Genomic DNA, 57,671 nt, shown 5'->3' with positions numbered 1-57,671 from the left:
GAAACGGCGCTTGCTGCCAATCAGATCAAGCCTGACGAAGTCACGTTCGACAATTCGTCGACCAACGCGAACATTCGCGTGCGTCTGCTGGACACCGACACGCAATTGCGCGTGAAGGACCTGCTGCAGAAGTCGCTGAACAGCGACCCGACCGACCCGCAGTTCATCGTGGCGCTGAACCTGCAAAGCGCGTCGCCGCGCTGGCTGACCGCCCTGCATGCGCTGCCGATGTACCTCGGTCTGGACTTGCGCGGCGGCGTGCACTTCCTGCTGCAGGTCGACATGGCCGGCGCGCTCAACAAGAAGCTCGACTCCGACGCCTCGGATGCACGCACCATGCTGCGTGACAACAACATCCGCGACGGTGGCGTGAACCGCGTCAACCAGACGGTGGTGATCAATTTCGCCGACCAGGCCACAGCGGACGCGGCATCCAAGCAACTGGGCCGCAGCATCGGCGAACTCCAGTGGGTTTCGCAAGCGAACCCGGACGGTAGCGTGCAACTCGTCGGCACGTTCACGCCGGCGGTGCAGAAAGCCGTGCAGGACGCCGCACTCAAGCAGAACATCGTCACGCTGCATAACCGCGTGAACGAACTCGGCGTGGCCGAGCCGGTGATCCAGCAGCAAGGTTCGGACCGAATCGTCGTCGAACTGCCGGGTGTGCAGGACACGGCGAAGGCGAAAGACATCATCGGCCGCACGGCAACGCTCGAAGCGCGCCTCGCCGATCCGGTGAACACACATCCGAATCCGTCCGATCCGGTGCCGCCGGGCGACGAGCTGTTCACGCAAGGCAACCAGACGCCGGTGCTGCTGCGCAAGCAGATCATCTTCACGGGTGACCGCATTATCGACGCGTCGGCGGGCTTCGACGAACATCAGCGTCCGTCGGTCAACATCCGTCTGGATTCGGCGGGCGGCCGCGCGGTGCGCAGCGTCTCGCGCGACAACATCGGCAAGCCGATGGCGATGGTGCTGTTCGAGAAGGGCAAGGGCGAAGTGCTGACGGTGGCGACCATCCAGTCGGAACTGGGCGACCGCTTCCAGATCACCGGCCAGGCCACGCCGCAAGGCGCCGCCGACCTCGCGCTGCTGTTGCGCGCCGGTTCGCTGGCCGCGCCGATGGACATCATCGAAGAACGCACGATTGGTCCGAGCCTAGGCGCGGACAACATCAACAAGGGCTTCCATTCGGTGGTGTGGGGCTTCGTGGCGATCGCCGTCTTCATGATCGCGTACTACATGCTGTTCGGCGTGATCTCGATGATCGGCCTGTCGGTCAACCTGCTGTTGCTGATCGCCGTGCTGTCCATGTTGCAGGCTACGCTCACCTTGCCGGGTATCGCCGCTATCGCGCTCGCGCTCGGTATGGCGATCGACGCGAACGTGCTGATCAACGAGCGCGTGCGCGAAGAACTGCGTCACGGCGCGCCGCCGCAACTGGCGATCCAGAACGGCTACGCGCATGCATGGGCGACGATTCTCGATTCGAACGTCACCACGCTGATCGCCGGCCTTGCGCTGCTCGCCTTCGGCTCCGGCCCGGTGCGCGGCTTCGCGATGGTCCACTGTATCGGCATACTGACGTCGATGTTCTCGGCGGTGTTCTTCTCGCGCGGTATCGTCAACCTCTGGTACGGCGGCAAGAAGAAGCTCAAGTCGCTGGCGATCGGTCAGGTGTGGCGTCCTCAACCGGAAGGGATTGATGGCGCCGCCGCCTATCTCGGCAACGACGACGCGGCGACCGACACCGCACGAGCCGTTGCCGCGGCAAGCGCCAAACCGAAGGCCAAAGCGGCCGCCCAGGCGCGTAGCAAGCCGACGGTGCGCCGCCGCGACGCGTCCAATACGCCGCAGAAACCGGGTTCATCCCGCTGAGTCCCGGAGAACAAGACCATGGAATTTTTCCGCTTTCGCAAAGACATTCCGTTCATGCAGCGTGCGTTGATCTTCAACGCAATCTCGCTGGTGACGTTCGTCGCTGCTGTGTTTTTCCTGCTGCATCGCGGGCTGCATCTGTCGGTGGAGTTCACCGGCGGTACGGTCATTGAAGTGCAGTATCCGGGTGCCGCACCGCTCGAACCGGTGCGCGGCACGCTCAACAAGCTCGGCTATCCCGACGCGCAAGTGCAGAACTTCGGCACCTCGCGCGACGTGCTGATCCGTCTGCCGCTCAAGCAGGGCTTCACGTCGGCGCAACAGAGCGACCAGGTGATGGGCGCACTGAAGGGCCAGGATTCGCAGGTGCAGTTGCAGCGCGTCGAGTTCGTCGGCCCGCAGGTGGGCAAAGAACTCGCTACCGACGGCCTGCTTGCGCTGGCTTGCGTGGTGATCGGCATCGTGATCTATCTGTCGTTCCGCTTCGAATGGAAGTACGCCGTGGCGGGCGTGATCGCGAACTTGCACGACGTGATCATCATTCTCGGTTTCTTCGCGTTCTTCCAGTGGGAGTTCTCGCTGTCGGTGCTGGCCGCGGTGCTCGCGGTGCTCGGCTACTCGGTGAACGAATCCGTCGTTATCTTCGACCGGATTCGTGAAACCTTCCGCCGCGAACGCAAGATGACCGTGATCGAGGTGATCAACCACGCGATCACCAGCACCATGTCGCGCACGATCATCACGCACGGCTGTACGCAGATGATGGTGCTGTCGATGTTCCTGTTCGGCGGCCCCACGCTGCACTACTTCGCTCTCGCGCTGACGGTCGGTATTCTGTTCGGTATCTACTCGTCGGTGTTCGTCGCCGCGGCGCTCGCCATGTGGCTCGGCGTCAAGCGCGAAGATCTGGTGAAGGACAGGAAGGACCGCGTCGATCCGGACGATCCAAACGCAGGCGCGCAAGTTTGAGCTTGCTGTAGTCAGACCTCGCATCGGGATAGGGGCAGGCCTCGCGGCCCGACCCCTCCCACACCACCGTGCGTACGGGTCCGTACACGGCGGTTCGGATCGGTTAATCGACTATGGCCTTAGTGATGGAAGCCCCAGCGAGCGAAGGTAACGGTTTGACAAGGCGATGCCCAGCGCGGGACTGCAACTCAGCCGCCACGCATCGTGTGGCGAACCGACCGTCTGGGCAGCAAGGTTTCGGCTGACGCCGCGTACTGTCAGCTCCCGGAATCTTGTGCGGCCCCGTTTCCACTGCTTCCAGAAGAAGCAGCGGATGCGGCGGCGTATCCATTCATCCAGGCGTTGCAGAACGCTGGGCGTTTCGCAGAAACCGAAGTAGCCCCGCCACCCTGCCAGATAACGTTTCAGCGCGCCGATCATCTGGTCGACGCTGACCCCGCGCGTGCGTTGAGTCAGTTCCCGGACCCGATCCTTGAAGCGAGCCAGTGCCTTGGGCGCAATGCGCCGTTTGATCTGCTCCCGCCCCGAGAAGGTGAAGCCCAGAAACTTCCGCGTGTGTGGCCGTGCGACGGCGCTCTTCGCTTCATTGACCTTCAGCTTCAGCTTGCCGGTGAGGAAGGCTTTCAGCCCCGCCATCACCCGCTGGCCCGCGCGTTCGCTGCGTACATAGACGTTACAATCGTCGGCGTACCTCACGAAACGCAGCCCGCGTCGCTCAAGCTCCCGGTCAAGATCGTCGAGCATCAGATTGGATAACAACGGCGACAGGGGACCACCCTGGGGGGTGCCCTCGTCCGTCGCACCAACCAGCCCGTGCTCCATCACGCCCGCCGTCAGGAAGGAGCGAATCAGCTTCAGAACGCGTCTGTCACTAACCCGTTTTGCCACCCGACTCATCAAGATGTCGTGGCTCACGCGATCGAAGAATTTCTCCAGATCCAAATCTACAACCCATCGATACCCCGACTGGATGTAGCTTTGCGCCTGCGCCACTGCCTGATGCGCCGAGCGTCCCGGACGGAAACCGTAGCTGGAGTCCGAGAACGTCGGGTCCCACTGCCTTTGCAACACCTGCAAGACCGCCTGCTGGACGAATCGGTCAGGCGCAGAAGGGATGCCGAGCTTGCGCACGCCACCGCCATCCGGCTTGGGTATCTCGACCCGTCTCACAGGTTGAGGCTGGTATGTGCCGTTCAGCAGCGTGGCCCGTATCGACGGCCAATGCTCCCGCAGGTACGCCGGTAATGCCTGAACGGTCATCCCGTCCACGCCCGGTGCGCCCTTGTTAGCTTTCACACGCTTCAACGCCTGCTTCAGGTTCCCCCTTTCGCAGACTTCTTCCATCAGTCGGTCATATGCCGACGGGCTTTCAGACTCGGGGTTCGCCGCCATAGGTTCAGCCCCTCGATCAGCAGCCATCGGAGCTTCACCCCTGCCTCCGCTGTCGAGGACGCGATGCGTTTTCTGCTGCGCTCCCATGTCGAGTTCTCCGGCTTACTCGCCGCTCCTTTCCGTTCGGGCCTTCAGGCGTCGCCGCCCTGTTGGGTCGGAGGAGGCGCGCTGACGCGCTGGCCTCCGTCCGCCGCCCAAACTGCACGTGCCGTTTTCCGGCATGCAGCTTTCACGAAGATGCAGCATGCTGGGACGCAAGAGAAGGTATCAGTTGCACAAGGTTGACCAACCCGAACTCGCCATAGAGCCGCGCCTCGGGCAAGACCTTCCAGCCCATGTTGCGCCAGCGCTTGAATCGATGCGACCAGATGCGCCGCACGATCCATCGGTTGAGCCGGTTGAAGATTCGCCGGACGTGGGAGCGCTTGTAGTAGTGCCCCCAGCCCCGCAGGATGGGATTGAGCCGTCCAATCAGCTCCCGAGTTCGAAGCGGCACACATCGTTTTGTAAGACGACGCACCTGATCCATGAAGCGCTGGACCGATTTCTCCCGGGGGTACGCGTACAGCGCACCCGATCGGGCGCCACTGCGGATTTTGGCCGTGGGCAGCGATAACTGCCGCCCACGCTTGATCTTGTAGCCGAGAAACTCGAATCCAAACCGGACATGCACGATCCGCGTCTTCTGCGGATGGAGTTGCACACCCAGTGCGCTCAGAATCTTCGTCGCCGCCGCGATGGCTGCGCGCGCTTCTGCCTGGGATGAACAGGTGATCACCCAGTCATCCGCGTAACGGGTAAGCTGGTAGCCCTTAAGCCGCATCTCCCGATCAAACGGCGTCAGGAGGATATTGCTGAGCAGCGGTGAAGCTACCCCACCTTGCGGCGTTCCACGCTCGCTCGGAAAGAGACGACCCTTGCCGAAACTACCGGCTTTAAGCATCGCCTTGATCAGGCTTAGTACCCGACCGTCAGCGATGCGCTGGGCAATGAGCGACAGAAGTTTGTCATGGTCAACTGATCCAAAGAAGTCCTTCAGATCAGCATCAACAATCCATTCCCTGCCGCCCTCGATCTCCCTCCAGATCTTGCGCAAAGCGTCGTGTGTCGATCGCCCTCGCCGATACCCGAAGTTGGCCTCGTCGAATACCGGCTCGAAGATCGGCTCCAGACGGTTGAGCAGCGCCTGCTGACATACGCGATCGTAAATCGACGGTATGCCGAGATTGCGGAACTCCCCCGGTTTGCCGACTTTCGGGATCGAGACCTGCCGGACCGGTTGCGGCTGATAGGTCCGCGCACGCAATTCTGCCTGCAGACGGTCCAGATGATGGTCCGCCTGTTCGGCAAAGTCTGCCACGCTGATTCCATCGACACCGCCACTGCCACGGTTGGCCCGGACCCGCTCCCAGGCGACTTCCAGATTCTTCCGTTGATAAACCTTGTCAATTAATGAGTGGACCTTCCTTGCTTCCATCGGGTTGATCCAGTCAGACAGTCTCCTCGGGCGCGGATGTACGGGTATTTCGCTCATGGAACTGATCCTCCTCCGTGTCCTTACTCACTGTCGTCCGGGTTCTTCCCAATCATCTTCGCCGGCTGCCTTCCCCGACCCACTTCTGTCGCCGATCGCTCGGTCACGTAGTTTTGGCCACGCTTCAGGTACTACTCAGCCGTCCGACTACTGACACAGCACCGCTCGCCACTTCGCTCCTCGCTTATAGGCTCACTTCCCGCGGTGCCACCCGCGGACTGTGCCAGTTCTCCTGGGGTCACACGCTGTTCTTCCGTACCGTGCCGTCCGCAAACACCTTGGTGCGGTGGGTGAATGAGAACGCCTTCGCCTCCATAGTGCAGGCTCGACCTTACCCCACCTTTGGCCGACCGGTTCGTCATCGGGGCAGCCCCCATCGACTACGGCCCGGTACTTCTCCTCATGCCCTTCGGATTCCGCCTCGCGGCGGACACCCTGCCCTCCGGAGTACTGCGAGATGATGGCTTCAGGTCCGCCTTGTCCGTTTCCGGCTTTCGCCTTCGTGCCCGGTTAGACGTCTCCATACCTTCCCACCTCTCTCCGGCCAGCGAGGCATTACCCCCGCTTTCGGATATGGCGCCCCTCATCCGAGCGCCAGAGGGACTTCAACCCTCCGGAACAACGCGCTGCCCAGCGCACAATATGCCCTCTGCTGACTCCTGCACGGTGGTCAACGGCCCTTGCGAGCCGCTCAGTCCTCATTTCAGGACGCCGTGCAGGCCTCCCGAGGTAAGCGCAACCGCCTTCCCCACACACCTGCCAGATCTACCACCCCAGCCCTTGATGGCTATGGACTTCGCAATCAATTGCTTGCTCGTCCGGCCAGGTAGGCCTCGCATCTGGTTTCTGTTCGTCAGGTCATGGCTTTGCTACACGCTTCCTTCAGACCCCGCCTCACGACGACGCCCTTGCGTTTCGCTAGTCCTTCACCACCATCAGGTTGGACAGGGGACTCACACCCCCAAGCTGTTGCGCATGCTCGGCGCACAATAAGAAAGGCCGGTTCTCTCGAACCGGCCTTTTGGCGTTTACCGCCTTTGCCGCGCTTTAGCGAAACCCAAGCTTGCGCCGCGCCGCCATCAACGCCACCAGGCTCACGCCCGCCGCAAAAATCATGTAGTAGCTCGGCGCGGCCTTCGACCCCGTGAAGCTGATCAGCCACGCAATGATGAACGGCCCGAAGCCGCCGAAGATCGTCACGGCGATGTTATAGGCCAGCGACATGCCGGTCGTCCGCGTCTGCACCGGGAACATCTCGGAGAGCAAACCCGGCAGCGCCGCGAAGTAGCCCGTCATCAGAAAGCCGAACACGATCTGCAGCGCGATCAGCGTGCCGAAGGTCGGATGCGCGACCAGATACACAAAGGCCGGATTGATCAGGATGAGAAGCAGCAGCGCCGAGATCAGCATGATCGTGGTACGCCCGTGGCGGTCCGACAGATGACCGACCAGCGGCGAAAACACCATCTGGATCGCGCCGGTCAGCGCAATCGCCGCAAACGCAACCGAAGGCGCCAACCCCAATTGCTTCACACCGTACGTCGGCATGAACAACACCAGATAGGTCGACACCGTACCGAGCACCACCACGCCGATCGCAATCACGAGGCGCAGCTTCTGGCTGGTGAAGGTATCGCGCAGCGGCGTCGCGGTGGTTTCCGCCGCGAGAAACTCGGGCGTTTCGTCGAGTTTGGTGCGGATGTACCACGCGACCGGCCCGATCAGCAGACCGAAGAAAAACGGCACGCGCCAGCCCCATGAAGCCATCTGCTCCGGAGACAGCTTGCCGGTCAGCAGCACGCCGAAGCCGGCCGCGAGCAGCGTGGTGAGCCCCTGGCTCGCGACCTGCCAGCTCGCGAAGAAACCCCGCCGCCCCGGCACGTGTTCCGCGAGAAAAGCCGTGGCGCTGCCGAACTCGCCGCCAGCCGAAAAGCCTTGCATCAGTCGCGCCATGACGAGAATCACGGGCGCGGCAATGCCGATGCTCTGATACGTCGGCAGAACCGCGATGACCAGCGTGCCGCACATCATCAGCAGGATCGACAGCGTGAGCGCCGCCTTGCGTCCGGCGCGGTCGGCGTAAGCACCGATCACGATCGCGCCGAGCGGCCGCATGAAGAACGACACGCCGAAGGTGCCGAGCGTCAGCAGCAGCGAAACGGTGTCGTTACCCGCCGGGAAAAACAGCTTCGCGATGATGACCGCGAAAAAACCGTACACCACCAGATCGAACCATTCCAGCGCGTTACCGATCGAGGCGGCGACCACCGCGCGCCACGAATTCTGCCGGCTCCCCGCCAGGCTTGCCGATGTCGTTGCATTCATGCAGATCTCCAATGCGCGCGAAATATTATTGACGCAGGTCTTACGCCGGATATTGCCCGACTGGGTGCGCGCACAACCAGTACGGAACCAGCGCTCTGTGTACCTGAAAAATTAAACCAGCGCGAGCGGCAAATGACCCGTGACCGCTGCACAAGGCTTCCCGTGGTTCAACCGGGCAATAAAAAACCGCTTCATCGCGAAAGCGAACGAAGCGGTTTTTTGTTGCGGCGCAACGGCAGCGCCATAAGCGGTACTCAATACGACCCGGCGAAAGGCGCGTTAAAGCGCGTTAAAGCGCTTATTGCTTGATGCCCTCTGCCTGAATATGCAGCTTGGTATCCAAGCTGAAGCCATATCTGGCGCCGAAATCCATGCCGAAATCGCCGCGGTTGAAATGCGCGCTCGCTTCCACACCGCATACTTCGCGCTTGAGCACCGGATGCGGCATGCACTTGAACGATTCGACCTTCAGATTCAGCGGCTTGGTCACGCCATGCATCGTCAGGCTGCCGACCACTTCGACTGGCTTGTCGCCGTCGAACTTGATATCAGTCCCTTTGTAGGTCACCGACGGATACTTGGCGACGTCGAAGAATTCGTCCGATTTCACATGCTCGTCGAGCTTGCTGTTGCCGGTCTCGACCGAGGCCGGATCAACCGTCACATCCACCGTGCCGGTTTTCGCCGCGCGGTCGAGCGTAACCGTGCCCGACGTCTTGGTGAACTTGCCGCGCCACACCGAGAGGCCGCCGAAGTGGTCCGCCTCGAAGCTCGGATACGTGTGGGTCGGGTCGAGTTGATAAGTGTCGGCGGCGGCAAACGCACCGAGCGAGACAGAAGAGGCCAATGCGCCGACGGCGATCAACAGGGAAGTTTTCAATTCAGGCTCCTTGTGTTTCTTGAATGCTTGAAGGAAAGCGGCCGCGCTCAAAGAGCGCGGCGAACGTCACTTGTGTGCTGCGACGATATGAAACTTGATCACCACGTCATCGGCGACCACCGAAGTGTCTTTCCATTCGCCGGTGCCGATGTCGAATTGCGAGCGCTTGATCGGCAACGACCCGTCGAACGTCTGCGTCGCGCCCTGCTGGGCGACCGTGACCGGCACCACGACGGTCTGCGATTTACCCTTGATGGTCAGCTTGCCGGTGACCTTGAACTGATTGCCGCCGGCCGGGGCGATCGCGCTCGACACGAAGGTCGCAGTCGGATAGGTCTTCGCGTCGAACCAGTCCTTGCCGCGCACCTGATCGTTGTAGCTTTCGTCACCGAGATCGTAACTGCCGACATCGATGCTGAACTGCGCGCTGCCATCGGCCGGTTTTGCCGGATCGAACTTCACTTGCGCGGTGAATTTACCGAATTTGCCTTCCACCGGCACGTTCATCTGCTTCGAGGTTGCCGTCACCGAACTCCTGGCGACGTCTACCTGCGCAAGCGCACTGCCGGCCGCGGTCAGCGAAGCCGCTGCGAATGCGGCGAGCATGTAGCGATAAAACGAAACTTTCATGGTTATCCTTATTTGATGAAAGGGAGCATGCGCGACAGCAGGCCGTCGCGGTCCAACCATTGATGCTTGAGCGCCGCCGCGACGTGCAACGCGACCAGCACGAGCAAGGTGTAATTCAGCGCGATGTGCACGTTCTTCAGCAGCTCCTTGAGATGCGGATCCGGTGCGATCAGGCGCGGCAGCGGAATCAGACCGAGGTACACCACCGGCACGTTGGCCGCCGAGCTATACAGATAGCCGGAGGCGGGAATCACGATCATCAGCGCGTAAAGCAGCAGGTGCGTGAGATGCGCCGCGCCGCGCTGCCAGGCCGGCATGCGGCGCGGCATCGGCGGAGCGCCGTGGGTGGCGCGCCACAGAATGCGCACCACGGCGAGCGCGAACACCGTCACGCCGATCCATTTGTGCCAGGAGAAGTAGCGCAGCTTGGTGGGCGTGAAGCCGGGGATGTCGGTCATCACCCAGCCGAGCGCGAAGCCGCATACGATCAGGAGCGCGATCAGCCAGTGAAAAGCGATAGCGGTCCGCGTGTACGACTCCCGGCCACCGAAAGAAGGATTGAGTGACATGACAGATCAACGCAAGCTAAGAGAAGTTAACGGCGCGGCTGGCTCCGCTATTCCACGCATGCGCATGCATGCTGCAACGTGCGAGTCGATAGTCAACATGGCGGCCGCGGCACACGCCAAGGCCGCCATGCTACCGCAAGCGGAAAAAGCTGGCTGAAGCCGCCAGGACGAAAACTTTCCTACGTACAAAGCTGTGTTGAACAATTGGGGACGGAGGCTGTCAGAATCAGTCGAGTTTGTGTAAGACTAGTGTCCACGCCGACACCGCATGACTCACGCCGCACCATTTGCAACGGCCATCCCAGCAGCAAAGCGCGTTTGGTACTATTGCTCCACGCTTTCTTCAGCCCTGCCCTGAATTCGGCATTGCACGCCTTTCCTCACGTGGTTAGCCCTTCTGCCGTATGGAACATGACAACCTGATCGCGTGCCATGAATGCGATACGCTGGTCCGCAAGCCCCGGCTTGCCGGAAGGGCGGTCGCGCGCTGTCCGCGCTGCGGCGCGACGCTCTATAGCGGCATCTCCCGCAAGCTCGACAGCATCTGCGCAATGACACTGGCTGCGCTGATCACCTTCGTCATCGCCCAGGCCTTCCCGATCGTCGAACTCGAAACCAGTGGCATCACCTCGCAAACCACGTTGTTCGGCGCGCTCGTCGCGTTATGGGGCGAGGACATGCAGATCGTCGCCGTCATGGTGTTCTGCTCGACCATTCTGTTCCCCCTGACCGAGCTGGTCGCGCTGCTTTACGTGCTGATCCCGCTGCGCGCCGGCTACGTGCCGCTCGCCTTCAACCGCGTGCTGCGGGCCATTCAATTCGTGCGGCCGTGGGGCATGATCGAAGTGTTCATGCTCGGCGTGCTGATTACCATCGTGAAGATGGTGAGTCTCGCGCGCGTGATTCCCGAAGCGGCGCTATTCGCATTCGGCGTGCTGACGCTGATGATCGCGGTGGTCGTCACGTTCGATCCGCGCGTGCTGTGGGACCTCGCCGACGAAATGCGCGAACGCAGCAAGAAACCGCTGCCGGGCACCACCACGGATAGTGCGGCGGTTGCCGGCAGTTCGCTTAACGGGCCGCCCGCGCCGCCTGATGTACAAGGCACGGTTCAATCCGCATTGCCGCCGGGCGTGCCGCCGGCGCCGCACCAGGGATGAACGCACGATGAAATACGTGACTGCGAAACGCGCGGGGATGGTCGCGTGCCACGCGTGCGGACGCGTCGAGCCGCGCATCCGCTCCGCCACGCCGCAGCACTGCGGACGCTGCGGCGCAGTCCTCCACACGCGCCACCCTGACAGCCTGATGCGCACCTGGGCACTGCTGATTGCGGCGGCCTTGCTGTATATTCCCGCGAATTTGCTGCCGGTGATGCACACCTCGTCGCTGCTCGGCTCGGAAGACGACACCATCATGAGCGGTGTCGTGTACTTCTGGACCTCGGGCGACTGGCCGTTGGCCGTGATCGTGTTTATCGCCAGCATCATGGTGCCGATGCTCAAGCTCAGTGTGCTCGTGCTGCTCACCGTCACCGCGCAGCGCCGTTCGCGCTGGCGGCCGGATCAGCGCACCACGCTGTACCGGATGGTCGAAAAGATCGGGCGCTGGTCGATGCTCGACGTGTTCGTCGTCACGCTGACAGTCGCGCTGGTTCGTTTCAAATCGCTGGCCGTGATCACGGCCGGGCCAGGCGCAATCGCCTTCGGCTCCGTGGTGATTCTGACGATGATGGCATCCATGCAATTCGATCCACGGCTCATCTGGGACAACGTGGAAAGCAGTTCCCAAAAACCTCAGGACCTCGACCATGACTAGCCCGCAAGGACCGACGCCCGCCTCCGATGCGCCGCGCAACGATTCGAACGGACCCAAGCTGCCTCCTCAATTGCCGGACCCCGATATCGAGCCGCGCCGCCGCTGGCTGCCCTCGCTCGTCTGGGTGATCCCGCTGATCGCCGCGCTGATCGGTGTCGCGCTCGTGATCAAGTCGGTAACCGAAAAAGGTCCGACGATCACGATCACGTTCGTCAGCGCAGAGGGCCTCGAGCCCGGCAAGACCAAGGTCAAGTACAAGGACGTCGACGTCGGTTCGGTGAAGACCATCACGCTCTCGAAAGATCTGTCGCACGTGCTGGTTCAGGTGCAGCTCACCAAGGAAGGCGAAAACTTCGCGGTCAAGGATTCGCGCTTCTGGGTGGTGCGCCCGCGCGTCGGCGCGAGCGGCGTGTCCGGACTGACCACGCTGCTCTCGGGTGCGTACATCGGCGCGGACGCCGGCCATTCGCCCGATACCGAGAAAAACTTCGTCGGCCTCGAAACGCCGCCGCCTATTACGGGTGACCAGAAGGGCCACCAGTTCGTTCTGCATGGCGACTCGCTCGGCTCGATCGACATCGGTTCGCCGATTTTCTACCGGCGCGTGCAGGTTGGCCAGGTGGTCGGCTTTTCGCTCGACAAAGATGGCACCGGCGTGACGATGCAGGTCTTCGTGTCGGCGCCGTTCGACCAGTACGTCGGCACCAATTCGCGCTGGTGGCATGCGAGCGGCGTCGATCTGCGGCTCGACTCGAGCGGCTTCAGGCTGAATACACAGTCGCTTGCGACGGTGATCGTGGGCGGCTTGTCGTTCCAGTCGCCGCCGGGCCAGGGCGTGGGCGCGCAGGCGCCGAACAACATGACGTTCCGCCTCGGCTCGGATGAAGCGGACGCAATGCGCGAACCGGACGGCGTGCCGTTGCGCGTGGTGATGAACTTCAACCAGTCGCTGCGTGGGCTGTCGGTCGGCGCGACGGTCGATTTCCGCGGCATCGTGCTGGGCCAGGTGACCAACATCAACATCGACTACGATCCGAAGACGCGTAGCTTCACGATGCCGGTCACGATGAACCTGTACCCCGACCGACTCGGCAAGCGCTTCCGCGAAACCGCACCGACGCCGGGCACCCTGGCGGGTCAAATGTTGCTGCAGCAGCTCGTGAAGCACGGCCTGCGCGGCCAGTTGCGCACCGGCAATCTGATTACGAGCCAGTTGTACGTGGCGCTCGATATCTTCCCGAAAGCGCCGCCGGCCACGGTCGACGTCACGGGTGATCCGCTCGAGTTGCCGACCATTCCGAACTCGCTCGACGAACTGCAGGTGCAGGTTGCCGACATCGCGAAGAAGCTCGACAAGGTGCCGTTCGACCAGATCGGTTCGAACCTGAACAGCGCGCTGAAGAATGCCGACCAGCTGTTCGCGCGACTCGACAAGGAAGTCGTGCCGGAGGCGCGCGACACCTTGGCCGCGGCGAAGCAGACCTTCGGTTCGGCCCAGGCGACGTTGCAACAGGACTCGCCGTTGCAGTCGGATGTTCATCAGGCGTTGCAGGAACTGACACGCACGTTGCAGTCGCTGAATGCGCTGTCGGATTATCTGGAGCGTCATCCGGAATCGCTGTTGCGCGGTAAATCAGGAGATAAACCATGATGTTTGCCCGGCTCCCCCGCCCGCCGCGCGGGCTTGTGCGCGGCGCTGTTTATGTCGGTGCTCTGGCCGGACTGATGGCGATGGCGGCGTGTTCGTCGCCGAGCAGCCGCTTTTATACGCTTGGCGCGGACGGTGCGCCTGCTGGTTCTGCGGCGCCGGTTAGCGCCCGGACGTCGGCTGCACCGGCATGGCTGATCGAAGTCGCGCCGATCGATGTGCCGCCGCAGGTGGCGAAGAATCAGCTTGTGGTGCAGACGGGACCGACGCAGGTCAAGGTACTCGAAGAGGAGCGTTGGGCTTCGTTGCCGGGTGACGAGATTCGTCGGGCTTTGTCGACCAGTTTGACGCAGCAGTTGGGCACGATCGATGTGTATGGCACGGCGTATTCGGATAGCACGCCGGTGTACCGGGTCAGCATGAATGTGCAGCGGTTCGAGTCATGGCCGGGGTCGCATGCGTTGATCGACGCGGTCTGGAGTGTGCGGGTTGTGCGTGGGACGGCTGTGATGACCTGCCGGAGTGTGGTGAGTGAGCCGGTTAGCGGCGGGTACGATGCGCTTGTTAGTGGGCATCGGGCTGCGTTGCAGCGGATTGCGCTGCAGGTTGCTGCTGCTGTGCAGGGAATGGCTTCTGTTGCTCCGCAGGGGAAGGTTGGAGGTGCTAAGGGTGCTGGTTTTGCCGTGCCGGCGTGTCCTTCTGCTGTTGCAGTTGGGACTACCGCTGCCGGTAGTTAGTGGCTTTTTTTGTCTTCGCGGTGCTTTTTGTCTGGGTGCCCACGGGGTTGGCCTTTCCTTGTTTTGTTAGTGGTCTATTAGCGTTGCCCCTGTGCGGGGCGGCACCTACTTTTCTTTGCGCGGGCCGCAAAGAAAGATAAGCAAAGAAAGCGGCTCACACCGCTAATTCTTAAGCGGGTCCCTCGCGCAGTCACGGTAGTGGTGCATCTGGAATCCGTGTCCTCGCACATTCGGCTTGAGTGACTAAGGGCTCATCAGCTCCCACTCCGCACTACGTGCGTCGCGGACGGGTATGCATGGGAAACCATGGGGCGTCGTTCATGCGTGGTGGGGGCCATCGGCTTCGCCTCGAAGCGCGGTCACGGCGGGACGGTGATCTGCGGAGCCAAATTGAAAGCGTGCGCAAACCTGATCGGATGGTTTGGTGAAGTACCCTTCGGCGCGCGCAGCGCCGCCGGAAGAATGACTGCCTTGTCACCGGAGCGGAATGTGCGAGGGCACGGATTCCAGATACACCACTACCCCCTCCGAGCCAGGGGACCCGCTTATGAGCTGGCGGTGTGAGCCGCTTTCTTTTGCCTACTTTTCTTTGCGGCAGGCAAAGAAAAGTAGGTGCCGCCCCGCACAGGGGCAACGCTAATAGACCACTAACAAAACAAGGAAAGGCCAACGCCACACGCAAACAACCCAAAAGCGCCGAGCAGGCAACCAACTCAAGGAAAGGCCAAAAAAGCCAGCAACCCCGTAGGGCAAAAAACCCAAAATGTTCACCTCCTTCAAAAGATTCCTAAAAAAATGGCGAGCCTCCCGCGACGGCGGCCACCAACTGGACGCACTGCTAGCGATTGCCGACAAGACGGCGCCTTATCCGGACCGCAGTGAATGGCTGATCGAACTCGCCCACTGGATCCACCGCGGCCGCGCAGTCCAACCCGAGCAACTCGACAGCACCGTCGAAAACTACCCATCACGCTCATCCCCGGCACACACAAGAATCCGTTATCTCCTCCACGTGCTGGACCGTAACCCGGCCTGGAAGGCCAACGTCGCCGGCATTCTCCGCGCGCTGCTCCGCGAAAGCGACAGCCTCTCGCTTCTCTGCGATGCAGGCATGCCCGTTCACTCCGGCTTCTTCGGCGCACTCTTCGAACGCCTCGAAGCCTCACTGATCCCGCCCGCGCCGAACCGGCGCGACCTGGGCGCGATCGTCACGCTGATGTTCAGCCAGGAACGCGACGCCGAATGGATCGCCAATCTGCCAACCGATCTGCTCACCCGCATCCGCGACCTCTTCGCCTTCGACGAGGACGACAGCGAACAACGTGACATCGCCCCGTTCTCGCTCGACCTGTTGGCCGCCCTGCACAACCTCACCTGCCAGATCAGCTCGACCGGTCTGTCGCAAACCGTCCGCAGCCGCCTCGGCGAAGTCGATCTCCGCGATGCCGGCGATGTCCGCGCCGCCATGGAAAAGCAGCCGTTCTACCGGCTCACGCGCGCCATGCTCGCCGTCGAAGCAGCCCATCAGGCAGTCAGCGAAGGCGCCCCACAAGACAAGCTGCTGCATGAGGTCAACTATCTGCGCCTGCTGCTCGACGAATGCCGCAGCGCCACCGACAACGTCTTCGCCCATCTCTACCGCAACGGCGTCAGCGTCGATATCGTGTTCCAGGTCGAACGGATGCGCATGCGCATCGTGCGCGCCGAGCATCTGCTGGACGCCTGGATGACGCAGGACGATCCGCACGCCGGTGCGCGTCTCGCCGCCGAACTGGTGAACGCGAATCACGCGAGCCAGAGCGTCGCCCATCTCGTGCGCAGCAATTTCTCGTTGCTGGCGCGCAAAGTCGTCGAGTACAGCGCCGATACCGGCGAGCACTACATCGCGCGCGATCGCGCCGAATACCTGAAGATGCTGCGCATGGCAGCCGGCGGCGGGCTCGTGACCGTCGTCACAGTCTGCGTGAAATTCGCCATCACCGGTGTGCATCTGCAAGCAATGGTCGAAGGCCTGCTCGCCGGCATCAACTACGCGGCCAGCTTCCTCCTCATGCACTTCCTGCACTTCTCGCTCGCCACCAAGCAACCGGCGATGACCGCGCCCACCCTCGCCCGTGAACTGGACGGCGTCGGCACGCCGGCAGGCGTGGACAGCTTCGTCAGTTCGGTGACCGCACTCATGCGTACGCAAGCCGCCGCGGTGCTCGGCAACGTGCTGCTGGTGTTTCCCGTGTGCTTCGGCGTGCAATTGCTGTGGCACGCGCTTTTCAACGCCAACATCATCTCGCCGGAGAAGGCGCACGCCACGCTGCACTCGTTCTCACTGCTGGGACCGACGCCGTTCTACGCCGCGTTGACCGGCGTGCTGCTGTGGTCTTCCAGTTTGCTGTCGGGGTGGGCGGACAATTGGTTCGTCCTGCATCGCGTAGCCGATGCGCTCGCCTACAACCGGCGCCTGCGCCTGACGCTCGGCGCGGCCGGCGCGGCCCGGCTCGCAGCGTTTTGCCGCACGAATGTGGCGGGCGTGGTGGGCAATATCACGCTCGGCCTGATGCTCGGGCTCGTGCCGGCGATCCTCACCGCCTTCGCATTCGCCTTTGAAGTGCGTCACGTGACGCTCAGCGCCGGCTCGATCGGCGTGGCGATCGGCGTGCTCGGCAAAGGCGCGTTGAAGTTGCCGGAACTGTGGTGGGCGGTTGCGGGGGTCGGAAGCATGGCAATCCTCAACGTGGCCACGAGTTTTGCGCTCGCCTTCTACATGGCGGTGAAATCGCGCGACTTGCGGCGCAATGCGGTGCGCTCGCTGCGTGGCGCGATCTGGCAGCGGGTGTTCCGGCATCCGCTGGAGCTGGTGTGGCCGGCCAAAGCGGCACCTCAGAGCAAATAGAGAGCACGCACGGGGGCGCCAGCGAACGGCTGCCACGCCGTCCCACGTGCGCCGGGGCGCCCCCCCCGAAGCCACGCGTTCCGCTCACGTGCGGGCCGCCCCGGCGGCGGCGCCGCGCCCCCGGGAACAGCCCCGCCTGGCCCGTCACCCCGACCGCGTACAATAGCGCCTTATCTAACGCCTTCCGGCAACCTCAATGTCCTTCGATTTCTTCCTTCCCTGTCCGCGCGGCCTTGAAGCCGCGCTCGCCACCGAGCTCGCTGAAATTGCCGCGAAGCACCTGAACGGCGCGCCGTTCACGGCCGGCGCGCAAGTGCCCGGCGGCGTGCATTTCCGCGGCGGCTGGGCCGCCGGCATGGCCGCCAACCTGCACTCGCGCCTCGCGAGCCGCGTGCTGCTGAAAATCGCGCATCGGCCGTATCGCAGCGAACAGGACATTTACGCGCTCGCGGTCGAACAGCGCTGGGAGCAGTGGTTCTCGGCGAACGAAACGCTGCGCGTGGACGTCACCGCGATCAAATCGCCGCTGCGCAGCCTCGAATTCACAACGCTGCGTGTCAAGGACGCGATCTGCGACCGCCTGCGTGAAGTAAGCGGTGCGCGTCCGAGCATCGACACCGCCATGCCCGACGTGCGCGTGTTCGCGTTCCTCACCGCCACCGATTGCACGCTGTATCTCGACACCTCCGGCGATCCGCTCTTCAAACGCGGCTGGCGGCTCGATAAGGGCGCGGCGCCGCTGCGCGAGAACCTCGCGGCGGGCATTCTGCGTCTGACCGGCTGGACCGCCGGCACGCCGTTGTACGACCCGATGTGCGGCAGCGGCACCTTCCTCGCGGAAGCCGCGCAAGTGGCGCTGAATATCGCGCCGGGCGCGGAGCGCCGCTTCGGCTTCGAGAAGCTCAAGCAGTTCGACGCCAAGACCTGGCAACCGCTGAAGGCCGCCGCGCTCGACGCGAAACACGCCGGCCGCGACTCGCGCGCCGATTTGCAGATCTTCGGCAGCGATATTTCCGGCGACATGCTCGACAAGGCGCGCGCGAATTTCCAGCGCGCCGGTCTGCCGTTGATTCCGCTCAAGCAGGTCGACGCGCGCGGCATGACGGCGCCGTCGGCTGAACCGGGCATCCTCGTCGCGAATCCGCCGTATGGCGAGCGGATCGAAGTGCGCGGTCGCAACGCGCGCGGCGAAATCCGCGAAGGCCGCGCCACGCGTGAAGGCCGCGACGACGACAGCTTCCGCCGCGCTCAGGAAGAAACCCCGGACAGCGAGTTTTTCCAATCGCTCGGCGATGCGCTGAAGCAGCGCTTCACCGGCTGGCACGCGTTTATTCTCACTTCGGATCGTAAGCTGCCGGGCCAGTTGCGTCTGCGCGAGTCGACCAAAACGCCGCTCTTCAACGGCGCGCTCGAATGCCGGCTGTTCCGCTTCGATCTGATTGCGGGCAGCGTCCGGCAACGGCCGCAGAACAACGACACGCCGGCAGCGTAAGCTGGAGCAGAGCAGCATCGAAAAAACCGCGGATCCAGGTCCGCGGTTTTTTTTCGCCGGTACCCCGGTATTGGACACCCGCCACGCCCTACTGACACTACGCTGTCAGTAGCCCCCACGCACACTCCTCCTCACGCCATCCGGCGCTTTGCACGGCCTACCGCCATTCACAGGAGAGTGTCATGTCCGCATCATCCAAAGTAGTTGCATGGTTCGAGATTCCGTCCGTCGATTTCGAACGCGCTGTCCGCTTTTACGAAGCCGCACTCGACGTCAAACTGAATCGCCAGGAAATCGGCGGCCAGCCAATCGCCATCTTCGGCTACGAGGAACCGGCCACCGGCGGCGCGATCGTCCATAGCCCGTCGATGGAGCCAACCGGCGACGGCGTGCTCGTTTATCTGAACGCCCGGCCGACCGTCGACGTCACCCTCGCACGCGTCGAAAAAGCCGGCGGCAAGACGGATGGCCCGGTGATCAAACTGCCGCAGGACATCGGCTATATCGCGTTCTTCACCGACACGGAAGGCAACCGTCTCGGCCTGCATTCGCTGACCAACGGCTAAAACGGCTAACACGCAACGCGGCGTATAAGCGCGGCCGCCGACAGGCACCGCGCGGAACGCCGACCGGAGCGCAGCATGCGGCGCTATCATCGCGGGACAGTCCCTGTCCTTTTCTACAAGACGCCCACGATGACGCGCCGCGCCGACCGCCTGTTCCAGATCGCCGAACTGCTACGCGGACGGCGTCTGACCACCGCGCAACAACTCGCCGACTGGCTGAATATCTCGTTGCGCACGGTCTATCGCGACGTGCGCGATCTGCAATTGTCAGGCGTGCCAATCGAAGGCGAAGCGGGCATCGGCTACCGCTTGAGCCGCGCGGCGAGCCTGCCGCCCCTCACCTTCACCGTCGACGAACTCGCCGCGCTCGCAGCGGGCGCGCGGATGCTCGAATCGTGGGGCGGCGCCGGCTTTGCGAGCGGCGCGCGCGGGGCCTTGGCGAAGATCGCCTCGGCAATGCCCGCCGACAAGCGCGCAACGCTCGAACGTCTGCCGATCTTCGCGCCGTCGTTTCACATCAAGGCGGAATTTTCAGCCAGGGTGGACGTGCTGCATCGGGCGATCGACGCGCGTCAGGTGGTGAGTTTCGCCTATACCGATGCAAATGGCGCGGCGACCGAGCGGCGCGTGTGGCCGCTGGCGCTGGCGTATTGGGGCGCGCGCTGGACGCTCGGCGCATGGTGCGAATTGCGCCGCGATTTTCGCAATTTCGGGTTGGAAAAGATCCGGGATCTTCAGGTGCTCGAAGCGTATCCGGATCAGGAAGGACGACGGCTGGCGGATTTGATGCGGCATGTGAATGCGAAGCCGCGGTGAACCAGGCTGCATGCCGGGTGGTTCGCGCGGCCCGCCGCGAGGCAGGCCGCGCGAACCATAGCCCGTTACTCCACCGCCTTCACCATATCCTCAATCACCTTCTTCGCGTCGCCGAACACCATCATCGTCCTGTCCATGTAGAACAGGTCGTTGTCGAGACCGGCGTAACCCGCGGCCATCGAACGCTTGTTCACGATCACCGTGCGCGCCTTATAGGCCTCGATGATCGGCATGCCCGCGATCGGCGACTTCGGATCGTTCTTCGCGGCCGGATTCACCACGTCGTTCGCGCCGAGCACCAGCACCACGTCGACCTGACCAAACTCGCCGTTGATATCGTCCATTTCGTAGACCATGTCGTACGGCACTTCGGCTTCCGCGAGCAGCACGTTCATGTGACCCGGCATCCGGCCGGCCACGGGGTGAATCGCGTACTTCACCTCGATGCCCTTCTCGACCAGCTTGTCGGTCAGCTCCTTCAACGCATGCTGCGCACGCGCCACGGCGAGACCATAACCCGGTACGATCACCACGGTTTCCGCATTGCCGAGCATGAACGAAGCATCATCAGCCGAACCGGATTTCACCGGACGCTGCTCCACCGATCCGCCCGCCGCAGCCGCACCCGCCTCGTTACCGAAGCCACCGAGAATCACGTTGAAGAACGAGCGGTTCATCGCACGACACATGATGTACGAGAGGATCGCACCCGACGAACCCACCAGCGAGCCCGCGATGATCAGCATCGGATTGTTCAGCGAGAAACCAATGCCCGCCGCCGCCCAGCCCGAGTACGAGTTGAGCATCGACACCACCACCGGCATATCCGCGCCGCCGATCGGGATGATGATCAGCACGCCGAGCACGAACGCGATCAGCGTCATGATGATGAACGGCAGCCACGATTGCGTAAGGAAGAAGATCACGCCGAAGCCGAGCATCGCGATCGCGAGCATCAGGTTGATCAGATGCTGTCCCGCATAAACCACCGGTGCGCCCTGAAACAGGCGGAACCTGTACTTTCCCGACAGCTTGCCGAACGCGATCACCGAACCGGAGAACGTAATCGCGCCGACGAACGTGCCGATGAACAACTCGACGCGATTGCCATACGGCAGGAAGCCCGGAATCGGATTGTCCGGATCGACGAGGCCGAAGGCGGACGGCTCCGACACCACCGCATAGGCGATACACACGGCGGCAAGACCGATCAGCGAGTGCATTGCCGCGACCAGTTCCGGCATCTTGGTCATCTCGACGCGCGCGGCGACGAACGCGCCAATCGCGCCGCCGATCACCAGTGCGACCAGCAGCAGACCAAGCCCCAACCCGAGATTCGAGCCGAGCGCATTAGCCTGTTTGACGATCAGCGCGATGGTGGTGAGGATCGCAATCGCCATCCCGACCATGCCGAAGGTATTGCCGGTGCGTGCCGTCTTCGGATTCGACAGCCCTTTGAGCGCCTGAATGAAACAGACCGACGCGACCAGATAAAGCAGCGTGACGACATTCAGACTCATTACGCGTTCTCCTTGGCAACGGCGGGGAGCTTCTTCGGCTCTTTCTTCCTGAACATCTCCAGCATTCGCCTCGTCACGAGAAAGCCGCCGAACACGTTGACCGCCGCGAGCGCGACGGCCAGCGTGCCGAAGAACTTGCCGGTGTCGCCTACGGTGAGGCCAGCTGCCAGCATCGCGCCGACGATCACGATCGCCGAGATCGCGTTGGTCACCGCCATCAGCGGCGTGTGCAGCGCGGGCGTGACGTTCCAGACGACGTGGTAGCCGACGTAAATCGCCAGCACAAAGATGATCAGGTTGATGACGGTGTGGTTGATGACTTCCATTCCTCTCTCTCCTTTGTCGACCAGAGTTAGCGCTTTAGCGCTTACTCTGGTCCCATGCAACATCGTTGCTATGCCTTGCGCGTGACTTCACCATCACGGGCCAGAAGTGTGGCCGCGACGATGTCGTCCGCGAGATCGATGTTCAGGGCGCCTTCCTTGCTGATGATCAGCTTCAGGAAGTCGAGCAGGTTGCGTGCGTATAAAGACGACGCGTCGGCGGGCACCATCGAGGCCAGATTCGTATAGCCGACGATCTGCACGCCGTGTTTCGTGACGACCTGGTCCGCTTCGGTGAGCGGACAGTTGCCGCCGCGCCGGCCTTCGTATTCCGCGCCCCGGCCTGCCGCGAGGTCCACCAGCACGGAACCGGGTTTCATGGCCTGCACGGTTTCCACCGAGATCAGCGTCGGTGCGGCGCGACCTGGGATCAAGGCGGTCGAGATCACCACATCGGCCTGTTTCGCGCGCTCGTGAACCAGTGCGGACTGACGCGCAAGCCACGAAGGCGGCATCGGCCGCGCATAGCCACCTACACCCTGCGCGGCTTCGCGCTCCTCGTCGGTTTCGTTCGGGACGTCGAGAAATTTGGCGCCGAGCGATTCGATCTGCTCCTTGACGGCCGGACGCACGTCGGACGCTTCGATCACGGCGCCGAGGCGCTTGGCGGTCGCAATCGCCTGCAGACCCGCCACACCCGCGCCGAGAATCAGCACGCGCGCTGCTTTCACGGTGCCCGCGGCGGTCATCAGCATCGGCATGAAACGCGGATAGAGCGTGGCGGCCAGCAGCACCGCCTTGTAGCCCGCGATGTTTGCCTGCGACGACAGCACGTCAAGGCTCTGCGCGCGCGTGGTACGCGGCGCGGCTTCCAGAGCGAACGCGGTTATGCCCGCTGCCGCCAGCTTTGATGAGTTTTCGGCATTAAAGGGATCGAGCATACCGACCAGCGTCGCGCCGCGCTTGAGCAGCGGCAGTTCGGCATCGGTCGGGGACTGGACCTTGAGGACCAGATCGGCCCCAAAAGCGGTGGCCGCGTCGACAATTTCCGCGCCGGCGGCTGTAAAAGCATCGTCAGGAAAGCTCGCGCCGGTGCCGGCGCCGCTCTGGATCGTGACCCGGTGGCCCTGGGTCACGTACTTCTTGACCGTTTCGGGCGTCGCGGCGACGCGGGTTTCGTGCGCGCGCGTCTCGGCTGGCACTCCGATGTGCATCTTTGACTCCTCCTCGACTTCCTGTTTTACGACAGATCTGCCGACGAGGCACGCCGGCTTGCAAGTGCAACGGCTAACCGCGTCACTTTAACCGAAACTCGGGGGTGCGCAGAAATCGGGGACAATCCGGGTATCCGGGCCCGGCAGGACGCCTTATCAACCGTCGGCCCAGCTCACGGCCGGTCGCCCGCAGCCGGTCGCCTGCTTCCCGGCAGCAAAGGCCTATAAACGGTAAAATGCGCACCCATGAAACCGGAAACTTGGCTGCCGCACGTCACCGTTGCGGCCATCGTCGAGCGTGACGGGCGTTTTCTCGTTGTCGAGGAACATACCGCCGACGGCCTGCGCCTGAATCAGCCCGCCGGGCACCTGGAAGCGGGCGAAACGCTTCTGGACGCGGTGATCCGCGAGACGCTCGAAGAAACCGCGCATCCGTTCACGCCCGAGGCGCTGGTCGGCATGTATATGACGCATTTCGAGCGACCCGGCAGTGAGGGCGTGACGTATCTGCGCTTCACCTATTGCGGCACGAACGGCGAAGCGGATCTTGAGCGCGCGCTCGATCCCGAGATCGTCCGCACGCTGTGGATGAGCGCCGACGAATTGCGCGCCTGCCCTGAACGGCACCGCACGCCGCTCGTCATGCAATGTCTCGACGATTACCTCGCCGGACGGCGTTTCCCGCTCGACTTCGTGCACACGCATTCGGTCGGGCGCAAACAGGTTTAAGCAGACACAGCCGGGCCCAACCCGTCACGAGCGGCCAGGCAACACGGTCAACCCACGATCAATGAAGTCACGCAGCACCCAGTGAGCACCTTATGAGCAAGCAGAAAGTCGTAGTAGGCATGTCGGGCGGCGTCGATTCGTCGGTTACCGCGTGGCTGCTGAAGGAACAGGGCTACGACGTGGTCGGCCTGTTCATGAAAAACTGGGAAGACGATGACGACAGCGAGTACTGCTCGACGCGGCAGGACTGGATCGACGTCGTGTCGGTGGCGGACCTGATCGGCATCGACGTCGAGGCGGTCAACTTCGCCGCCGAGTACAAAGACCGCGTGTTCGCCGAATTCCTCCGCGAATACTCGGCCGGCCGCACGCCGAATCCCGACGTGCTGTGCAACGCCGAAATCAAGTTCAAGGCCTTCCTCGATCACGCGATGTCGCTCGGCGCGGAAACCATCGCGACCGGCCACTATGCGCGCGTGCGCGAGAACAACGGCCGCTTCGAACTGATGAAGGCCTTCGATCATACGAAAGACCAGTCGTACTTCCTGCATCGGCTGAACCAGGCGCAGTTGTCGAAGACGCTGTTTCCGCTCGGCGAGATTCCGAAAACCAAAGTCCGCGAGATCGCTGAACAGATCGCGCTGCCGAACGCGAAGAAGAAGGATTCGACCGGTATCTGCTTTATTGGCGAACGGCCGTTCCGCGACTTCCTGAACCGCTATCTGCCGACCCAACCCGGTCCGATGAAAACCACCGACGGCAAAGTGATCGGCGAACACATCGGCCTCGCGTTCTACACGTTCGGCCAGCGCAAGGGCATCGGCCTCGGCGGCAGCAAGGACGGCAGCGGCGAGCCGTGGTTCGTCGCCGGCAAGGATATTGCGTCGAACACGCTGTATGTTGCGCAAGGCCACGACCATCCGTGGCTGCTAAGCCATACGTTGAGCGCGGGTAATACCAGCTGGGTCGCGGGCGAGCCGCCGGCTGAAGGCTTCGCTTGCGGCGCGAAAACCCGCTATCGGCAAGCGGATGCGCCGTGCTCCTTCGGCGCGGCGGCCAGCGCCGCAGGTGTCGGCGAAGGCCTCTTCGAACTGAATTTCGACGACGCCCAATGGGCTGTCACACCGGGGCAATCGGCGGTGCTCTACGATGGCGACGTGTGTCTCGGCGGCGGCATCATCGAACACGCGGTGACCGGGCAGCCAACGGCGCGCCAGCCGCAAAAAGCAGCGTTGCTGACCGCCCGTTGAACCATGCGTTTGATCGTGCGGCAACACCCTGGCGCCGCCGCACGCGCTTCACATGCAGGCCTCAACTTCAAGCTTCAGACGTCACGCTTCACCTACACGTTTCACATTCGAGCCGCAGCTAGCTTCACCATAACAAGCAGTTGTTCGTTTCCCTTCACGGCGGATTCCGTCTGCGCCGACAGCGTCGACGATCCTCACTGCACTGGAGTCCCCATGTTTTCTCGACGTTATCTGGCGATGTGGTGCGCAGTCGTTCTGCTCGCAGCCTGTGCAGTACTCGCCGCGACGCATCACGTTTCCTGGTTCTGGATCATCGTGCCGGTGGCACTCGTCGCGCTCGGTCTGTTCGACCTGACGCAGGACCGCCACGCGATTCTGCGCAACTATCCGCTGTGGGGTCACTTCCGCTTCCTGTTCGAATTCATCCGCCCGGAAATCCGCCAGTATTTCGTCGAGGACGATACCGACGAGAAACCGTTCTCGCGCGCGCAACGCAGCATCGTCTATCAGCGCGCGAAGAACGACGTGGATAGCCGCCCGTATGGCACGGAACTCGACGTCAAAGCCGTCGCGCACGAATGGATCAGCCACTCGCTCGCGCCGACAAAGCTCGATAACCACGACTTCCGGCTCGTAGTCGGCCCCGACCGCGCACAGCCTTATTCGATGTCGATCTTCAACGTCTCCGCGATGAGCTTCGGCTCGTTGTCGGCGAACGCGATCATGGCGCTGAACCTCGGCGCGAAGAAAGGCAATTTCGCGCACGACACGGGCGAAGGTTCGATGTCGAAATACCACCGCGAGCATGGCGGCGACATCATCTGGGAAATCGCTTCGGGCTACTTCGGCTGCCGCAACGACGACGGCACTTTCAGCGCGGAGAAGTTCGCGAAGCAGGCCGCCGTGCCGCAAGTGAAGATGATCGAGGTGAAGCTCTCGCAAGGGGCGAAACCCGGTCACGGCGGCGTGCTGCCGGCCGCCAAGATCACGCCCGAAATTGCGGAGACGCGCGGCGTGCCGATGGGTCGCGATTGCATCTCGCCTGCCACCCACTCTGAATTCTCGTCGCCGCGCAGCCTGCTCGAATTCGTCGACCGTTTGCGCACGCTGTCTGGCGGCAAGCCGACCGGGTTCAAGCTGTGCATCGGGCATCCGTGGGAATTCTTCGGCATTGCGAAGGCGATGCTGGAAACGGGCATTCTGCCGGACTTCATCGTGGTTGACGGTGCGGAGGGCGGCACGGGCGCGGCGCCACTGGAGTTCACCGATCACGTCGGCGTGCCGTTGCAGGAAGGCCTGCTGCTGGTGCACAACACGCTGGTTGGCATCGGCTTGCGTCAGCGCATTCGCATCGGCGCGAGCGGCAAGATGATTACCGCATTCGACATCACGAAGACGCTCGCGATCGGCGCGGATTGGGTCAACGCCGCGCGTGGCTTCATGTTCGCAGTGGGTTGCATCCAGGCGCAGACCTGCCACACCGGCCGTTGCCCGACCGGTGTGGCGACGCAGGACCCGGTGCGTCAGCGCGCTTTGGTGGTGCCGGACAAGGCCGACCGTGTCTTCAACTTCCATCACAACACGCTGCATGCGCTGAAGGAAATCATTCAGGCCGCGGGGCTCAAGCATCCGGCGGAATTGCGCGCGCATCACATCGTGCGGCGCGTGTCGTCGCATGAAGTGCGCTTGATGTCCGAGCTGCTGAAGTATCTCGAACCGAACGATCTGCTGAACGGCAACTATCGCTACACCCTGTACGAGAAATATTGGCCTATGGCGCAAAGCGAATCGTTTGCGCCAAAAGTCGAACTGGCCGCGACGTAGTCTGGCTGAGGCGGCGATGGATTCGCGAATCGATCGCCGCCTCAGTCCTAGATTTTGACGACAAGTTCTTGCAGAAAAATAAGAATCCTTAAGAGCGCCTCTTATATACAAGGACAGTGGCGGACCGTACATTGGCGTGATCTTTTTCCCGCTCAATGTCCATGGCTACGCCTTCTTCTTTTCCGCTGCCGCTCGGCGAGCACACGCAACTCGTCCAGACCCGTCATGGCTGGATGCTCGCCAATCCGAACGATTTCTATCTCGGCCGCGCAATCATCGAATATGGTGAATGCTGCGAACTCGAATCGGCTGTGTTGCGACAGTTGCTGGTGCAGCCAGGCATCGTCGTGGAAGTCGGTGCGAATATCGGCGTGCATACGATCATGCTGGCTCATGAGGCGCAGGCGCGCCGCCAGGTGCTGGTCGCTTTCGAACCGCAGCCGGTGATCTTTCAGAACCTCTGTGCGAATCTCGCGGCCAACGGTGTGCGCAATGTACTGGCCTGGCCGTATGCGTGTGGGGCGGCTGCGGGAACGCTGCATTTTGCGCGGCCCGATTATGACGCGCCGGGCAACTTTGGCGGCGTGTCGATGCAGACAGAGGCAGCGGCGAATACGCTCCCGGTTCCGTGCGTGCGGCTGGACGATGTACTGCGCTCGCATACCGTGGGGCCGCTGAAACTCGACGTGGAAGGGTTCGAGTTGAATGCACTGCTGGGCGCGGAGGAAACCATCGCCCGTTCGCGACCGGTGATTTACGTGGAAAACGACCGGCTTGATCGGTCGCAGGCGTTGATTGAGTAGTTGTGGTCGTAGGAATACCGGTTGTGGTGGCATTTGCCGCCGCTGTTCAACCCGGGCAATTTCTTTGGGCGCGCGGAGAATATCTACGGCAGGTTGCTGTCGTGCAATATGCTCGCACTGCCGCGGGAACTGGAGATGGAGATTGATGGGTTTGTCGAGGTGACGGATTCCGCGGCGCATGCGTTGATGAGTTTGAGCGGTTAGCCGACAGAGCTTCCACGAGATAATCAGGGGTCTTGTATACAGTCAAGCTCTAAACAGACCCGCTGATGGAGCAATCATGAATGAACTTGAAGCACACTTCGATCACACGTTTCGATACATGCGTCAGAACTCGCGTGGCTTGACGTATACCGTGAGCTTCAGCGTTTATGCACGCGGCGATGGCACCTTCGTGTACGGGTGCCAACTGATACAGGATGCAAACAACCTCCGTTTCGGCAGTGGAGCTATTGCGTTCGACTTTAAAGGATCGTTTGCGGAAGCCGAAGTGCACGTTCGCTCATTGCTAGTGAAAATGATCGAGGACCTGCCCGATGAGACTGAGTCCGATCGTTTCAAGTTCCGAAAGGAAATCTGTGTGACCCGGTGTTCGGCGTCGTGGCTGTAGTTCACCCTGGCGCGATCCATGTCGATTCCGACTAGGTCGCGGCTGTCCGCTGCATAGCGGTACGTCCATATCCCCTGCAGGGTTGGCCAGTCGAAGGTGCGGATCAACTTGCCCGTGACGCTGTCGTAGTAGACAAGCGTGGTCCCAATGGGCTGGTCGGCCTCGGCACTTCCGCGCTGACTCGGACCGTAGTCATCCAAACCGGTCAGTTTGTCGAGCGTGTTGTCCCAGCCGTAGTGCCAGCTTCGGGTAGCGGGCGCACTGGCAGCGGGTTGAAAATCGCTCTGCCGCGCTCGACCCGCCGTGTCGTAGGAGTACGTCGTTACCTGGCCCTTGCGGTCGGTCGCCGTGGCCAGTTGCCCCGCGCTGTTCCACGTGTAGGTCTCGCTGTGGCCTAACGCGTCCGTTTTATTCACTGGACGGCCGATCGCGTTGTACGTGTAGCGCGTCGTGACGCCGTTCGGATCCACCTGGCTCAGCAGATGGCCGTTGCCGTCCCACGTAAAACGGGTCACGCCGCCCAAGGCATCGGTAATGTCGGTGGTGCGGTCCAGCGCATCGAGCGTGCGTTTCGTCTTGTTGCCCAGTGGATCCTGCACTGCTGTCACGCGGCCTGCTGCATCCGCCGTGTACTCTGTCGTGCGATTGAGCGGATCAGTGACACTTGTCAGGTCGGCGCCGGTGTACGTGTAACGCGTCACGCCCTTGAGCGCATCAGTCACCGTAAGCGGACGCCCCTGGCTGTCGTTCGTCAGCGTGGTACGGTTCGCCAGCCGGTCCATGACCGTCAGCAGGTTGCCCTTCGGGTCGTACGTGTAGACGGTGCTCACGCCCCGCTGCGGGTCGCCTGCCTGCGCTTCGGTCAACAACTGGCTGTAGTTGTCGAAAGTGCGCGTGACCAGTGTGCCGTACTGATCAGCCGCGCTGATCCGGTTGCCGTTCGTGTCGTAGCCGTACGTGTACTGACGATCGGTCGCCGTGAGGTTCGTCATGCGCCCGTTCGGGTCGTACATGAAGGTCTGCACCTGCTCCATCGGCTGGCCGGCGGGATACGTGTTACGCACGACCCGCCCATTCGCGTCGAACTCGAGGCGCCGGATGCTGCCGCGCCGGTCTGTCACTTCGGTCTGCGAGACCTTGCCGTCCGTGAATGTGTACGCGAAGCCGAACGCGCTACCATCAGCGAGCTTCTGGAACGTGACGCGGTCGTTATCGTCGTAGGTGTTCGTGACCTGGAGATTACCTTCCGGGTCGGTGACACTCATCAGTCGCGACTTGCTGTCCCAGCTGTATTTCCACACACCAACACCCGCATCCGTCACCTGGGTCAGGCGGTCCTGGCTGTCGTACGCATAGTTGACTTGCCTGTTCAGCGGGTCGGTCACGTGCGAGATCAACGGCGCGCCGCGGCCACCGATGATAGAGGCGAACGTCAGCGCACGGCCGTTCGGGCCGGTGATGCTGGTGATGCCCCCCGTGTTGGCGTCACGCGCGACCGATACCGTGTTGCCGTTGCGGTCCTGCACGCTGCTCAACCGGTACAGGCCATTGACCATCGTGAAGCGCCGCACGCGTCCGTCGCGCAGGGTGAGGACCTTGCTCGTACCGTTACGGTCGCCGTTGGTGATCGTGGCTCGGTAGTAGTCGCCCGGGCTCGTCAGGTCGTCCCAGATCGTGGTGCTGCCAGAACGTGCGGTGAACGGAATACGAACACCGCCTGGCAAGCGCAATTCGATGCGTTGCCGCACGCCATTGCCGTCTTCAGCGCTCAACGTCAGGTAGCTATCGTAGGCCAACGTCGCCCCAACACCGAAGATGCCGGCCATGGGCTTGCCGGAGGGATAATAGGCACTGCTTCGGTAGACCCGTGCGAGATCCAGCGCGATCGTGTCGGCGACACGCAGATCGTGCGCGACCAGATGGAACTGGCCAGTGTAAAGCTTCACCGGATCGCCACCCGACGTACTGCTTCCACACCCTGCCGTAGCGTCGCCCGCACATCCGCCGCCGTTCGCATCGGCGCCTGCACGACCTGGACCGCCGCCGCCAGCACCACTGCCTGAACCACCCCCACCGCCCGAATTGCCGTCAAGACCGTCGCCGTCACTGCTGCCGCCATCATCGGGCGACAGTGACTCGTCTGTGCCGCCCGGGGGAATCGCCGGCACAGTAAGCGTCAATGAGGTTATTGGGATAGCAGGCCATGCCACGCCGACCTGTTAATGCCTTCATCACGCAGGCGCGATCGCCCGGATAGGCACCGGCAGCGGCATACTGTTCGCCGCAACTTTCCGCGTGTGCATGTGGCGCGACAAACCACGACAACAGCACGAACGGGCGCGGTAGCGCGCGACGCACCGCGAAGGCATCAATGGATCGCATAAAGGCCTGAAAAAAGACTGGGAGGAAATCGACCGCGAAGGCTTAGCGTGAACTTGCCTGAGTCGATAGATGCAAAGCCGACGGCTTACCGGCATCCGATGCATGCAAGGAACCCGCGTTACCTACGGGCACTGCTGCAGACAGAGCCCCCTGCCGCCGGATCGCTGTGATGTTGCCGGCCGCGTCATAGTCGTAATACGCGGTGGCGCCCGCGACCGTTACAGACGTGAGACGGCTCAGTGCATCGTATCCATAGGTGATGTCATCTGCGTGCGCGAGCACCGGCGAAACCGCGCAAGAGATGACCCCACAACTCAAAGCAAACCGCCTCAGCAAGGTCGAGCGCACGCAGGACGACAAGAAGGAAACAACCCACTCACATGAATCGACAGCTGTCATCGACACCCCCACAAAACAGTAAGGTTTACTTAATATCATCCAAAGATATCGAAAGCTGAGCCCTACGACAACTTCCTTTGTGTCAAATTTGGTGAAGATAAAAATCTGCGACTTGAATCAAGGCTTCGACACACAAAATCACCAACCGCAAACGCGTCCGGATCAAGCCCACGCTGCCCCCACGTCGCACATCTGCATCTACTCGCACCGTCGCAATGGACAACACCCACCAACCCGCCACACCCCACCCGCACGCCCCTCGCCCACCCCCACCCCCACCAAAACGGACACCCCCCTCCCTTTCCGTTAAAATCTACGGTTTAGCACTTCGCTCCACGGCCAGCTCGCGCGCTCCGGCGTTTGCGGCGCGGCCCTATGCCCGAAAGGCACTTCATGCTCACGTTTCAGCAAATCATCCTGACACTGCAGTCCTACTGGGATAAGCAGGGTTGCGCGTTGCTCCAGCCAATCGACATGGAAGTCGGCGCGGGCACGTCCCACGTCCACACCTTCCTGCGCGCGATCGGTCCGGAACCGTGGCGAGCCGCCTATGTGCAGCCGTCGCGCCGACCGAAAGACGGCCGCTATGGTGAGAACCCGAACCGCCTGCAGCATTACTACCAGTACCAGGTCGTGCTGAAGCCGGCGCCGGAAAACATTCTCGATCTGTACCTCGGCTCGCTGGAAGCGCTCGGTTTCGACCTGAAGCAGAACGACGTGCGTTTTGTCGAAGACGACTGGGAAAACCCCACGCTCGGCGCCTGGGGTCTCGGCTGGGAAGTGTGGCTGAACGGCATGGAAGTAACCCAGTTCACCTACTTCCAGCAAGTCGGCGGTCTGGATTGCAAGCCGGTGCTGGGTGAAATCACCTACGGTCTCGAACGTCTGGCCATGTATCTGCAGAAGGTCGAGAACGTGTACGACCTGGTCTGGACCGAGTGGGAAGAGCAAGGCCCGAACGGCCCGGAACTCCGTCGCCTGACTTACGGCGACGTGTATCACCAGAACGAGGTCGAACAGTCGACCTACAACTTCGAGCATGCGAACGTCGATCTGCTGTTCACGTTCTTCAACAGCTACGAAGCAGAAGCCAAGCGCATGATCGACGCACAGATCGCGCTGCCCGCTTATGAGCTGGTGCTGAAGGCCGGCCACACGTTCAACCTGCTGGACGCCCGCGGCGCGATTTCCGTCACGGAACGCGCAGCGTATATCGGCCGGATTCGCGCGCTGTCGCGTCTGGTCGCACAGGCTTACTACGACTCGCGCGAAAAGCTCGGCTTCCCGATGCTCGGCAATCCGGTGCACGGCGTGCCCGGCCTGACCACCGACGCACAGGATGCCGCAATGCCCGCGTGGGCGCCGCCGCTGAAAGTCGAACGCAAGATCGACCAGGACTGACGAGAACATCAAGAAATGACTCAACCCCATCAAGCTACCCTGCTCGTCGAGCTGCTGACCGAAGAACTGCCGCCGAAAGCGCTCGCGCGTCTGGGCGACGCGTTCGCCGAAGGCATTGCGCAGCGCCTCGCGGCGCGCGATCTGGTCGAAGGCGAACTGTCGTTCGAACGTTATGCCACGCCGCGCCGCCTCGCCGTCACGATCAGGAACGTGCGTTCGGTCGCGCCGGAAAAACACGTGCGCGAAAAAGTGCTGCCGGTTTCGGTCGCGCTCGATAAAGACGGCCAGCCCACCGCGCCGCTCGCCAAGAAACTGGCCGCGCTCGGCTTCCCCGATTTCTCGGTGAACGACCTGGAACGCGCGCAGGACGGTAAGGCCGAAGCCTTCTTCCTGCGCTATGCCGCGCCGGGCGCCGCGCTCGCCGAAGGCCTGCAAACCACGCTCGACGAAACGCTCGCCAAGCTGCCGATCCCGAAGGTCATGACGTATCAACGCCCGGACGGCACCAATGTGCAGTTCGTGCGGCCGGTGCATCGCCTGACCACGTTGCACGGCGAACAGGTCGTGCCGGTCACGGCGCTCGGCGTCGATGCCGACGACACCACGCTCGGCCATCGCTTCCTGTCCGAAGGCTTCGTGCAGATCCAGCACGCGGATGCCTATGCCGAGACGCTGATGCACAAGGGCCGTGTGATCGCGAATTTCGCCGACCGCAAAGAAACCATCCGCACGCATCTGCTCGCGCAAGCCGACGGCGATCAGGTCGTGATGCCGGAATCGCTGCTGGACGAAGTGAATTCGCTGGTCGAATGGCCGGTGGTCTACGCCTGCCGTTTCGAGGACGAATTCCTGCAAGTACCGCAGGAATGCCTGATCCTGACGATGCAGACGAACCAGAAATACTTCGCGTTGACGGATGCGAACGGCAAGCTGCGCTCGCGCTTCCTGATCGTGTCGAATATCGAAACCAAAACGCCGGGCGATATTGTTGAAGGTAATGAACGCGTGGTGCGTCCGCGCCTGGCTGATGCCAAGTTCTTCTTCGAGCAGGACAAGAAGAAGCCGCTCGCCGACCGCGTGCCGCTGCTCGCCAACGTCGTGTATCACAACAAGCTGGGTTCGGCGCTGCAACGCGTCGAGCGCGTCGAAGGGCTGGCGGGTGGAATTGCCTCGCTGATCGGCGCAGATGTCGCCTTGGCCAAGCGCGCCGCGCGCCTCGCCAAGGCTGACCTGATCACCGACATGGTCGGCGAATTCCCCGAGCTGCAAGGCACGATGGGCACGTATTACGCGCGCCACGACGGCGAGCCGGAAGAAGTTGCGCTGGCGTGCTCGGAACACTATCAGCCGCGTTTCTCCGGCGATGCATTGCCGGCCACGACAACCGGCACGGTCGTCGCGCTCGCCGACAAGCTCGAAACGCTGGTCGGCATCTGGGGCATCGGCCTGCAACCGACCGGCGAGAAAGACCCGTTCGCGCTGCGCCGTCATGCGCTCGGCGTGCTGCGGATTCTGGTCGAGAAGCAAATGCCGGTCGACCTGGTCGAACTGCTTCGCACTGCCTACGCGCAATTCGCCGCCGTGCCGGGCGTGGCTGATTCGACTCAGGCGATCTACGAATTCAGCATGGACCGTCTGCGCGGTTTGCTGCGTGAGCGCGGCTACGCGCCGGGCGAAATCGACGCGGTGCTGGCACTGAACCCGACGCGCCTCGACGACATCGTCGCGCGCCTGGATGCCGTGCGCGAGTTCGCGGCGCTGCCGGAAGCGGCCTCGCTCGCGGCGGCCAACAAGCGCATCTCGAACATTCTGAAGAAGTCGGAAGGCGCGGCGAACGGCGGCGTGCAGGCTACGCTGCTGACCGAAGCGGCGGAACAAGCCTTGCATGCGCAACTGGAACAGGTAGCACCGCGCGTGCAATCGCAACTCGCCGTGCGCGACTACACGGGCGCACTGACCGCGCTCGCCGCGTTGCGTGAACCGGTCGACACGTTCTTCAACGACGTCATGGTCAACGCCGAAGATCCGGCGTTGCGCGCCAACCGTCTGGCTTTGCTCGGCGCGCTGCATCAGCAGATGAATTGCGTCGCCGACATTTCCCGACTCGCCGCCTGAGCCCCGCGCCATGCCGACCAAAAAAGTGGTGATCCTCGACCGCGACGGCGTGATCAACGTCGATTCCGACGCGTTCATCAAGTCGCCGGACGAATGGGTCGCGCTGCCCGGTTCGCTCGAAGCGATCGCGCGGCTGAACCAGGCGGGCTATCGCGTGGCTATCGCGACCAATCAGTCGGGCATCGGCCGCGGTCTCTTCGATATGAACGCGCTCAATGCAATGCATCTGAAAATGCATCGCATGGCGGCGGCAGTCGGCGGGCGCATCGACGCGGTGTTCTTCTGCCCGCATACGGCGCAGGATCAGTGCGAATGCCGCAAGCCGAAGCCCGGCATGCTGAAAATGATCGCCGAACGTTTCGAAGTCGATCCGGAGAATACGCCGGTGGTCGGTGACGCGATGCGCGACCTGCAAGCGGGCGCGACGCTCGGACATCCGACACATCTGGTGCTGACCGGCAAGGGCCGCAAGACGCTCGCAGCCGGCGGCCTGCCCGAAGGCACGTGCGTACACGACGACTTGCGCGCGTTCGCACTCGACTTCCTTTCCGACGCTCACGAGTGACGCGCGTCACGCGCGTCTCTAACCCTCTCCGACCACGCCGATGCGCTTCATTCGTTCACTGCTGCTGCTGATCTACCTCTTGCTCTTCACGGTGCCGTACGCGATCGCGTGCTTCATTGCGTTTCCGTTCATGCACGCTGACAACCGTTACTGGATGGCGGCCGGCTGGTGCCGCGCCACGCTCCATACGGCGCGATGGTTGAACGGCATCCGCTACAAGATCGAGGGCTACGAGAATCTGCCCGATGGTCCGGCCGTGCTGCTTTCCAAGCACCAATCGGCATGGGAAACGCTGGCGTTTCCGGCCCTGATGCCGCGGCCGATGTGCTATGTGTTCAAGCGCGAGCTGCTGTATGTGCCGTTTTTTGGCTGGGCGCTGGGCCTGCTGAAGATGGTTCACATCGATCGCAAGGAAGGCAAGTATGCGTTCGACTCGGTCATCAAGCAAGGCAAAGCGCGCATGGCGGAAGGCGCCTGGGTCATCATGTTTCCGGAAGGCACGCGTACGCCAACCGGCAAGCAAGGCAAGTACAAAACCGGCGGCGCGCGTTTCGCGATTGCCGCCGGCGCACCGGTCGTGCCGATCGCGCACAACGCCGGACGTGTGTGGCCGCGCAACTCGTTTCTCAAATATGCGGGTATAGTCACAGTGTCGATCGGCAAGCCGATCGAGACCACGGGGCTCACGCCCGATGAAGTGAACACGCGCGTCGAACAGTGGATCGAAGCTGAAATGCGTCGCATCGATCCTACTGCGTACCGCGCGGCGGATAGCACCTCCGCCGCCGCACCAATCTGACGCGCCCGCGCCCTCGAAGGCGCATTTGCGCGAAGCCGAATCCGATGCAGAAGTCTCCTACGTCGCAGCCCGCTGCGGCGCTCGATAACCGGCAGCTCGATCTCCCGCTCTTCGCCGAGCCGGGGTCGACGTCGTCGTCCCCAACACCCTCCACACCGTCGGCGGGCTCGCAAAACGGGCAGCAGCCGGCCGTGCCGCTCGCACCAGACGGCACCAAGCTGCGCAGCCTCACCATCGGTTCGCGCACGCTGCACTATGCGCTCAAGCGTTCGGCACGCCGCTCGATCGGCTTTGCGATCGACAGCACCGGCCTGATGATTACCGCACCACGTTGGGTCACGCTCGCCGATATCGAAACAGCGATCACCGAAAAGCAGCGCTGGATTTTTACGAAGCTGATCGAGTGGCAAACGCGCGTCGAACAGCGCGCGTTGCCCAAAGTGGACTGGAAAGATGGGGCGGAGGTGCCGTATCTCGGCCAGCCCGTGCGCGTGAAGCTCGGCTCGCCGCAAGGCACGCTGGCGTTCAACGCGGACGAAGCCGCACTGCAAGTGCCGCTGCCGTTGCAAGCCGACCCGCAGCAAATCAAGGATCGCGTGCAAGGCTGGCTGCAAGGCGAGGCAAAACGTCTGTTCGGCGAGCGCCTCGCGATTTACGCGGAGAAGCTCGGCGTCAACTATCGGGCGTATGCGCTCTCTTCAGCGGCCACCCGTTGGGGCAGTTGTTCGAGCGACGGCAAAATCCGCCTGAACTGGCGGCTGATCCACTTCCCGCTGTCGATTATCGATTACGTCGTGGCGCACGAGCTCGCGCATCTGCGCGAGATGAATCACAGCCCGCGCTTCTGGGAAACGGTCGAATCGATTTTTCCGGAATTCCGCGAAGCGCGACAGACGTTGAAGTCGCATCCGCCGGAATTGCTGCCAACGCTTTGAGGCCTTCAACCACGAAGCCTTGAAGTCTCAAGGCCGGCGCTTCAACGCGAAGCCCCGGCCCTCCAAAACCTACCGCTCACTCCGTGCAGAACGTTTCCTGCAGGTGACGCCACGTCACCTTGCCGTGCACGTCCAGATCCATCACCGCGGTCGAGCGCCGCACGTTCGCATTGCCCGCGTTGTCGCGCTGATACTCGCGATATTTCACCACCGCGCCCGACGGATACTCGGACACGATCTCCATATCGCGGATTCTGATCTGCGAGCCGGGACGCGCGCCGTTCAGCTTCGCGAAAATCGCGCGCAGACCCGCGTGGTCGAGTGCGAGACCGGACGGCATGACCAGCGTGAATTGCGGAGCGAAGCGCGCCATGATGCGGTCCAGCGCTCCGTGATCCGCGGAGCCGTCGAACAATGCCTGGATTTCGACGTGGATGTCGTCGAGTTCCTTGAAGTAGGGATTGCTGTTATTCATTGCTTGTCCTCGCCCGGCGCTTACGTCACTTTTTCTTCTGGATGAACTCGATCTTGTAGCCATCCGGATCTTCGACGAACGCGATCACGGTGGTGCCGTGTTTCATCGGGCCGGCTTCGCGCACGACCTTGCCGCCTTGGGCCTTGATCTTGTCACATGCCGTGTACGCGTCTTCGACTTCGACGGCGAGGTGCCCGAAGCCGCTGCCGAGGTCATACGACGGCGTGTCCCAGTTGTGCGTCAATTCAAGGACAGTGCCGTCGCGCTCGTCCGTGTAGCCGACGAAGGCCAGGGTGAACTTGCCGTCCGGATAGTCGTCGCGGCGCAGCAGTTTCATACCGAGGATGTCGGTGTAGAAGGCAATCGAACGGTCCAGGTCGCCGACCCGGAGCATGGTGTGAAGCAGGCGCATCGTGTACTCCCAAGTGCGTGATGTCGAGAGTGACAATGTACCCGGAATCACGCCGCGCTGCAGCGCGCGCCACACGCGGTGGGACGCGTGGCGCGCCCGCTATCAACCCGCGCTTTTCACCTCGTCACGCAAGCTGCGCCGCAAAATCTTGCCGACGGTGGTCTTCGGCAATTCGCTGCGGAACTCGACGATCTTGGGCCGTTTGTAACCCGTCAGTTGTTCCTTGCAGAACGCGAAAATGTCCGCCTCGGTGAGCGCCGGGTCTTTCTTCACGACGTAGAGCTTCACCACCTCGCCCGATTCCGCGTACGGCACGCCGGGCGCCACCACTTCGAACACGCCCGGATGCTTCGCCACCACGTCCTCGATATCGTTCGGATAGACGTTGAAGCCCGACACCAGAATCATGTCTTTCTTGCGGTCGACGATCTTCACGAAGCCCGCTTCCGTCATCACGCCGATGTCGCCGGATTTGAAGAAGCCGTCCGGCGTCATCACCTGCGCGGTTTCGTCGGGACGGTTCCAGTAGCCGGCCATGACCTGCGGTCCGCGAATGCAGATTTCGCCGCGCTCGCCGGGCGGTAGTTCGCGGCCGGCGTCGTCACGAATCGAGATATCCGTGGACGGTAGCGGCAAGCCGACCGTCCCGGTAAACACGGTGGATGTCGGCAGATTGGTGGTGGCGCACGGCGAGGTTTCAGAGAACCCATAACCTTCGACGATCGGCACACCAGTCAGCGCTTGCCAGCGTTGCGCGACGGCTTGCTGCACCGCCATGCCGCCGCCGTTCGATTGCACCAGCTTCGAAAAGTCGAGTGTTTTGAAGTCGGGTTCGTTCAGCAGCGCGTTGTACATGGTGTTCACGCCGGGGAACGAGTTGATCGCGTAGCCTTGCAAGGCTTTGATCAGTCCCGGCAGATCGCGCGGATTCGGAATCAGGATGCCCAGCCCGCAGCAACGCATCGTCAGCAGGCCGCACACCGTTAGCCCGAAGATGTGATACAGCGGCAGCGCGACGACCGTGATGTACTGCTTGATATCGGTGCGTCCGCGATAAACCGGTTCGCGCCACAACTCCGATTGCAGGACGTTGGCAATCAGATTGCCGTGCAGCAGGGTCGCGCCCTTCGAGACACCGGTGGTGCCACCGGTGTATTGCAGCACCGCCACATCGCTTTGCGTGAGCGCGACGGGTGTGAGGCCCGCGTCCGAACCACGCGCGATCGCATCGTTCAACGCAATGCACGCGGTTGGCGGCACATTGTGCGCAATCTCCGGACGACCCGTACCGAGCATTTCGCCGATCGAGGTCAGCACGACATGCCTGATCGACGTGCGTGCCTGCACAGCTTCGAGCGTCTTCGCGAACGGTTCGAACAGCACGATCGCTTCCGCGCCGCTGTCGTTCAACTGATGCTCGAGTTCTCGCGGCGTGTAGGGCGGATTGACGTTCACCACCACGTAACCGGCACGCAGGATGGCCGCCATGACCACCGGATACTGCAAGACATTCGGCAGCATCACGGCAATGCGCGCGCCGCGTGCAAGACCTAGCCACTGAAACCACGCTGCAAGATCACGCGACTTCGCATCGAGCTCGCCGTAGGTCAACTCACGGCCCATACAAACGAACGCGCGCTCGGCCGCGTGTGTCTGGAAACTCCGCTCCAACAAGTCGCCAACGGAGCTGAACTGCGTAGTATCGATCTCCGCCGGGACGCCCGGTGGATAGGACTTCAACCAGATTTTTTCCATGTCTCCTCCCTGGGTTTCGCATCGCGACGCGCCAATGCACGATGTGCCGCTGCGCCAATGTGCCGATACGCCGATGCGAGCCGCGCTGCTTCTATCGCCCAGTCAGCGCAGGCATACGCCGCGCAGGCCGGTCGAAGCAATCGAAGAATCTGCGCAACTGCTCGACCGTGCCACGCTCCAGCATGACTGTGCCGCTCTCGAGACACTTCGGCAACTGCGTCGCCATGTCGCGCATCATGCCGTACAAGGTGCCGGTTTCCAGCGCGAGTTGAACGTCGATCGCCGCAGGTGGGCGCTCGTGAATCTGCAAGACGCCACGCCGTAATTCGGGCGCGTGGGTCTCATTGCGATCCGTCACGCGGAATACGAGCGTCATCTGCACGTCGGCGCAACGTTCCGGATCGACGTTCACGCTGAAGCGCTGGAACACATTGCGCAACGGCTGAGCGCGCAACACATCCACCGAGGCGAGACTCGCGCTGCCCCCAAACGGCAGTTCCTCGTAGGCGTGTTCGAGTTCGCGCGCCGCGCTCAGATACCAGTTGCGCCAGTTGGTGTTCACCGTGCGGTAACCCAACTCGCGTAATGCGGTCGCCTTGATGTTGCGCGCTTCGGCGTCGGTTTTATCGCGGCGCACCAGCAGCGTGGCCAGTTCCGCAGCCCAGCGCCAGTCCGAGTCGTCCAACGCGACGAGCGCAGCGGCGCGCACCGCTTCCACACCGCCCATCATCTGCACCATGCGTTGCGAACGTTCAACACGCGGCAGCGGATCGAGCGAGGCCGGATCGCCATCGAACCAGCCGAGCTGACCGCTATACACCTGTCGCACCGAATGCTTGACCGTGCCGTAGTACTCACCGAGCCACGCGTGCTCCGCCAGATGCGGCGGCAGCGCGGGAATCGCTTCAGCGAGTTCGTCCGGACTCAGGCCGAAGTGCATGTGGCGAATGGTCTGGTCGTGGATAAACTGGATGGCGTCGCGATACACGCACAGCACCTCGGCGACATACTGCGCACCCGATACCGGACGGCCATGCGCCGGCACCATATGCACCGCGTTGAAGCCGCGCATCATGTCGATCGTCTGATACCAGCGCACCGGATCGCGGTAGCGCGTGCCGCGTAGCGTATGCACGTTCGCGAGACATTCGCCCTGGATCACTTCCGCCGAGAGCAGCACGCCGAGATCGGGCAGCCACATGACGATTTCGTCGTCGGCTTCCGAGGGCGCGTAGCGGAACTCGAAGCGCACGCCCGCCAGCACGATGTCGAGCTTGTTGTCGAACACGCGAGTCGGCGCAAAGAAGCTCGCCGGCTCGGCGATCAGCACCGGCCCGATGCCCGCGTTGACCTTGCCGGTCGCGCCGGGCGGCAGCAGCGTGCCGAAGCTATAGGCCGACCGCGTGGCGAGAATCGGCGCCACGAGGTTCGCGTTGTTGATCACGGTGTCCATCAAGGAGCGGTGCGCGATGATCTCGACGCTGCCCGCCTCGAGCGCGGCTTCATCGACAAACGCGCGCACGCCGCCGGTGTGGTCCGTGTGGTTGTGCGTGTAGACCACGGCTTTGACCGGCAGCGCGGCGTGCCGCGGATCGATCGCGCAGAAGTCCTCATAGATGCGTTTCGCGGCGGACACCGCCTCGGTCGCGTCGATGACCACGATGCCGTCGTCGCCCACCACGAAGATGATGTTCGCGATCGCATAACCGACCGCGCAATACACGCGGTCCGCAACGCGATAGATACGCCGCGCCATGCGCCGCGAGTGTTCGGTGAGGCGCAGCGGCACGGTCGGTGCGGCGACGGTGAAGGCGAGATTCACGCTGGCATCGAACGCGACGTCGAGCGGCTCGCCGATATGCGGCGCGTCGAAGGCAGGATTACGGACCCGTTCCGGGCAACGTGAGCTCATGCGGTGTCTCCTTGAATATCGGCTTGTGCGGAAGAGAATTGGCGCGGCGCCTGAATAGGCCGTCGATTAACGGAATAGGAATTCTTATTCCGGTTTTTGGGTAAAAAAATCAGCTGTCCGGTAAGCCGAGACAACGGCGCAGCCGGACTTGCAGCCACGAGCGCAGTTGGCGACTGGAAAGCGACAATGGACCGGGGTCGTTCAGCACGCTGTTGACCAGCATGCCGAGAATCAATTGCAAGGTGGCGCGTACTTCGAATTCGAGCGCCTGAGTAGCATCGTGATCGGCCTTGACGCCGCGCGACTGCGCCAACGCGCTGACGAGACGCGGCACGATCATGGCCAGAACCTCGTGATTGGTCGACTTCACGGCGTCCCACCTGGCTTTGTGCTGCGACGCCTGCAGCAACGACGCGTGATACAGCCCGCGATTGCGCCGGAACGTCACGACGTAAAACGAAATGACCGCATCGGCAAGCGTGCCTGCATCGTTCGAACGCCAGGCCGGATCACGCTCGACGGTCTCGCGCACATGCTCGAGCCCCTCTTCCATCGCCGCTTGCTGAACGACCTCGAAGAAGCTGTCCTTGTTGTCGAAGCGCCGATAGAACGCACCGATCGACGTACCCGCGCGCTCGACAATGTCGTTGATCGACAGATCGTCGAGATTGCCGCTTGCTTCGATCAGTTCGCGCCCGGCTTGCAGCATGCGCACGAGCCCCTGCTGGCTGCGGGTCTGACGCGGCGCTGCAATGGTGCTGGGCTGCGTTTCGCGGCTGCGTGGTGAAGTCGTCGTCATGCGGTGTTCTGGCTCGGTTCGCTGCTTTGAGAAAGGGGGAACTCACGGCAAACCGGAATCTGGATTCCGAATCGTCCGCGATTGGGACCGCTATGTCAACCGCATCCAGGGTAATCACGGGGGCCGATCATGCGATCCTCCAGCCGGCTCTTCGGCGGCCCATTCATGTTGCCAATGCGTCAGGGTGCAGCAGGCCCTGCGCGGCACGGTTGGCGTCCTCCATCACCTGTTCGGCGAGTCCCAACGCGGAATACGCGGCAGGCGAAAGCGTGCGCTCGGCCAGATACACCAGCGCGAATTCCAGCGCGAGACGCGGCGGATTGACTAGCGGGATGCGCGCCAGCCGCCGCGTTTCCAGATCGCGCCGCACCGCGGACGCCGTGGCAAACAGCACGGCATCGGTCTGCGCAACGACGTCCTTCAGCACCGCCACGTCGTTGCATTCGATCTGCAGCGGAATCTGCTCATGGGCGCGGTACTTGAGCAGACGATGCAGGGCGTCCTTCATGAACGCGGGCAATGTTACTGAGACCAGCGGAAACTCGCGCAATGCCGCGAGCGGCACCGTGTCGCGCGCAAACAGGGGATGGTCCGGCCGCGCGAACCAGCCGCCCTCGTGACGCGGCAGGCGCTGCAACGTGACGTCGGGCGTCACGGGCGGCACGCGGCGATCGGTAACGAGAAAGTCGATCTGTTCGGCGCGCAGCTTGCCGAGCAGCGCATCGCCTTCACCGAGTTCGATCGACACCTTGATCTTCGGAAAGCGCCGCGCGAACTCCACCAGCAGGTCCGGCAACAGCACCACAGCCGCATAGGGCCCGAGGCCGATGCGCACCTCGCCGAGCTCGTGCGCCTTCAGCAATTCGACGTCGCGGAACAGGCAGCGCGTTTCGAACAGCACGCGCCGGGCACGCTCCACCAGCAAGCGCCCGGCCGCCGTCATCGCGACGCCGCGTGCGGCACGGTCGAACAGCTTCATGCCGACTTCCTCCTCGAGCGCCTGAATGCTGCGGCTCAACGCCGGCTGGCTCAGATGAACCCGCTCCGCGGCGCGCGCAAAACTGCCTTCCTCGGCAAGCGCGATCAGATGGGTAAGGCGGCGGGAATTGACTTCATGCATAGTTTGCAAGCTCCCGATTACGAGAATGCACTTGAACAATTCAGTTATACCACCTCAAATGGGTGAAAACCCAGCGCCTCGCGCCAGAATTGAAGACATGCTTTGCCTACTATCATCAGCAGCACGAAACACTGCGCGGCGCTTACCGCCGACACGGCGTCAGCTCACCCCACCCAAGCACACGAGAAGGCGCAGGGCCGCCGCTGGGTAATCGTTGCCTCGCTGTTCCTGTTCATGCTGGTCAATTTCGCCGACAAACCCGTGCTCGGCCTGGTCGCGATCCCGCTGATGCAGGACATGCAATTGACGCACGGTCAGTTCGGCCTCGTCGGCAGCGCGTTCTTTTTGTTGTTCTCGATCTCGGGCATCGCCGTCGGCCTGATTGCCGACCGCGTCAACATGAAATGGCTGCTTGCCGGCCTCGCGCTGATCTGGGCGGTCGCGCAGTTGCCGCTTGCGTGGCCGACCAGCTTTGCCGTGTTGCTGCTATGCCGCGTCTTGCCGGGTGCGGGGGAAGGGCCGGCCTCGCCGCTGGCGCTGCATGTGGTTTACACCGGGTTCGACGACCACGAGCGCAATCTTCCCACCGCCATCGTTCAAACAGGGGCAACGGCGGGCGTCATCATCGCGGGACCGGTGCTCACCTACATCTCGCAGCAAGGGCACTGGCACGCAACGTTTCTCACGCTCGCCGTGGTCGGTATCGGCTGGACCGTGCTGTGGCTGTGCCTCGGCAAGACGGGCAATCGTCAGCACAACCCATCACCAGCGTTTGCCGTCGCGGCGGCCGGCCCGCGTGTCGCGTCGGTGCCATTTCGGCGCATGCTGAGCGACCGCACGGTGATCGGCGTGATGCTGCAATGCTTTGTCGGCTATGCGGTGATCGCGATCGGCTTCACCTGGGTGCCCGCGTATTTCCGGCTCGGCCTCGGCTTTGCCGCGACCCAGGCCGGCTGGTTGTTCGCGCTGCAAGTCGCGGCGCGAATCCCGCTCGGCATCGCGCTCGAAATAATTTCGCATCGAATGCTCAAGCGCGGCGTGCCGTCGAAGGTGGCGCGCGGCAAACTGATCAGCGCGGCATGCGTGGCGAGCGGGTTTGCGTACTGTTCGCTGTTGCTGGGCGCGCCGCCGTTCGTCAAGATCGCCCTGATGGGTCTCGCCAGCGCGTTGGCAATCCAGACGTTCACCTTCGGTCCGATGCTGGTCGCCGAAGTCGCGCCGACGGTGCGACGCGGGGCTCTGCTCGCGGTCACCAACTCGATCGTCACGACCGCCGGACTGATCGGACCCGTCGCGATGGGCAAGCTGCTCAGCGCAACTGGCGACGCACGTGGCTATGAAATCGGCTTCGCGGTAACCGGCACATTGCTGCTGATCGTCGGCGCGGCGGGTTTCGCTTTGATCGACCCACAACGGTCGAAGCGGCGCATGGAAGGCGCGGCTGGGTGAGGCTTGCCACGGCGGGCTACGCCATGAACGTGAACGGCGAGCACCGCAGCACGGTGGAAGGCAACCTGGGCGCTCGCTGGAGTTGGTAAGTGCCCGGCAGCTCAGAATTGATGCCGCACGCCGGCCATCAGGCCGATCTGGCTGCCCTTCTGCGCAAGCCCGATACCGTTGACGCCCTGCAATTGCGCGCCGATCAGATCGCCCCGGTATAGCGCGTAATCGCCTTCCAGATAGATATCGGTACGCCTCGACAGGTTGTAGTCGGCGACCAGTTGGTATTGCCATGCCGAACCGTCCTGCGCGGCGGTCTTGCCGTCCTGCAGCGTGCGCCAGACGTTCGCAGCGAAGTGCCACGCGGTGCCGACCTGCTGCATGATTCCGCCCATGATCATGCGACGCCGCGAAAAGTCGGTGTACTTAAGCGCGGTCAACGCGGGCGCGGTGAACGGCCCGTTGGCGAAATTCGAAAAGCCGGCGTCGTTCTGATCGACGATATAGCCGACCGAGAACCGCGTGAAATTCCAGGTGTACGACCCGCCGAAAGTCCACGCTTTCGCGGCTGCGCCGTTGACCGAATCTTTCGACTCCTGATACGCGCCGCCGAAAGTGAACGGGCCGCCCGGCGCGTAAGCCGCCGCCACGCCGATCTGGCTGCCGTACGAATTGCCCGCGTTGCCACCGAATGCATAGCCGGCGGCTATATGGAAACCGTTATATTTCGCCTGATACTGCACCTGGTTGCTGGTCCAGATACCGCCGGTCATCGTTACTTCCGGCTGGAAGCTGAAATCGTACGGAATCCAGATATTGCTGCCATAGCCGCCGATGGTAATGCCCTCGATCATCACGTTGTACTGACGACCGAAGATCACCTGACCATAGGAATCCGAGCGCACGCCCACTTGCGCTTCGTTGAAGAACGGCAAGGTGGGATCGCTCTGACCGGTATTCATGTAGAAACGGTTTTCGAGTTTGAAGAACGTCGACCAGCCGCCGCCCAGATCCTCGACGCCCCTGATGCCCCAGCGGCTCTCCGTCATGCCGCCGCTGCCGAGCGCGATCGACGAATCGCCGGCCCGGTTGGCGTGGGTCAGATACCGCACGCTCTCGTCGATCACGCCATAGAGCGTCACGCTCGATTGGGCATGGGCCATCTGGCATGCCAACGCTGCGGGCACTGCAGCCATCGCCCACCTGCTTACGTTCTTCATTCCGTCTCCTCATACAGATTCCCGCTTTTCACGGATATATCGACACCGCCACGCCTGATGCAAAGTACCGGCACGCTGCTCATTTGAGGCTGCGCAAATCGACAGGCACGGAGCTGCGTCCTCAGTGGAACCTTGCATGAGGGCCAATGCAGGCTGCCTGAATCAACTGACGAAATGCGCGTGGGTGAACCTTAGCGCGAAACCGCGCAGTAAGAAAATAGACTGACGTAAGTGTTGTTCTGCCGTCGAAGGCGCTTGCAGCTTGTAAGAAGCACGCGTAGGCGGTGGGGTCATCGCATGGCGGGGCGGACGGGTTTGATATCGTATGACCTATCATCGCCATCCCACGAAACCCATGAGCACCACCGCCCTCCCCGCGCGCCGCGCCCTGGACAGCTTCGCCATCCTGCTCATGATCGGCTTGTGCGCAGTCTGGGGACTCCAGCAAGTCGCGATCAAGAGCACCAACGCGGCATTGCCGCCGGTATTCCAGGCGGGGCTGCGCTCGGCAATCGCGGCTGTGCTGGTCTGGGGCTGGGCGCGCTCGCGCGGCACCCCGCTCTTTCGCGACGACGGAACATTAGGCGCGGGCCTGCTTGCAGGCGTGCTGTTCGCCGGGGAATTCGTGTGCATTTTTCTCGGCCTGACGCTAACCAGCGCCTCGCGCATGGCGGTCTTTCTGTACACCGCACCGTGCTTTACGGCGCTCGGGCTGCACTGGTTCGTCGCCGGAGAACGGATTCGGCGCACTCAATGGCTCGGCATCCTGGCGGCGTTTTCGGGGATGGCGCTGGCGTTCGCCGACGGTTTCCTGCACGGTCATGCGGCGCAGGGCTCGACCCTGAAGGGCGTCGCCGGTGACGCGCTCGGCGTGCTGGCCGGCATCGCGTGGGCCGCGACCACCGTGGTGGTGCGCGCCACGCGCCTCGCCTATTCGAGCGCCAGCAAGACGCTGTTCTATCAATTGACGGTGTCGGCGGTGGTCCTGCTCGCGCTCGCGTTGGGACTCGGTCAGGCCCGCGTGGAAACCGTCACGCCACTGGCGGTGATGAGCCTCGCGTATCAGGCCGTGATCGTGGCGTTCGTCAGCTATCTGGTGTGGTTCTGGCTGTTGACGCGTTACATCGCGTCGCGCCTGTCGGTGTTCTCGTTCCTGACGCCCTTGTTCGGCGTGACCTTCGGCGTGCTGTTGCTCGGCGAGTCGTTCAGCCTGCGCTTTCTGATGGCCGCCGTGCTGGTGCTGACCGGCATTGCGCTGGTCAATGCGCCGGTGAAGCGGGTTGCAGCTTAGGCGAGGTGATTTTTTAAGCGCGCCGCTGAACGCAGCGCGCTTTCCTTCAAGGCTTAAGGCGTGAGACTCAGGCGTCGCCGGTCTCCGCAGCCGCGGCGCCGCGCGCCGGCGAAGCCGCCACAATCTGCGCCACGCGCACATATTCGGCCACCGGCACATCTTCGGCGCGGCGTTGCAGATCAAACCCTAGCGCCTCGAAATCCACCGCATCACGAAATGCGGCCAACGTATTGCGCAGCATCTTGCGCCGTTGCGAGAAGGCGGCCGTGACCACCTCGCCGAGCACGCGCTCGTCCACTGCCGGCAATTCATGCAGTTCGTACGGGATCATCCGCACGATCGCCGAATCAACCTTCGGCGGCGGGTTGAATGCTTCGGGCGGCACGTCGAGTTGCTTGTCGATCACGTAGCGGTATTGCAGCATCACCGAGAGGCGGCTGAACGCCTTGGTGCCCGGCTCCGCCACCATGCGATCGACCACTTCGTTCTGCAGCATGAAATGCTGGTCGATCACGCGATGCGCGAACGTGGTCAGATGGAACAGCAACGGGCTCGAAATGTTGTACGGCAGATTGCCGACAATGCGCAGCGACGCTTTCTCACCCGGCGCCGCCAGCGTGCCGAAGTCGAACGCGAGCGCATCGCCCGCATGCAACTCGAGCAGGTCGCCGAATTTTGTCTTGAGACGGCCAATCAGATCGCGATCCAGTTCGACCGCGTGCAACGGCGCGTCGGGTGTCGCCAGACGCTCGATCAGCGGTTCGGTGAGCGCGCCAAGCCCCGGCCCGATCTCGACCATGCGCTCGCCGCGCTGCGGCCGGATCACGTCGACGATCGAATCGATCACGCCCATATCCACCAGAAAATTCTGTCCGAAACGCTTGCGCGCGATATGGCCCTGGTGCCGGCCCTGCTGCTGTCTGCTGGTGGACATCGAAGAAACGCTTTGAAAGAGAACTGCTTAAAGATAGGAACAACCCGGCAACAAACCAGGAAAACGCGCAACGAACGCGAATACAGCGAGCGGCGACCGGCAAGAAGCGCGTACGCCGCCGCTCTCGCGAAGGCTGGATCAGCCCGCGCGGCGGTGCTGCGCCATCGAAACCGCCGTATCGATCGCGGCGATCAGACTGCCGGCGTCGGCACGGCCGGTGCCGGCCAGATCGAGCGCGGTGCCGTGATCGACCGAAGTGCGGATGATCGGCAAGCCGAGCGTGATGTTGATGCCTTCGCCGAACGTCGCGTACTTCAATACCGGCAGGCCCTGATCGTGGAACATCGCCAGCACGCAGTCGGCCTGCTCCAGATAACGCGGCTGAAACAAAGTGTCCGCCGGATAGGGGCCAGGCGCGTCGATGCCTTGTTCGTTCGCGAGCTTCAGTGCCGGGGAAATCACCTCGATTTCCTCGCGGCCCAGATAACCGTTTTCGCCCGCATGCGGATTCAAACCCGTCACGAGGATGCGCGGCGCGGGCAAGCCAAAGTGGTGGCGCAGATCGTCATCGATGATGCGCAGCGTCTCGACGATACCGTCGATCGTCAGCGCGGCGGAGACGTCTTTGAGCGGCAGATGCGTGGTAGCGAGCGCGACGCGCAACGGGCGCTTGCCGGTGCCGGCCAGCATCATCACCACGCGCGGCGTGTGCGTGCGCTCGGCCAGATATTCCGTGTGGCCGGTGAACGGCACGCCGGCGTCATTAATGGTGCTTTTTTGCAGCGGCGCGGTAACGATCGCGTCGAACGTGCCGGCCACGGCGCCGTCAATTGCGCTGTCGAGCAGATCGAGCACGTAGCGGCCATTGGCGGCGTCGAGCTTGCCGGCCTGCGAAGGCGCGCCGAGCGGCCGATGCTGCACCCGCACGCGCTTGCCGCCCACCACCAGCAGGGCCCAATCGACGCCTACCGCGTGCGCGCGCTCAGCCAGCAAATCCGCATCGCCCAGCACGGTGAACTGTGCGCCCGGCCAATGCGCCGCCGCGCCCGCCAGCGCCTGCGCGGTCAGCTCGGGGCCGACGCCGGCAGGCTCGCCGGTCGTGATCGCGATCTGCAACGGAAGGCTGGTGAACTGCGCGGCGGATGTCATGACGTTATTGCATGCTCGACAGAGTCGGCTTCACTTCCACGTAGGCAGTGTCGCGCAATTCGCGCAGCCAGTCTGCATAGGCCTGCTCCGCCTTGCGCTGACCGATCGCCTGACGCGCCAGATCCATCTGCTGCGAAACCGAGCCTTCCGATTCGCGGCGGCCCAGCACCTGAATCAGGTGATAGCCGTATTCGCTGCGTACGGGGTCGCTGATCTGACCGTCCTGCAGGTTGTTCATGGCGCGCTCGAATTCCGGCACGGTCTCGCCGGGGCTGATCCAGCCGAGGTCGCCGCCTTGCGACGACGAACCGTCTTGCGAGTAGGTGTGGGCGAACTTCGCGAAGTCGCCGCCTGCGGCGATCTGGTTCTTGATTTCGAGCAGCTTCTGACGCGCTTGCGGCTCGGACATGCCGTCGCCGACGCGGATCAGGATGTGGCGAACGTGCGTCTGCACAAGCTTCGGCGCATCGGAGCTGGTGCCCTGGCCCGCGCGACGATCGACGAGGCGCACAATTTCGAAGCCGTCGTTGGTACGGATCAGATCCGGACTGACCTGGCCCGGGCGCAGCGCCGAGGCGGCCTTGACGAACTCAGGCGGCAGTTTGGACGGCGGCACGAAACCTGTATCGCCGCCTTTCGACGCATCCGGCGCTTGCGAATTCGACTTCGCCAGCTTTTCGAAGTTGGCGCCGCCCTTGGCTTCCGCCAGCAAGGCCTGGGACTTTTGCTGCGCGGCTTCAATGTCGGTTTCCGACGCGTTCAGCGGCGCCTTCACGAAGATGTGCTGCAGGTGCAGATCGCTTGTCAGGCCGGAGTTCGGGCCGCGCTGGCTGGCGATGTAGTTCGCGACCTCGGCGTCCGACACTGTGACCTTGCTGTCCACTTCCTTCTCACGCAGACGCGAGAGCGTGAGTTCGGTGCGCGCGTCACTCGTGAAGGTGGTCCAGGGCACGCCTTGCGCCTCGATACGCGAGCGATACATGTCGAGCGTCATGTTGTTCGCCTGCGCGAGCCGCTCGAGCGTTTTTTGCACGGCGGCGTCATCGATGTTGATGCCGTCTTCTTTCGCCTTCTGCAACTGGATGCGTTCCAGCACCATCTGGTTGAGCACCTGCTGGCGCAACTGGTCCATCGGCGGGACCGGCGCGTTCTGCTGGTTCAGCCGGCGGGTGATCAGGCCGATGCGCTCGTCGAGCTCGCGCCGCGTGATGACACCGTTGTTGACCACTGCGGCGATGGTGTCGACAGTCTGGCCGTTATTGCCGGGCGACAGCGCCTGCGCCTGAACCGGCGCGACTGACAGGAAAGACGCGACGGCGGCAAGACCGGCCGCAAGCGTTGCCAAGCGAAGCTTTTTCATGATTGCCACAGATACTCCAATGATGTCGGGCGCGCCTGGCCCGTCTTTTCGCATTCTATAAATGATCGGGCGAGCGTCATTCGTAATTGGTGAAACGCGCTTCCGGCGGCGGCGGCGGCGGCAGCGGCGTATAGCCCGCCACGCTGGTGCGGAACGCGGAAATCAGACCGTTGTCGACGCTCGACAAGCCCTTGAACGTCAACTGCGCGAGAAACCGCGTGCTCGACTGATTCTGCCCCGAGGTATTCAGACCGTTCGCATAGCGCTGGATCCCGGCGCCGAGCGTCCAGCAGTCGGCGTCGTATTGCAAGCCGACCAGACCGTCGACGATCCGGTGCCCGCCCAGGTCGTAATTGAAGCGGCCCACCCCGTACACATGGCGTGTTAGCGGCCACTGCCCCGAAATCAGCACCTGGTTGATCGGCTGGTTATCCAGCGTGGTGTTCGCGCGGGTGTAGCGATACGCAACATTGATCACCTTGCCGCTGGCCGGGCTGAACCCGAAACCGACGCTCGTCTTCGTCAACTGGTTGTTGTCGGCATTATATTGGAACGCCGTTTCCGACGCGAAACCGGCGCCGAGCTTGAGCGACGCACCCGCGATCAGGTCCGAATGCGTGGCCTGCGTGCTGGTCTGCGTAGGCAGCAGCGTGACGCGCTGATCCTGGAAGTAGTACTGCTGCGCGATCACGAAGCGCGCGCGTTCGTCGCCCGTGGCCGGGTTGATGAAGCGCGTGGTAATCGCCGCGGTCAGACGGTTCGCGTCGGCGATCCGGTCGTTGCCGACAAACGTGTTCGGCGTGAAGATTTCCGCCAGCCCGAAGTCGGAATCGGCCGTATCGAAGAGCGGCGCGTTGTTCTGGTTGCGGTACGGCGTGTAGACGTAGTAGAGCCGCGGCTCCAGCGTCTGGATGTAATCCTCGCCGAAGATCCGCACCGAACGGTCGAAAATCAGCCCGGTGTCGAAGGAGAGCGTCGGGATCGACTCGGTGAAATTCTTCGGCGTGCCGGGTGTAGCGATATTGTTCAGGTTGTACGACGCAAAGTGCCACTGCACCTTCGGCGTAACGAAGTAACCTGGCCCGACTACCGAATACGACAGGTACGGGTTGAACATCACCCGCTGACCCTGGGTCGTGTCCGCGGTGGTGATGCGGAAATTCGAGTAGTCGGCTTCCGCACCGTAGTCGAAACCGCCGACGTTGTACTTCGCGTACTTCACGTTCAACTGCGGCTCGCGGCCGTACGGCGCCGTAGAAGGCGTCAGCGTCTGCCAGTGCTGTTCGCGCGCGAGCACCGACCACGGGCCGTTGCTATAGGTCAACCCGGCTTCCTGCTGATACAGGAGCTGGGTGCCGTTCTGGAACTGACTGACCGACGACGACAGGTCTTCCGGATACGTATTGTCCGAGACCTTGTTGTAGTAGATGTAGCCGCCGAACCCGTTGCCGAAGTTCTGGTTGTGCTGGATGTACAGCGCGTAGCGGTTGGTCTTCGTCAGGCGGTCGTTCGGCAGGAATTCGCCGGTGATCGAGCCGGAATACGTGGGCGACAGATAACGGAAGGTCGACTGCAACTGCACGCCGCGCTTCGAGATCAGACGCGGTGTGACCGTCAGATCGCGATTCGGCGCGATGTTGAAGTAGTACGGCACCGATAGTTCGAAGCCGTTCGACGAACTCACCGAGAACGTGGGCGGCAAGATGCCGCTGCGCCGCTCGCCCGACAGCGGGAACGACAGCCACGGCGAAGCGAATACCGGCAGCCCCTGGAAGAACAGCACGCCGTTGTACGCAACGCCTTCGTCCGCGCCGGTATCGAAATCGAACTCGCTGCCTTTGATGTACCAGGCCGGATTGTCCGAGCAGGAGCACGCCGTGTACGTACCCTTCGTGAACACCGAGCGCTCGTTGTCGAGCAGGTCGACACGCTCCGCGCTACCCGAGCCGCCCGTCACGTTGAAGCGATACTTGGGCGCGGACATGAAGCCTTCGCTCGAGTCCACCCGCATATGCGCTTCCGGGCCGGCGAACGTCGCGCCGTTGTTGTTCAGGTGAACCTGGCCATATGCGTCGGCCATGTCCGTGTCCTGATCGTAGTGCAGCGCGTCGGCCTTGATCACGAAGGTATTGCGCCGCACCTCGGCCGAGCCCTTTGCGGCCATGTCCTGGTCGGTGGTGCCGGTCGTCGTGTCGCCGAGTACAAACGTGGCCGGTTTCTGGCCTGACTGCAACGGATGTTCTTCGAGCTGCGGGGCGAGCTGCATGCCCCAGGGCGCGTCGATAGGTTGCGGCTGCGCGGCTTCCCCCACCAGCTGGGCGTGCGCAAGCGCGGGCATCAGGCCCGGAACGGCGATCAACGCCGCGACGAGCCGCCTTTTGCGCGGCACTACGGCACAAGAGGGAGTCGTTTGGGAAAGCTGTCTAGGCGGCATGTATCGTTTGGCGAATCGGCCCGTCCGTCAGCTTTTGCAGTCACGATCCACCGCCTGCACATCCCGACCGTGACAGTCGGCTGCACATCAATATTTACAATCTGTCGAACGATGAGGCGGGCGGTAAAGCGGAACACGCGAAAGCTGGCGTGAGTCGCGTCAAAAAAGTCGTGGGGTATTATATGGCAAGACGTTGCCCCTCTGAATTTGCCGCCGGTTTTCATGACGCTGCCCCTCTCCAAAGACTCCAAAGATGCCCGCCTCGAACTGCTCGAGGCCTGGCTGAATGCCCACGCAGCACGCTATGCGCTCGAACTCGACACGCTTGTGCCGGCTTCGTCCGACGCCAGTTTTCGTCGCTATTTCCGGCTCGCCGGTAAGGCGGCGGAAAGCGAAGGCGCCGGCACCCTGATCGCCGTCGATGCCCCGCCGCCCGAAAAGTGCCGCGAATTTGTGCAAATCGCGCAATTGCTCGACGCCGCCAACGTGCATGTGCCGCGCGTGCTGGAGGTCGACTTCGAGGCCGGGTTCATGCTCGTCACCGACCTGGGCACCGATTCGTACCTCGGCGCGCTGACCGGGGCGCAAGCCGCGGATGAACCCCGCCGCGCCCGTTCGTTGATGCGCGACGCCCTCGATGCGCTGATCCGCTGGCAGCTCACGTCGCGCGAAGGCGTGCTGCAGCCGTTCGACGAAGCCTTCCTGCGCCGCGAGATGGAGTTGATGCCGGAGTGGTTCATCGGCCGCCATCTGGGCCGCGAGGTCGACGAGAAGACCCGCGGGGTGCTCGATCGCACCTTCGCGCTGCTGATCGCGAGCGCCCGGGCGCAACCGCAGGTGTTCATGCTGCGCGATTTCATGCCGCGCAATCTGCTGATCGCGGCCGCGCCCAATCCCGTGAATCCCGGCGTGCTGGACTTCCAGGACGCGGTGACCGGCCCGATCACGTATGACGTCGCCTCGTTGCTGCGCGATGCCTTCCTCAACTGGGACGAAGAGTTCGAGCTGGATTGCTTCGTGTACTACTGGGAGCGCGCGAAGAAAGCGGGCCTGCCGGTCGATGCGGATTTCGGCGAGTTCTACCGCCAGCTCGAATGGATGGGGCTGCAACGGCACATCAAGGTGCTGGGGCTGTTCTGCCGGATCAACTACCGCGACGGCAAACCGCATTACATGAAGGATCTGCCGCGCTTCATCGGTTATGCGCGCAAGGTTGCTGAACGCTATGCACCGCTGCGTCCGTTTGCGAAGCTGCTCGACGAACTCGAAGGCCGCGCGAATGAAGTCGGCTACACGTTCTGACCGATGACGATGTCTCTGAAGAAAGCGATGATTTTCGCCGCCGGGCGCGGCGAGCGCATGCGTCCGTTGACCGACACGTGCCCGAAGCCTTTGCTCGAAGTGGGCGGCAAGCCGTTGATCGTGTGGCAGATCGAACGCCTCGCGCGCGCCGGCTTGCAAACCATTGTGATCAACCATGCGTGGCTCGGCGAGCGGATCGAAGCCGCGCTCGGCGACGGTTCGCGCTGGGGCGTGCAACTGCGCTACTCGGCCGAGCATGAAGCGCTGGAGACGGCGGGTGGAATCGTGCAGGCACTGCCGTTGCTCGAAGACAAGGGCGAGAGCGAAGTATTCGTCGCGGTCAGTGGCGACGTCTACGCGGATTTCGATTACGCGGCGCTGACCACGCGCGCCGAAGCACTGGCAGCGCTAACCATGCCCGGCATGCATCTGGTGATGGTGCCGAACCCGGCGTTTCATCCGAACGGCGACTTCGGGTTGGTCGATGGAACGCTGTCGCTCGATGCGCAACCGCGCTTCACATTCGGCAACATCGGTCTCTACGACACGCGCATGTTCCGCGATCTGCCGCGCGGCACGCGGCGCGCGCTCACGCCTTACTATCGCGAGACGATTGCGCGTGGTCTCGCGAGCGGCGAGTTGTACGAAGGCTTGTGGGAAAACGTCGGCACACCGGCGCAATTACAGGCGTTGGATCAGCGTTTGAGCGAACGCTGATCGCAGATCACACTACCTTGAACGGCGCCTGCGGGATAGCGTGCCACTCGACGTGCAACGGCCAAGGCTGAGCGGCCAACGCCGATCGCCCAGCGGCGCACACTCGATATGCCCAGTGCAGCGCCTCATCCAACGGGGAGATGCGGCGCATCCCGCCGCCGCTTGCTCAGCGCCCGCTATCCACCGTTTCCGCCGACTCCGACGCCTCCGCGGCACGTTGCTGCTGCAACGCCCACATCTGCGCGAACAATCCGTTCGCCTGCAGCAACTCAGCATGCGTCCCGCGCTCGACGATGCGCCCCTTGTCCATCACGATGATCTGCTGTGCGTGCACCACCGTCGAAAGCCGGTGCGCGATGATCAGCGTCGTGCGCTCGCGGGCGATCTGATCGAGCTCATGCTGGATCGCGCGCTCCGAACGGGAATCGAGTGCCGAAGTCGCTTCGTCGAACAGCAGGATCGGCGGATTCTTGAGGATGGTCCGCGCAATCGCAACGCGTTGTTTTTCACCGCCGGACAACTTCAGGCCACGCTCGCCGACCGGTGTCTCGTACCCCTTCGGCAGCCCTTCGATGAAGTCGTGAATATGCGCTGCACGCGCCGCCGCGATGACTTCCTCGCGCGTCGCCGACGGGCGGCCGTAAGCGATGTTGTAGTAGATCGAATCGTTGAACAGCACGGTATCCTGCGGCACGATGCCGATCGAGGCACGCAACGAATCCTGCGTGACGTCGCGAATATCCTGACCGTCGATGGTGATCGCACCGCCCGTTGCGCGATCCAGATCGTAGAAGCGGAATATCAACCGCGCGAGCGTCGATTTGCCCGACCCGCTATGGCCGACCACTGCCGTAGTGCTGCCCGCCGGAATCGTGAAGCTCACGTCGTGCAGAATCTGCCGCGCCGGCTCATACGAAAAGTTCACACTCTCGAAGCGCACCTGCGCACCGCTCACCCGCAGCGCGGGCGCGTCCGGCATATCGGGTACTTCCTGGGCCGCGCCGAGCAGTGTGAACATGCGGTCCATATCAGTGAGGCTTTGCTTCAATTCGCGATACACGACGCCGAGAAAATTCAGCGGTATATAGAGCTGCAACATGAACGTGTTGATCAGCACCAGATCGCCGAGCGTGAGGCGCCCGGCCATCACGCCTTCGGTTGCGCGCCACAGAATGAACACGAGACCCGTGCCGATGATCGCCTGCTGCCCGAAGTTCAGCGCCGACAGCGAACGCTGCGATTTGATCGCGGCCGTGCGATAGCGCTTGAGATTTTCGTCGTAACGGTGCGCTTCCCACTCTTCGTTGCCGAAGTACTTCACGGTCTCGTAGTTGAGCAGCGAATCGATCGCGCGCGAATTCGCCTTTGAATCGAGATCGTTCATCGTACGGCGAAAATGCGTGCGCCATTCGGTGACTTTCACGGTGAACGTGATGTACACGGCGAGCGCAATGAACGTGACGATCGCGTAGTACGCCTCATATTTGACGACAAAGAATCCCAGCACGAGCCCGACTTCAACCAGCGTCGGCAGGATGCTGTACAGCGAATACGAAATCAGTTGCGTGATGCCGCGCGTGCCGCGTTCGATATCGCGCGACATGCCGCCCGTCTGCCGCTCAAGATGGAAGCGCAATGACAGCGCGTGCAAATGGCGGAACACTTTCAGCGCGAGTTGGCGTACCGCGCTTTCGGTCACCTTCGAAAACAGGATCTCGCGCAGCTCGGTAAACAGCGAGGTGGACAGCCGCACCACGGCATAGGCGACCACCAGCAAACCGATGCCGCCCAGCAGCACGATGCCAGGCGAATCGTGCGCGCGGCCGAGCGCGGTGAGATGCTGCACCGAAGCGAGGCTGTCGACGATCCGTTTCATCACGATCGGTACGCCGAGATTGGCGACCTTCGCGCCGATCAGGCAGCTCAGCGCAAAGCCGACGCGCCATTTATAGGTGGCAAGGTAGGGCAGCAGCGACAGGATCGTTTGCCAGTCATTGCGCGGCTGGGTGGAGATCGGGGAAGGTTCGGACGAGGGCGTGCGGCGCATGGGATCGGCTGGGGAGAGTGTGGAAGCGACGGAGTTCGCAGCGGCGCGCCGACCGGCAGCGTGCAATCCCCGCACTCTGCTGCATGTCGCGCGACCTGGCTGGGCGCTTTCCCGTACAATTCCTGATCTTTCTATTGTCGCAGAAGCTGGCTGGCGCCGCTTTTCATCGGCTGTCCGGCCGCCGGTTGCATGTCGGCCGACCGACTGTGTCGTGCCACCGTGTGGTGCAGTTGTCGTGAAATCCCCCGCCTGCTGGTCGGACCGACCGAGCCATTACGAATTTCAAGGGTG

49 protein-coding genes (1 of these 49 cut by a window edge) are annotated in these 57,671 nt (G+C 62.7%); 26 read left to right on the top strand and 23 right to left on the bottom strand.

The features are described from left to right. Together secD and secF are read left to right on the top strand one after the other, a co-directional pair. Positions 1–1,881: the 3' portion of a protein translocase subunit SecD gene (gene secD, locus B0G76_RS37305; RefSeq protein WP_120297709.1), read on the top strand. 159 nt of this gene lie to the left of the window's left edge; the window shows 1,881 of its 2,040 coding nt (coding positions 160–2,040); its start codon lies off the left edge, out of view; its stop codon occupies positions 1,879–1,881. Between the two features lie 18 nt (positions 1,882–1,899). Further along, the gene (secF, locus tag B0G76_RS37300) at positions 1,900–2,850 is read left to right on the top strand and encodes a protein translocase subunit SecF (protein WP_120297708.1); all 951 of its coding nucleotides are present in this window, start codon (positions 1,900–1,902) and stop codon (positions 2,848–2,850) included. Positions 2,851–2,961: 111 nt separating this feature from the next. Here the strand turns inward: secF and ltrA (B0G76_RS37295) are convergent, their stop codons facing one another. From ltrA (B0G76_RS37295) to B0G76_RS37285, 3 genes are all read right to left on the bottom strand, one after another. Continuing rightward, the gene (ltrA, locus tag B0G76_RS37295; protein WP_120297707.1) at positions 2,962–4,329 is read right to left on the bottom strand and encodes a group II intron reverse transcriptase/maturase; all 1,368 of its coding nucleotides are present in this window, start codon (positions 4,327–4,329) and stop codon (positions 2,962–2,964) included. A 142-nt stretch (positions 4,330–4,471) separates the two neighbouring features. Beyond that, on the bottom strand, positions 4,472–5,776 hold the full coding sequence (ltrA, locus tag B0G76_RS37290) for a group II intron reverse transcriptase/maturase (RefSeq protein ID WP_120297706.1): 1,305 nt from the start codon (positions 5,774–5,776) through the stop codon (positions 4,472–4,474). A 1,047-nt stretch (positions 5,777–6,823) separates the two neighbouring features. Then, complete coding sequence (locus B0G76_RS37285) at positions 6,824–8,101, bottom strand: MFS transporter (protein WP_120297705.1); 1,278 nt, start codon at positions 8,099–8,101, stop codon at positions 6,824–6,826. A 132-nt stretch (positions 8,102–8,233) separates the two neighbouring features. On the opposite strand from B0G76_RS37285, the gene B0G76_RS43180 reads away from it, so the two are divergent. Beyond that, positions 8,234–8,410, top strand: a complete 177-nt coding sequence (locus tag B0G76_RS43180; protein ID WP_183082289.1) for a hypothetical protein — start codon at positions 8,234–8,236, stop codon at positions 8,408–8,410. Here the strand turns inward: B0G76_RS43180 and B0G76_RS37280 are convergent. The 3 genes from B0G76_RS37280 to B0G76_RS37270 all read right to left on the bottom strand — a co-directional run bounded on the left by B0G76_RS37280 (position 8,400) and on the right by B0G76_RS37270 (position 10,180). Beyond that, positions 8,400–8,969 (bottom strand): YceI family protein, encoded by a 570-nt coding sequence (locus tag B0G76_RS37280; RefSeq protein ID WP_120298078.1) that lies wholly within the window; start codon positions 8,967–8,969, stop codon positions 8,400–8,402. The two genes, B0G76_RS43180 and B0G76_RS37280, sit on opposite strands and share 11 nt — an antisense overlap. 78 nt (positions 8,970–9,047) lie before the next feature. Next, positions 9,048–9,611: a YceI family protein gene (locus B0G76_RS37275; protein WP_120297704.1), complete on the bottom strand. Its 564-nt coding sequence runs from the start codon at positions 9,609–9,611 to the stop codon at positions 9,048–9,050. An 8-nt stretch (positions 9,612–9,619) separates the two neighbouring features. After that, the gene (locus B0G76_RS37270) at positions 9,620–10,180 is read right to left on the bottom strand and encodes a cytochrome b (RefSeq protein WP_120297703.1); all 561 of its coding nucleotides are present in this window, start codon (positions 10,178–10,180) and stop codon (positions 9,620–9,622) included. Here B0G76_RS37270 and B0G76_RS43175 point away from each other — a divergent pair. The 9 genes from B0G76_RS43175 to B0G76_RS37230 all read left to right on the top strand — a co-directional run bounded on the left by B0G76_RS43175 (position 10,179) and on the right by B0G76_RS37230 (position 20,144). Further along, positions 10,179–10,337: a hypothetical protein gene (locus B0G76_RS43175; RefSeq protein WP_183082288.1), complete on the top strand. Its 159-nt coding sequence runs from the start codon at positions 10,179–10,181 to the stop codon at positions 10,335–10,337. The genes B0G76_RS37270 and B0G76_RS43175 overlap by 2 nt on opposite strands. A 247-nt stretch (positions 10,338–10,584) precedes the next feature. Further along, positions 10,585–11,340, top strand: coding sequence for a paraquat-inducible protein A (locus B0G76_RS37265; protein WP_120297702.1), 756 nt, complete (start codon positions 10,585–10,587; stop codon positions 11,338–11,340). Between the two features lie 7 nt (positions 11,341–11,347). Beyond that, entirely contained in the window at positions 11,348–11,998 is a 651-nt protein-coding gene (locus tag B0G76_RS37260) for a paraquat-inducible protein A (protein WP_120297701.1), read from the top strand. Then, positions 11,991–13,649, top strand: coding sequence for an intermembrane transport protein PqiB (locus B0G76_RS37255; RefSeq protein ID WP_120297700.1), 1,659 nt, complete (start codon positions 11,991–11,993; stop codon positions 13,647–13,649). The genes B0G76_RS37260 and B0G76_RS37255 overlap by 8 nt, the downstream gene beginning before the upstream one ends. Next, positions 13,646–14,383: a membrane integrity-associated transporter subunit PqiC gene (locus tag B0G76_RS37250; protein ID WP_120297699.1), complete on the top strand. Its 738-nt coding sequence runs from the start codon at positions 13,646–13,648 to the stop codon at positions 14,381–14,383. Before B0G76_RS37255 ends, B0G76_RS37250 begins: the two co-directional genes overlap by 4 nt. Before the next feature lie 763 nt (positions 14,384–15,146). Next, the gene (locus B0G76_RS37245) at positions 15,147–17,270 is read left to right on the top strand and encodes a site-specific recombinase (protein ID WP_120297698.1); all 2,124 of its coding nucleotides are present in this window, start codon (positions 15,147–15,149) and stop codon (positions 17,268–17,270) included. A 196-nt stretch (positions 17,271–17,466) separates the two neighbouring features. Then, entirely contained in the window at positions 17,467–18,762 is a 1,296-nt protein-coding gene (locus tag B0G76_RS37240; RefSeq protein WP_120297697.1) for a class I SAM-dependent RNA methyltransferase, read from the top strand. Positions 18,763–18,944: 182 nt separating this feature from the next. Then, on the top strand, positions 18,945–19,328 hold the full coding sequence (locus B0G76_RS37235; protein ID WP_120297696.1) for a VOC family protein: 384 nt from the start codon (positions 18,945–18,947) through the stop codon (positions 19,326–19,328). A 75-nt stretch (positions 19,329–19,403) separates the two neighbouring features. Beyond that, positions 19,404–20,144, top strand: a complete 741-nt coding sequence (locus tag B0G76_RS37230) for a YafY family protein (RefSeq protein WP_120297695.1) — start codon at positions 19,404–19,406, stop codon at positions 20,142–20,144. A 65-nt stretch (positions 20,145–20,209) separates the two neighbouring features. Here B0G76_RS37230 and B0G76_RS37225 read toward each other — a convergent pair whose 3' ends face one another. The 3 genes from B0G76_RS37225 to B0G76_RS37215 all read right to left on the bottom strand — a co-directional run bounded on the left by B0G76_RS37225 (position 20,210) and on the right by B0G76_RS37215 (position 23,201). Then, a complete protein-coding gene (locus tag B0G76_RS37225) occupies positions 20,210–21,664 on the bottom strand; it encodes an NAD(P)(+) transhydrogenase (Re/Si-specific) subunit beta (protein ID WP_120297694.1) in 1,455 nt (484 codons plus the stop codon). After that, complete coding sequence (locus B0G76_RS37220; RefSeq protein ID WP_063494792.1) at positions 21,664–21,990, bottom strand: NAD(P) transhydrogenase subunit alpha; 327 nt, start codon at positions 21,988–21,990, stop codon at positions 21,664–21,666. Before B0G76_RS37220 ends, B0G76_RS37225 begins: the two co-directional genes overlap by 1 nt. A 68-nt stretch (positions 21,991–22,058) precedes the next feature. Next, complete coding sequence (locus B0G76_RS37215) at positions 22,059–23,201, bottom strand: Re/Si-specific NAD(P)(+) transhydrogenase subunit alpha (RefSeq protein WP_120297693.1); 1,143 nt, start codon at positions 23,199–23,201, stop codon at positions 22,059–22,061. A 246-nt stretch (positions 23,202–23,447) separates the two neighbouring features. On the opposite strand from B0G76_RS37215, the gene B0G76_RS37210 reads away from it, so the two are divergent. From B0G76_RS37210 to B0G76_RS37190, 5 genes are all read left to right on the top strand, one after another. Continuing rightward, positions 23,448–23,930: an NUDIX hydrolase gene (locus tag B0G76_RS37210; protein ID WP_120297692.1), complete on the top strand. Its 483-nt coding sequence runs from the start codon at positions 23,448–23,450 to the stop codon at positions 23,928–23,930. Positions 23,931–24,022: 92 nt separating this feature from the next. Then, entirely contained in the window at positions 24,023–25,180 is a 1,158-nt protein-coding gene (mnmA, locus tag B0G76_RS37205) for a tRNA 2-thiouridine(34) synthase MnmA (RefSeq protein WP_120297691.1), read from the top strand. 213 nt (positions 25,181–25,393) lie between these two features. Further along, the gene (locus B0G76_RS37200; protein WP_120297690.1) at positions 25,394–27,004 is read left to right on the top strand and encodes an FMN-binding glutamate synthase family protein; all 1,611 of its coding nucleotides are present in this window, start codon (positions 25,394–25,396) and stop codon (positions 27,002–27,004) included. A gap of 161 nt (positions 27,005–27,165) precedes the next feature. After that, a complete protein-coding gene (locus B0G76_RS37195; protein ID WP_183082287.1) occupies positions 27,166–27,807 on the top strand; it encodes an FkbM family methyltransferase in 642 nt (213 codons plus the stop codon). A 21-nt stretch (positions 27,808–27,828) separates the two neighbouring features. Beyond that, positions 27,829–28,011 carry a hypothetical protein gene (locus B0G76_RS37190; RefSeq protein ID WP_120297688.1) on the top strand — a complete coding sequence of 61 codons (183 nt, stop codon included), beginning with the start codon at positions 27,829–27,831 and terminating at the stop codon, positions 28,009–28,011. 165 nt (positions 28,012–28,176) lie between these two features. Here the strand turns inward: B0G76_RS37190 and B0G76_RS37185 are convergent, their stop codons facing one another. Both B0G76_RS37185 and B0G76_RS44405 read right to left on the bottom strand, forming a co-directional pair. Further along, positions 28,177–30,363 carry a hypothetical protein gene (locus B0G76_RS37185; protein ID WP_259460932.1) on the bottom strand — a complete coding sequence of 729 codons (2,187 nt, stop codon included), beginning with the start codon at positions 30,361–30,363 and terminating at the stop codon, positions 28,177–28,179. Beyond that, entirely contained in the window at positions 30,360–30,509 is a 150-nt protein-coding gene (locus B0G76_RS44405) for a hypothetical protein (protein WP_259460931.1), read from the bottom strand. The genes B0G76_RS37185 and B0G76_RS44405 overlap by 4 nt, the downstream gene beginning before the upstream one ends. A 1,082-nt stretch (positions 30,510–31,591) precedes the next feature. Here B0G76_RS44405 and glyQ point away from each other — a divergent pair. From glyQ to B0G76_RS37155, 5 genes are read left to right on the top strand one after another with little or no spacing between them, the layout of a single operon-like run. Further along, a complete protein-coding gene (glyQ, locus tag B0G76_RS37175; protein WP_120297686.1) occupies positions 31,592–32,599 on the top strand; it encodes a glycine--tRNA ligase subunit alpha in 1,008 nt (335 codons plus the stop codon). Between the two features lie 15 nt (positions 32,600–32,614). Further along, positions 32,615–34,714, top strand: coding sequence for a glycine--tRNA ligase subunit beta (gene glyS / locus B0G76_RS37170; RefSeq protein ID WP_120297685.1), 2,100 nt, complete (start codon positions 32,615–32,617; stop codon positions 34,712–34,714). Between the two features lie 10 nt (positions 34,715–34,724). Then, positions 34,725–35,279 carry a D-glycero-beta-D-manno-heptose 1,7-bisphosphate 7-phosphatase gene (gmhB, locus tag B0G76_RS37165; RefSeq protein ID WP_120297684.1) on the top strand — a complete coding sequence of 185 codons (555 nt, stop codon included), beginning with the start codon at positions 34,725–34,727 and terminating at the stop codon, positions 35,277–35,279. 40 nt (positions 35,280–35,319) lie between these two features. Continuing rightward, positions 35,320–36,078, top strand: a complete 759-nt coding sequence (locus tag B0G76_RS37160; protein ID WP_120297683.1) for a 1-acyl-sn-glycerol-3-phosphate acyltransferase — start codon at positions 35,320–35,322, stop codon at positions 36,076–36,078. 44 nt (positions 36,079–36,122) lie between these two features. Continuing rightward, positions 36,123–37,013, top strand: coding sequence for a M48 family metallopeptidase (locus B0G76_RS37155; RefSeq protein ID WP_120297682.1), 891 nt, complete (start codon positions 36,123–36,125; stop codon positions 37,011–37,013). 76 nt (positions 37,014–37,089) lie between these two features. Here B0G76_RS37155 and B0G76_RS37150 read toward each other — a convergent pair whose 3' ends face one another. From B0G76_RS37150 to B0G76_RS37125, 6 genes are all read right to left on the bottom strand, one after another. Then, positions 37,090–37,488: a hypothetical protein gene (locus B0G76_RS37150; protein ID WP_120297681.1), complete on the bottom strand. Its 399-nt coding sequence runs from the start codon at positions 37,486–37,488 to the stop codon at positions 37,090–37,092. A gap of 25 nt (positions 37,489–37,513) precedes the next feature. Beyond that, positions 37,514–37,900 (bottom strand): lactoylglutathione lyase, encoded by a 387-nt coding sequence (gloA, locus tag B0G76_RS37145; protein ID WP_120297680.1) that lies wholly within the window; start codon positions 37,898–37,900, stop codon positions 37,514–37,516. A 102-nt stretch (positions 37,901–38,002) separates the two neighbouring features. Beyond that, positions 38,003–39,655 (bottom strand): long-chain-fatty-acid--CoA ligase, encoded by a 1,653-nt coding sequence (locus tag B0G76_RS37140; protein ID WP_120297679.1) that lies wholly within the window; start codon positions 39,653–39,655, stop codon positions 38,003–38,005. A gap of 91 nt (positions 39,656–39,746) precedes the next feature. Next, positions 39,747–41,567 carry an alkyl sulfatase dimerization domain-containing protein gene (locus B0G76_RS37135; protein WP_120297678.1) on the bottom strand — a complete coding sequence of 607 codons (1,821 nt, stop codon included), beginning with the start codon at positions 41,565–41,567 and terminating at the stop codon, positions 39,747–39,749. A gap of 109 nt (positions 41,568–41,676) precedes the next feature. After that, entirely contained in the window at positions 41,677–42,366 is a 690-nt protein-coding gene (locus B0G76_RS37130; protein WP_120297677.1) for a TetR/AcrR family transcriptional regulator, read from the bottom strand. A gap of 163 nt (positions 42,367–42,529) precedes the next feature. Beyond that, entirely contained in the window at positions 42,530–43,486 is a 957-nt protein-coding gene (locus B0G76_RS37125) for a LysR family transcriptional regulator (protein WP_120297676.1), read from the bottom strand. 102 nt (positions 43,487–43,588) lie between these two features. Between B0G76_RS37125 and B0G76_RS37120 the strand changes: the two genes are divergently transcribed. Next, entirely contained in the window at positions 43,589–44,935 is a 1,347-nt protein-coding gene (locus B0G76_RS37120; RefSeq protein ID WP_120297675.1) for an MFS transporter, read from the top strand. Between the two features lie 101 nt (positions 44,936–45,036). Here the strand turns inward: B0G76_RS37120 and B0G76_RS37115 are convergent, their stop codons facing one another. Continuing rightward, complete coding sequence (locus tag B0G76_RS37115; protein WP_120297674.1) at positions 45,037–46,146, bottom strand: porin; 1,110 nt, start codon at positions 46,144–46,146, stop codon at positions 45,037–45,039. Between the two features lie 355 nt (positions 46,147–46,501). Between B0G76_RS37115 and B0G76_RS37110 the strand changes: the two genes are divergently transcribed. Further along, positions 46,502–47,437, top strand: coding sequence for a DMT family transporter (locus B0G76_RS37110; RefSeq protein WP_120298077.1), 936 nt, complete (start codon positions 46,502–46,504; stop codon positions 47,435–47,437). Between the two features lie 67 nt (positions 47,438–47,504). Here the strand turns inward: B0G76_RS37110 and rsmA are convergent, their stop codons facing one another. The 4 genes from rsmA to B0G76_RS37090 form a co-directional block, all read right to left on the bottom strand. Beyond that, positions 47,505–48,371 carry a 16S rRNA (adenine(1518)-N(6)/adenine(1519)-N(6))-dimethyltransferase RsmA gene (gene rsmA, locus B0G76_RS37105; RefSeq protein WP_120297673.1) on the bottom strand — a complete coding sequence of 289 codons (867 nt, stop codon included), beginning with the start codon at positions 48,369–48,371 and terminating at the stop codon, positions 47,505–47,507. 138 nt (positions 48,372–48,509) lie between these two features. Further along, positions 48,510–49,520 (bottom strand): 4-hydroxythreonine-4-phosphate dehydrogenase PdxA, encoded by a 1,011-nt coding sequence (gene pdxA, locus B0G76_RS37100; protein WP_120297672.1) that lies wholly within the window; start codon positions 49,518–49,520, stop codon positions 48,510–48,512. Positions 49,521–49,524: 4 nt separating this feature from the next. Further along, positions 49,525–50,889, bottom strand: a complete 1,365-nt coding sequence (locus tag B0G76_RS37095; protein WP_120298076.1) for a peptidylprolyl isomerase — start codon at positions 50,887–50,889, stop codon at positions 49,525–49,527. A gap of 67 nt (positions 50,890–50,956) precedes the next feature. After that, positions 50,957–53,314 carry an LPS-assembly protein LptD gene (locus tag B0G76_RS37090; RefSeq protein ID WP_120297671.1) on the bottom strand — a complete coding sequence of 786 codons (2,358 nt, stop codon included), beginning with the start codon at positions 53,312–53,314 and terminating at the stop codon, positions 50,957–50,959. Between the two features lie 222 nt (positions 53,315–53,536). Between B0G76_RS37090 and B0G76_RS37085 the strand changes: the two genes are divergently transcribed. Further along, complete coding sequence (locus B0G76_RS37085) at positions 53,537–54,616, top strand: aminoglycoside phosphotransferase family protein (RefSeq protein ID WP_120297670.1); 1,080 nt, start codon at positions 53,537–53,539, stop codon at positions 54,614–54,616. Between the two features lie 3 nt (positions 54,617–54,619). After that, complete coding sequence (gene murU, locus B0G76_RS37080; RefSeq protein ID WP_120297669.1) at positions 54,620–55,333, top strand: N-acetylmuramate alpha-1-phosphate uridylyltransferase MurU; 714 nt, start codon at positions 54,620–54,622, stop codon at positions 55,331–55,333. Positions 55,334–55,499: 166 nt separating this feature from the next. Here the strand turns inward: murU and B0G76_RS37075 are convergent, their stop codons facing one another. Next, a complete protein-coding gene (locus B0G76_RS37075; RefSeq protein ID WP_120297668.1) occupies positions 55,500–57,380 on the bottom strand; it encodes an ABC transporter ATP-binding protein/permease in 1,881 nt (626 codons plus the stop codon). Between the last annotated feature and the right edge of the window lie 291 nt (positions 57,381–57,671).

The sequence above is a fragment of the Paraburkholderia sp. BL23I1N1 genome (assembly GCF_003610295.1).
Lineage (GTDB): Bacteria > Pseudomonadota > Gammaproteobacteria > Burkholderiales > Burkholderiaceae > Paraburkholderia.
This window is presented reverse-complemented; position numbering and strand designations above follow the sequence as displayed.

What these genes read in the sequence shown, in the direction of transcription:
- secF (WP_120297708.1), top strand. Translation starts at nt 1,900, where the DNA reads ATGGAATTTTTCCGCTTTCGCAAAGACATTCCGTTCATGCAGCGTGCG.
- ltrA (WP_120297707.1), bottom strand. Translation starts at nt 4,329, where the DNA reads ATGGGAGCGCAGCAGAAAACGCATCGCGTCCTCGACAGCGGAGGCAGG.
- ltrA (WP_120297706.1), bottom strand. Translation starts at nt 5,776, where the DNA reads ATGAGCGAAATACCCGTACATCCGCGCCCGAGGAGACTGTCTGACTGG.
- B0G76_RS37285 (WP_120297705.1), bottom strand. Translation starts at nt 8,101, where the DNA reads ATGAATGCAACGACATCGGCAAGCCTGGCGGGGAGCCGGCAGAATTCG.
- B0G76_RS43180 (WP_183082289.1), top strand. Translation starts at nt 8,234, where the DNA reads ATGACCCGTGACCGCTGCACAAGGCTTCCCGTGGTTCAACCGGGCAAT.
- B0G76_RS37275 (WP_120297704.1), bottom strand. Translation starts at nt 9,611, where the DNA reads ATGAAAGTTTCGTTTTATCGCTACATGCTCGCCGCATTCGCAGCGGCT.
- B0G76_RS43175 (WP_183082288.1), top strand. Translation starts at nt 10,179, where the DNA reads ATGACAGATCAACGCAAGCTAAGAGAAGTTAACGGCGCGGCTGGCTCC.
- B0G76_RS37270 (WP_120297703.1), bottom strand. Translation starts at nt 10,180, where the DNA reads ATGTCACTCAATCCTTCTTTCGGTGGCCGGGAGTCGTACACGCGGACC.
- B0G76_RS37265 (WP_120297702.1), top strand. Translation starts at nt 10,585, where the DNA reads ATGGAACATGACAACCTGATCGCGTGCCATGAATGCGATACGCTGGTC.
- B0G76_RS37260 (WP_120297701.1), top strand. Translation starts at nt 11,348, where the DNA reads ATGAAATACGTGACTGCGAAACGCGCGGGGATGGTCGCGTGCCACGCG.
- B0G76_RS37255 (WP_120297700.1), top strand. Translation starts at nt 11,991, where the DNA reads ATGACTAGCCCGCAAGGACCGACGCCCGCCTCCGATGCGCCGCGCAAC.
- B0G76_RS37250 (WP_120297699.1), top strand. Translation starts at nt 13,646, where the DNA reads ATGATGTTTGCCCGGCTCCCCCGCCCGCCGCGCGGGCTTGTGCGCGGC.
- B0G76_RS37245 (WP_120297698.1), top strand. Translation starts at nt 15,147, where the DNA reads ATGTTCACCTCCTTCAAAAGATTCCTAAAAAAATGGCGAGCCTCCCGC.
- B0G76_RS37240 (WP_120297697.1), top strand. Translation starts at nt 17,467, where the DNA reads ATGTCCTTCGATTTCTTCCTTCCCTGTCCGCGCGGCCTTGAAGCCGCG.
- B0G76_RS37235 (WP_120297696.1), top strand. Translation starts at nt 18,945, where the DNA reads ATGTCCGCATCATCCAAAGTAGTTGCATGGTTCGAGATTCCGTCCGTC.
- B0G76_RS37230 (WP_120297695.1), top strand. Translation starts at nt 19,404, where the DNA reads ATGCGGCGCTATCATCGCGGGACAGTCCCTGTCCTTTTCTACAAGACG.
- B0G76_RS37225 (WP_120297694.1), bottom strand. Translation starts at nt 21,664, where the DNA reads ATGAGTCTGAATGTCGTCACGCTGCTTTATCTGGTCGCGTCGGTCTGT.
- B0G76_RS37220 (WP_063494792.1), bottom strand. Translation starts at nt 21,990, where the DNA reads ATGGAAGTCATCAACCACACCGTCATCAACCTGATCATCTTTGTGCTG.
- B0G76_RS37215 (WP_120297693.1), bottom strand. Translation starts at nt 23,201, where the DNA reads ATGCACATCGGAGTGCCAGCCGAGACGCGCGCGCACGAAACCCGCGTC.
- B0G76_RS37210 (WP_120297692.1), top strand. Translation starts at nt 23,448, where the DNA reads ATGAAACCGGAAACTTGGCTGCCGCACGTCACCGTTGCGGCCATCGTC.
- mnmA (WP_120297691.1), top strand. Translation starts at nt 24,023, where the DNA reads ATGAGCAAGCAGAAAGTCGTAGTAGGCATGTCGGGCGGCGTCGATTCG.
- B0G76_RS37200 (WP_120297690.1), top strand. Translation starts at nt 25,394, where the DNA reads ATGTTTTCTCGACGTTATCTGGCGATGTGGTGCGCAGTCGTTCTGCTC.
- B0G76_RS37195 (WP_183082287.1), top strand. Translation starts at nt 27,166, where the DNA reads ATGGCTACGCCTTCTTCTTTTCCGCTGCCGCTCGGCGAGCACACGCAA.
- glyQ (WP_120297686.1), top strand. Translation starts at nt 31,592, where the DNA reads ATGCTCACGTTTCAGCAAATCATCCTGACACTGCAGTCCTACTGGGAT.
- glyS (WP_120297685.1), top strand. Translation starts at nt 32,615, where the DNA reads ATGACTCAACCCCATCAAGCTACCCTGCTCGTCGAGCTGCTGACCGAA.
- gmhB (WP_120297684.1), top strand. Translation starts at nt 34,725, where the DNA reads ATGCCGACCAAAAAAGTGGTGATCCTCGACCGCGACGGCGTGATCAAC.
- B0G76_RS37160 (WP_120297683.1), top strand. Translation starts at nt 35,320, where the DNA reads ATGCGCTTCATTCGTTCACTGCTGCTGCTGATCTACCTCTTGCTCTTC.
- B0G76_RS37155 (WP_120297682.1), top strand. Translation starts at nt 36,123, where the DNA reads ATGCAGAAGTCTCCTACGTCGCAGCCCGCTGCGGCGCTCGATAACCGG.
- B0G76_RS37150 (WP_120297681.1), bottom strand. Translation starts at nt 37,488, where the DNA reads ATGAATAACAGCAATCCCTACTTCAAGGAACTCGACGACATCCACGTC.
- gloA (WP_120297680.1), bottom strand. Translation starts at nt 37,900, where the DNA reads ATGCGCCTGCTTCACACCATGCTCCGGGTCGGCGACCTGGACCGTTCG.
- B0G76_RS37140 (WP_120297679.1), bottom strand. Translation starts at nt 39,655, where the DNA reads ATGGAAAAAATCTGGTTGAAGTCCTATCCACCGGGCGTCCCGGCGGAG.
- B0G76_RS37135 (WP_120297678.1), bottom strand. Translation starts at nt 41,567, where the DNA reads ATGAGCTCACGTTGCCCGGAACGGGTCCGTAATCCTGCCTTCGACGCG.
- B0G76_RS37130 (WP_120297677.1), bottom strand. Translation starts at nt 42,366, where the DNA reads ATGACGACGACTTCACCACGCAGCCGCGAAACGCAGCCCAGCACCATT.
- B0G76_RS37125 (WP_120297676.1), bottom strand. Translation starts at nt 43,486, where the DNA reads ATGCATGAAGTCAATTCCCGCCGCCTTACCCATCTGATCGCGCTTGCC.
- B0G76_RS37115 (WP_120297674.1), bottom strand. Translation starts at nt 46,146, where the DNA reads ATGAAGAACGTAAGCAGGTGGGCGATGGCTGCAGTGCCCGCAGCGTTG.
- B0G76_RS37110 (WP_120298077.1), top strand. Translation starts at nt 46,502, where the DNA reads ATGAGCACCACCGCCCTCCCCGCGCGCCGCGCCCTGGACAGCTTCGCC.
- rsmA (WP_120297673.1), bottom strand. Translation starts at nt 48,371, where the DNA reads ATGTCCACCAGCAGACAGCAGCAGGGCCGGCACCAGGGCCATATCGCG.
- pdxA (WP_120297672.1), bottom strand. Translation starts at nt 49,520, where the DNA reads ATGACATCCGCCGCGCAGTTCACCAGCCTTCCGTTGCAGATCGCGATC.
- B0G76_RS37090 (WP_120297671.1), bottom strand. Translation starts at nt 53,314, where the DNA reads ATGCCGCCTAGACAGCTTTCCCAAACGACTCCCTCTTGTGCCGTAGTG.
- B0G76_RS37085 (WP_120297670.1), top strand. Translation starts at nt 53,537, where the DNA reads ATGACGCTGCCCCTCTCCAAAGACTCCAAAGATGCCCGCCTCGAACTG.
- murU (WP_120297669.1), top strand. Translation starts at nt 54,620, where the DNA reads ATGACGATGTCTCTGAAGAAAGCGATGATTTTCGCCGCCGGGCGCGGC.
- B0G76_RS37075 (WP_120297668.1), bottom strand. Translation starts at nt 57,380, where the DNA reads ATGCGCCGCACGCCCTCGTCCGAACCTTCCCCGATCTCCACCCAGCCG.